47 protein-coding genes and 1 tRNA gene (2 of these 48 cut by a window edge) are annotated in these 57671 nt (G+C 41.3%); 27 read left to right on the forward strand and 21 right to left on the reverse strand.

What is annotated here, in order from left to right; genetic code table 11:
• Both B155_RS0110490 and B155_RS0110495 read left to right on the forward strand, forming a co-directional pair.
• Nucleotides 1-1876 carry the 3' portion of a lamin tail domain-containing protein gene (locus B155_RS0110490; protein WP_018128226.1) on the forward strand. The gene continues 1457 nt to the left of window position 1, outside the view, so 1876 of the gene's 3333 nt are visible here — the last part of the coding sequence; its start codon lies beyond the left edge, outside the window; the stop codon is at nucleotides 1874-1876.
• Nucleotides 1877-1897: 21 nt separating this feature from the next.
• A complete protein-coding gene (locus tag B155_RS0110495; RefSeq protein WP_018128227.1) occupies nucleotides 1898-3115 on the forward strand; it encodes a 6-bladed beta-propeller in 1218 nt (405 codons plus the stop codon).
• 4 nt (nucleotides 3116-3119) lie between these two features.
• Here the strand turns inward: B155_RS0110495 and B155_RS13335 are convergent, their stop codons facing one another.
• Complete coding sequence (locus tag B155_RS13335; protein ID WP_018128228.1) at nucleotides 3120-5165, reverse strand: TonB-dependent receptor family protein; 2046 nt, start codon at nucleotides 5163-5165, stop codon at nucleotides 3120-3122.
• Between the two features lie 150 nt (nucleotides 5166-5315).
• Here B155_RS13335 and murI point away from each other — a divergent pair, with 150 nt between their 5' ends.
• The gene (gene murI, locus B155_RS0110505) at nucleotides 5316-6122 is read left to right on the forward strand and encodes a glutamate racemase (RefSeq protein ID WP_018128229.1); all 807 of its coding nucleotides are present in this window, start codon (nucleotides 5316-5318) and stop codon (nucleotides 6120-6122) included.
• A gap of 115 nt (nucleotides 6123-6237) precedes the next feature.
• On the forward strand, nucleotides 6238-8520 hold the full coding sequence (locus B155_RS13340; protein ID WP_018128230.1) for a S9 family peptidase: 2283 nt from the start codon (nucleotides 6238-6240) through the stop codon (nucleotides 8518-8520).
• A gap of 63 nt (nucleotides 8521-8583) precedes the next feature.
• On the opposite strand, the gene B155_RS0110515 is transcribed toward B155_RS13340, so the two are convergent.
• Together B155_RS0110515 and B155_RS0110520 are read right to left on the reverse strand one after the other, a co-directional pair.
• Nucleotides 8584-9915: a PhoH family protein gene (locus B155_RS0110515; protein ID WP_018128231.1), complete on the reverse strand. Its 1332-nt coding sequence runs from the start codon at nucleotides 9913-9915 to the stop codon at nucleotides 8584-8586.
• 165 nt (nucleotides 9916-10080) lie between these two features.
• Nucleotides 10081-10845 (reverse strand): TrmH family RNA methyltransferase, encoded by a 765-nt coding sequence (locus B155_RS0110520; RefSeq protein WP_018128232.1) that lies wholly within the window; start codon nucleotides 10843-10845, stop codon nucleotides 10081-10083.
• Between the two features lie 148 nt (nucleotides 10846-10993).
• On the opposite strand from B155_RS0110520, the gene amaB reads away from it, so the two are divergent.
• On the forward strand, nucleotides 10994-12502 hold the full coding sequence (amaB, locus tag B155_RS0110525; RefSeq protein WP_018128233.1) for an L-piperidine-6-carboxylate dehydrogenase: 1509 nt from the start codon (nucleotides 10994-10996) through the stop codon (nucleotides 12500-12502).
• A gap of 104 nt (nucleotides 12503-12606) precedes the next feature.
• On the opposite strand, the gene B155_RS0110530 is transcribed toward amaB, so the two are convergent.
• The 4 genes from B155_RS0110530 to B155_RS0110545 are packed head-to-tail and all read right to left on the reverse strand — an operon-like array spanning nucleotide 12607 to nucleotide 16254.
• A complete protein-coding gene (locus B155_RS0110530; RefSeq protein ID WP_169331296.1) occupies nucleotides 12607-13482 on the reverse strand; it encodes a DUF3667 domain-containing protein in 876 nt (291 codons plus the stop codon).
• A gap of 5 nt (nucleotides 13483-13487) precedes the next feature.
• Nucleotides 13488-14834 (reverse strand): pyridoxal phosphate-dependent decarboxylase family protein, encoded by a 1347-nt coding sequence (locus tag B155_RS0110535; RefSeq protein ID WP_018128235.1) that lies wholly within the window; start codon nucleotides 14832-14834, stop codon nucleotides 13488-13490.
• Between the two features lie 10 nt (nucleotides 14835-14844).
• Nucleotides 14845-15720, reverse strand: a complete 876-nt coding sequence (locus B155_RS0110540) for a DUF3078 domain-containing protein (protein ID WP_018128236.1) — start codon at nucleotides 15718-15720, stop codon at nucleotides 14845-14847.
• 36 nt (nucleotides 15721-15756) lie between these two features.
• Entirely contained in the window at nucleotides 15757-16254 is a 498-nt protein-coding gene (locus B155_RS0110545) for a phosphoribosyltransferase family protein (protein WP_240386280.1), read from the reverse strand.
• Between the two features lie 124 nt (nucleotides 16255-16378).
• Between B155_RS0110545 and B155_RS0110550 the strand changes: the two genes are divergently transcribed.
• From B155_RS0110550 to B155_RS0110585, 8 genes are all read left to right on the forward strand, one after another.
• Nucleotides 16379-16678 carry a YtxH domain-containing protein gene (locus B155_RS0110550; RefSeq protein ID WP_018128238.1) on the forward strand — a complete coding sequence of 100 codons (300 nt, stop codon included), beginning with the start codon at nucleotides 16379-16381 and terminating at the stop codon, nucleotides 16676-16678.
• Nucleotides 16671-17834 (forward strand): DUF2851 family protein, encoded by a 1164-nt coding sequence (locus B155_RS0110555; protein ID WP_018128239.1) that lies wholly within the window; start codon nucleotides 16671-16673, stop codon nucleotides 17832-17834. Before B155_RS0110550 ends, B155_RS0110555 begins: the two co-directional genes overlap by 8 nt.
• A gap of 51 nt (nucleotides 17835-17885) precedes the next feature.
• Nucleotides 17886-17956, forward strand: a tRNA-Gln gene (locus tag B155_RS0110560).
• Between the two features lie 78 nt (nucleotides 17957-18034).
• Nucleotides 18035-18967, forward strand: coding sequence for a ribose-phosphate diphosphokinase (locus B155_RS0110565; protein ID WP_018128240.1), 933 nt, complete (start codon nucleotides 18035-18037; stop codon nucleotides 18965-18967).
• 18 nt (nucleotides 18968-18985) lie between these two features.
• Nucleotides 18986-19663: a 50S ribosomal protein L25 gene (locus B155_RS0110570; protein ID WP_018128241.1), complete on the forward strand. Its 678-nt coding sequence runs from the start codon at nucleotides 18986-18988 to the stop codon at nucleotides 19661-19663.
• Between the two features lie 42 nt (nucleotides 19664-19705).
• Nucleotides 19706-20263 carry an aminoacyl-tRNA hydrolase gene (pth, locus tag B155_RS0110575; RefSeq protein WP_018128242.1) on the forward strand — a complete coding sequence of 186 codons (558 nt, stop codon included), beginning with the start codon at nucleotides 19706-19708 and terminating at the stop codon, nucleotides 20261-20263.
• A gap of 35 nt (nucleotides 20264-20298) precedes the next feature.
• A complete protein-coding gene (locus B155_RS0110580) occupies nucleotides 20299-22509 on the forward strand; it encodes a sodium-translocating pyrophosphatase (RefSeq protein WP_018128243.1) in 2211 nt (736 codons plus the stop codon).
• A gap of 153 nt (nucleotides 22510-22662) precedes the next feature.
• Nucleotides 22663-23331, forward strand: coding sequence for a hypothetical protein (locus B155_RS0110585; protein ID WP_018128244.1), 669 nt, complete (start codon nucleotides 22663-22665; stop codon nucleotides 23329-23331).
• 93 nt (nucleotides 23332-23424) lie between these two features.
• Here B155_RS0110585 and B155_RS0110590 read toward each other — a convergent pair whose 3' ends face one another.
• The 3 genes from B155_RS0110590 to B155_RS0110600 form a co-directional block, all read right to left on the reverse strand.
• Complete coding sequence (locus B155_RS0110590) at nucleotides 23425-24567, reverse strand: hypothetical protein (protein WP_157464841.1); 1143 nt, start codon at nucleotides 24565-24567, stop codon at nucleotides 23425-23427.
• Between the two features lie 82 nt (nucleotides 24568-24649).
• Nucleotides 24650-25426 (reverse strand): agmatinase, encoded by a 777-nt coding sequence (gene speB / locus B155_RS0110595; RefSeq protein ID WP_018128246.1) that lies wholly within the window; start codon nucleotides 25424-25426, stop codon nucleotides 24650-24652.
• 153 nt (nucleotides 25427-25579) lie between these two features.
• Nucleotides 25580-28840, reverse strand: a complete 3261-nt coding sequence (locus tag B155_RS0110600; protein ID WP_240386281.1) for an amidohydrolase family protein — start codon at nucleotides 28838-28840, stop codon at nucleotides 25580-25582.
• A gap of 222 nt (nucleotides 28841-29062) precedes the next feature.
• On the opposite strand from B155_RS0110600, the gene pyrF reads away from it, so the two are divergent.
• Together pyrF and rnhA are read left to right on the forward strand one after the other, a co-directional pair.
• Nucleotides 29063-29902, forward strand: a complete 840-nt coding sequence (pyrF, locus tag B155_RS13345) for an orotidine-5'-phosphate decarboxylase (protein WP_018128248.1) — start codon at nucleotides 29063-29065, stop codon at nucleotides 29900-29902.
• Nucleotides 29895-30338: a ribonuclease HI gene (gene rnhA / locus B155_RS0110610; RefSeq protein WP_018128249.1), complete on the forward strand. Its 444-nt coding sequence runs from the start codon at nucleotides 29895-29897 to the stop codon at nucleotides 30336-30338. The genes pyrF and rnhA overlap by 8 nt, the downstream gene beginning before the upstream one ends.
• A gap of 2 nt (nucleotides 30339-30340) precedes the next feature.
• Here rnhA and tsaD read toward each other — a convergent pair whose 3' ends face one another.
• The 11 genes from tsaD to B155_RS0110665 all read right to left on the reverse strand — a co-directional run bounded on the left by tsaD (nucleotide 30341) and on the right by B155_RS0110665 (nucleotide 44661).
• A complete protein-coding gene (gene tsaD, locus B155_RS0110615; protein WP_018128250.1) occupies nucleotides 30341-31324 on the reverse strand; it encodes a tRNA (adenosine(37)-N6)-threonylcarbamoyltransferase complex transferase subunit TsaD in 984 nt (327 codons plus the stop codon).
• Nucleotides 31325-31551: 227 nt separating this feature from the next.
• Complete coding sequence (locus tag B155_RS0110620; protein WP_018128251.1) at nucleotides 31552-32475, reverse strand: DUF4412 domain-containing protein; 924 nt, start codon at nucleotides 32473-32475, stop codon at nucleotides 31552-31554.
• A 155-nt stretch (nucleotides 32476-32630) separates the two neighbouring features.
• Nucleotides 32631-32870 (reverse strand): DUF2188 domain-containing protein, encoded by a 240-nt coding sequence (locus B155_RS0110625; RefSeq protein ID WP_018128252.1) that lies wholly within the window; start codon nucleotides 32868-32870, stop codon nucleotides 32631-32633.
• A 175-nt stretch (nucleotides 32871-33045) separates the two neighbouring features.
• Nucleotides 33046-34980, reverse strand: coding sequence for a molecular chaperone DnaK (gene dnaK / locus B155_RS0110630; protein ID WP_018128253.1), 1935 nt, complete (start codon nucleotides 34978-34980; stop codon nucleotides 33046-33048).
• Nucleotides 34981-35072: 92 nt separating this feature from the next.
• Nucleotides 35073-35507 carry an Hsp20/alpha crystallin family protein gene (locus B155_RS0110635; protein ID WP_018128254.1) on the reverse strand — a complete coding sequence of 145 codons (435 nt, stop codon included), beginning with the start codon at nucleotides 35505-35507 and terminating at the stop codon, nucleotides 35073-35075.
• Nucleotides 35508-35669: 162 nt separating this feature from the next.
• Nucleotides 35670-36953, reverse strand: coding sequence for a 3-phosphoshikimate 1-carboxyvinyltransferase (gene aroA, locus B155_RS0110640; RefSeq protein ID WP_018128255.1), 1284 nt, complete (start codon nucleotides 36951-36953; stop codon nucleotides 35670-35672).
• A gap of 3 nt (nucleotides 36954-36956) precedes the next feature.
• Complete coding sequence (locus tag B155_RS0110645; protein WP_018128256.1) at nucleotides 36957-39947, reverse strand: tetratricopeptide repeat protein; 2991 nt, start codon at nucleotides 39945-39947, stop codon at nucleotides 36957-36959.
• A gap of 34 nt (nucleotides 39948-39981) precedes the next feature.
• The gene (locus B155_RS0110650; RefSeq protein ID WP_018128257.1) at nucleotides 39982-40647 is read right to left on the reverse strand and encodes a CBS domain-containing protein; all 666 of its coding nucleotides are present in this window, start codon (nucleotides 40645-40647) and stop codon (nucleotides 39982-39984) included.
• Between the two features lie 2 nt (nucleotides 40648-40649).
• Entirely contained in the window at nucleotides 40650-41939 is a 1290-nt protein-coding gene (gene hflX, locus B155_RS0110655) for a GTPase HflX (RefSeq protein ID WP_018128258.1), read from the reverse strand.
• Between the two features lie 16 nt (nucleotides 41940-41955).
• Complete coding sequence (locus tag B155_RS0110660) at nucleotides 41956-42540, reverse strand: hypothetical protein (protein WP_018128259.1); 585 nt, start codon at nucleotides 42538-42540, stop codon at nucleotides 41956-41958.
• 6 nt (nucleotides 42541-42546) lie between these two features.
• Complete coding sequence (locus B155_RS0110665) at nucleotides 42547-44661, reverse strand: BatA domain-containing protein (protein ID WP_018128260.1); 2115 nt, start codon at nucleotides 44659-44661, stop codon at nucleotides 42547-42549.
• Between the two features lie 111 nt (nucleotides 44662-44772).
• Here B155_RS0110665 and B155_RS0110675 point away from each other — a divergent pair, with 111 nt between their 5' ends.
• The 12 genes from B155_RS0110675 to B155_RS0110735 form a co-directional block, all read left to right on the forward strand.
• Nucleotides 44773-47406 (forward strand): FG-GAP repeat domain-containing protein, encoded by a 2634-nt coding sequence (locus tag B155_RS0110675; protein WP_018128261.1) that lies wholly within the window; start codon nucleotides 44773-44775, stop codon nucleotides 47404-47406.
• Nucleotides 47407-47685: 279 nt separating this feature from the next.
• Nucleotides 47686-48891, forward strand: coding sequence for an ABC-three component system protein (locus tag B155_RS13350; RefSeq protein ID WP_018128262.1), 1206 nt, complete (start codon nucleotides 47686-47688; stop codon nucleotides 48889-48891).
• Entirely contained in the window at nucleotides 48888-49376 is a 489-nt protein-coding gene (locus B155_RS0110685) for a three component ABC system middle component (protein WP_018128263.1), read from the forward strand. The genes B155_RS13350 and B155_RS0110685 overlap by 4 nt, the downstream gene beginning before the upstream one ends.
• Nucleotides 49373-51319 (forward strand): DUF3732 domain-containing protein, encoded by a 1947-nt coding sequence (locus B155_RS0110690; protein WP_018128264.1) that lies wholly within the window; start codon nucleotides 49373-49375, stop codon nucleotides 51317-51319. The genes B155_RS0110685 and B155_RS0110690 overlap by 4 nt, the downstream gene beginning before the upstream one ends.
• A 198-nt stretch (nucleotides 51320-51517) precedes the next feature.
• A complete protein-coding gene (locus B155_RS13355; protein WP_040368507.1) occupies nucleotides 51518-51856 on the forward strand; it encodes a helix-turn-helix domain-containing protein in 339 nt (112 codons plus the stop codon).
• A gap of 318 nt (nucleotides 51857-52174) precedes the next feature.
• Entirely contained in the window at nucleotides 52175-53185 is a 1011-nt protein-coding gene (locus B155_RS0110700) for a competence protein CoiA family protein (RefSeq protein ID WP_018128266.1), read from the forward strand.
• A 94-nt stretch (nucleotides 53186-53279) separates the two neighbouring features.
• The gene (locus B155_RS0110705) at nucleotides 53280-53600 is read left to right on the forward strand and encodes a tetratricopeptide repeat protein (RefSeq protein WP_018128267.1); all 321 of its coding nucleotides are present in this window, start codon (nucleotides 53280-53282) and stop codon (nucleotides 53598-53600) included.
• 193 nt (nucleotides 53601-53793) lie between these two features.
• On the forward strand, nucleotides 53794-54174 hold the full coding sequence (locus B155_RS0110710; protein ID WP_018128268.1) for a hypothetical protein: 381 nt from the start codon (nucleotides 53794-53796) through the stop codon (nucleotides 54172-54174).
• 208 nt (nucleotides 54175-54382) lie between these two features.
• Nucleotides 54383-54988: a hypothetical protein gene (locus tag B155_RS0110715; RefSeq protein WP_157464842.1), complete on the forward strand. Its 606-nt coding sequence runs from the start codon at nucleotides 54383-54385 to the stop codon at nucleotides 54986-54988.
• 105 nt (nucleotides 54989-55093) lie between these two features.
• Complete coding sequence (locus B155_RS0110720; RefSeq protein ID WP_018128270.1) at nucleotides 55094-55498, forward strand: DUF6326 family protein; 405 nt, start codon at nucleotides 55094-55096, stop codon at nucleotides 55496-55498.
• A 290-nt stretch (nucleotides 55499-55788) separates the two neighbouring features.
• A complete protein-coding gene (locus tag B155_RS13655; RefSeq protein ID WP_157464843.1) occupies nucleotides 55789-57126 on the forward strand; it encodes a hypothetical protein in 1338 nt (445 codons plus the stop codon).
• Nucleotides 57127-57249: 123 nt separating this feature from the next.
• Nucleotides 57250-57671: the 5' portion of an AraC family transcriptional regulator gene (locus B155_RS0110735; protein ID WP_018128272.1), read on the forward strand. 391 nt of this gene lie beyond the right edge of the window; only the first 422 of its 813 coding nucleotides appear in the window; its start codon is at nucleotides 57250-57252; its stop codon lies off the right edge, out of view.

Here is a 57671-nt window from a genome sequence, read left to right on the forward strand (position 1 = left end):
AACCGTTGACTCAACTTCGGCCCAAACTCAGACTAATTATTCCATCTCCCCGTCCTTAACCATTCAGAGTATTCAAACTGATCAAGACTCTACAACCATCACCTTTAGTAGCACCTTTGAGTCTGGACTTAACTACTCCATCAGTATTCAGAATCAATCGGATGTATTTGGGAATACCGCAATCCCCATTGATGCGTCCTTTAAATATTTAGAAGTCCAACCGGCTGCTCAAAAAGATATCGTGATTAATGAAATCCTATATCGAAAAGCCAATGAAGATGCCCCTGAGTTTGTGGAAATTTATAATCGATCTGAGAAAAATATTGATTTAAGTGCATGGACCCTCAGTGATGCAACGCAAAACGAAGCCACGTTCCCTCCATCTATTATTATCGAAGCTGATAGCTACCTAGTACTTACCAACAGTCTAGCCTTTGCTCAAACTAGTAGTTCAATGTCGGTGTACTACCTTTCCAACTTTCCTTCATTAAACGATGCCGGCGATCAAATTGTGCTTAAAAATGCAGAGGAAGTTATTATCGATTCCTTGGCATACACTTCGGAATTTGGAGGTACTGAAGCAGGAATATCTACCGAACGGATCGACCCGAATGCTGCATCAAATGATCCACAAAACTGGAGAAGTAGTGAAAATGGTACAACTCCGGCAGTGCAAAATAGTGTATACACTCCTGATGAGTTGGCCCCAAGTTTATTGTTTGCGCGAGCCCAATTAGACGGACGGGTATTTGTAGCATTCAATGAATTTGTTGATCTAGATAATGCTCAAATCACCATAAATGGCAACACAACCAATATTGTTCAATTTGATACTACGGAAGCCAATGAAGTGCTTCTTGATGGCAACGGTGTTTCGTTAAATGAAGTCGCAACTATTGAAGCAATCAATTTTGAGGATATCGTGGGCAATAGCTCTGCAAGCGATGCTATTGAAATCGCAATGCCCATTACACCCGGAGCCGTGGTTATCAATGAAATCCTATTCGACCCTCTTGCAGATAATGAAGACAATCTGCCCGACCAGACCGAGTATATCGAATTGTATAACACACGCGACTATGCCGTTTCATTGGAAGGTCTACTTCTGCATGATGCACCCGACGAACAAAATGAAATAGATATCCTGAATCCGGTTTCCACATTCTACAAATGGATACCTGCTCGAAGCTATTTTCTGGTCTATGCCGAAAATGAAACTGAAATATTCATGGATAGCCAACTTCAGGATTACTTCGGATTACCAGATGAGCAAGAAGCATTCACAGCTAGGATAGATCGGAGTAGCTTGAGTTTATCAGCGAGTAACGATGCCATTTATATCTCGGATAGCACGGTTACCAATATTGATTCGGTGTTCTATACCGAAGAGTGGCATAACCCGAATAGAGTATCGGTAAAAGGAGTCGCCTTGGAGCGTATCAACCCCCATGGACCTAGTAATGAGGCTCAAAATTGGAGTTCTAGTACCGATGTAAGAGGTGGAACACCTACGGCTGAAAATAGCATATACCAAGAATCAGGGGAAGCCCCTGCCAGTACAGGTGTAAGTGTGAATCCCAACCCTTTTTCGCCCGATGGTGATGGATTCGAAGATTTTGTTTCCATTAACTACACCTTAGATCAACCCGATTACTTACTAAGAATTCGCATCTTTGATCGCTATGGGCGAGAGGTTCGCGAGTTAGTAAATGGCAAAGCTGCTGGCTTTACGGGTTCAATAATTTGGGATGGCCTTAAAGACGATGGAGGCCCAAACAGAGTGGGAATCTATATCCTATTTTTTGAAGCTTATGACAGCGCCAATGGTAAGAATCGAACCTTCAAGGAAACCGTTGTTCTAGCTCGGAAGTTTTAATCATAATCTGTAAAACCACTCATGCATCGTAGTTCTATATTTGGGTTAATACAACTAGTCCTGCTACTTCTTCTCATCGTACATTCTAATTCATGCGATAAAGCAACCAATCAGAATATTCCTGAAGACCTAACTCAACTTGAGTACACTGTTGATTTAGTGATTGGTCGTGAACCCCATTCAGAGTATTTATTAGGAAATCCTGTTGGCATACTCACCGATTCATTAGGAGCGATTTACATAGCTGACAACGGCTCTAAACAAATTCTAAAATTTAATGGCATAGGCCGCTATTTAAACTCCATAGGACAACAAGGAAGTGGCCCTGGTGAATTCTTCAATTTCAGTTTATTTGAACAAACTCCTAAAGGGCATTTCTTTATCGTAGACAAAGGGCGTTTTAGATATTCTACGATTACTCAACAAGGAGAAGAGCTTTCTTCAAAACCGATTGATATCTCAAAATGGCAGTTCTACCCAAACGATGTTGAATTTATAGATGATAAAATCATCTCTTTATATAAGGATGGAAACAGAGTTACCCCAGAGTCTACACCATTTTTACAACGCTCTTTGTTTTACATCCACTCAAGAGACTTAGAAGTTAAGTACTCCGAATTTTTCCCATACAACCAGTTAACTGGTCTTCAAGAAAAATTTGCTGCTATAAACTTTATCGATAGATCTGGCTCATTCATTTTTAATAGCACCAAAAATGGATACGAAATAATTTATTCACCTAGATTATTCACTGGTACACTATATAAGGTTCGACAAATTGATTCCGGGTGGGAAATCAGTTCTTTTCAAACTTCAACTCCTTATCACACTGCCTTTACCTTGTATAATGAAGCAGAATTTAATTCCCTTTTAGAGCAAAAATTACCGGGCTTAAAAAGAACTTACTTTGACCAAAGTGAACCCTATAGAGGTAGAGTTAACAGTACGGATGAAGGAATCTTCAGATTAAACGACGATAGAATCATTCAATTCAGATCTGAATGGAGTGATTTAAAATCTACCAAGAATGCCAATGAACCCATTCTTCTTGATATAAATGTCCAAATCATTGACGGTGAGGATGTTGTTTTAAATGGGCATTTATTTTCATTAGAAGTGGAACGCCGACCCTGGAAACCCTTGATTAACTGGAAGGATGATCAGGATCGTTTTTACTTGCTCCATTCATCCAAAGACTCTGTATTAGTTAAAAGGTTTTCCATCAATCTCGACTCTTAATTCCCTACAACTCGTAATTAAATTTAAAGCCAGCGAACCAATTCATCGTTGGAGCAGGTTGGAAGTAACGATCGCCAAAGGCATTCACATCATAACCACGGCTGTAGTCTTCATCCAACAGATTATCTATGCCTCCGTGAATATCGAAGGAGAATTTATCTCCCACTCTAGTTTTATACCCCAATTGTACCTGTATTAGAGTATATGGGTCTGAATACACCGTGTTCCCATCATTCAATGGAATTTCATCGGTATAATTCAGCGACCAATGATTATACAAGCCAGTTGCAGAAGCGATTTTTAATTCAGAATTAACCGTATGTGGGGCTACACCCGTCAGATCATTTCCAGAATAGTCATTCCCTCTTCGGTTGTACTCATCAAATTTAAAATGATGGTAAGTGTATGAGTTATTGAATTGCACCTGCGATATTACCGCTCCCGGAATATTCCAAATCTGCCACCCTGTACTTAATTCAAATCCTTTTTGATCAGTGCTCCCTGCGTTTTCAAACAAGGTGGTCCCTCGTGGCGATTGCAACTGTACAATGGTTTCATCAAGAATAAACCAAAATACCACGGCATCATAAGTGAAGTTTTTGGCCGGGATTCTTCCCCTCAGGCCTAACTCATAGTTAATCCCTTTTTCAGGTTTTAATCCTAAATTTAAGCTGCCTTCGTTGGTTCTAATTTCCTCTACCGTTGGTGGCGAAAAGCCCCAGCTGATGCTTCCATGTAAGGTGGTGTTAGGATTTAATTGCTTAGCTGCCGCCACTCTAGGTATAAATTCTAAATCGAAATCTTTCTTAACGCGCTGCGGACTATCCCCATCTAAGTTCGTAGCCACACGATAGATGTCGTAGCGAATGGAGTTCACACTCAATCCAAAGGTTAGATATACATTGTTCGGTAAATCAGCTTCCGATTTGAAATAGTAGGTGCGATTGCGAATTTCGATTTCATCGTCAAAATTAAGCGTGTCAGGCTGACCCGCATCATTCTGAAAGTTTCGAGCTACATGATTTGCCCGATGAACTTCAGCGCCCCCTTTTAGATTCAGGTCTACTTCACCCACTTTGGTATTGTACACTATTTGCGAGCGGTTACCCCAACTCTTTCTACTATCTCTTTTGTAATCGAACAGAAATGGATTCTCAAATGAACTCAAGTTTCCAAACAAAGTGGTACCACCCGACCAATTCTCTGACCATTGAGTACTCATATCAACACCAAATAGGAAATTCTCTTGGCGTACTCCCGACTCTTTTTCAACACTTCCTGCTCGTGCTTGGCGAGGGTTTTCTTCAAACTGTTGGGCATTTAAACCGCCAGGGATTCCATAGTCTAAATTGGTATACAAAGTTGAAATGGTAACGAAGATGTCGTTTGGGGTATAAATTTTGGCACTGCTCTCAAAGGTTGTACGATCAAAGTAGCCTTGCTCACGGTAGCCATCAGTTTTTTGAGAAGCATACTTATACTGGAAAATCCCGAAGTCATTTTTTGTGATATAAGATCCATTGTACTTCAAGTATCCATATTCGCCTACATTTACAGCACCATTGCGTGCAGTAACGGGATTGCGTTCAAAGCTATTCAAGAGTAAAACTCCACCATTTCCGGCTCCATACATACTTCCTGTAGGGCCTTTTATCACTTCCACCTGCTTTATGTTGTGGTTGTCTAAGAGGTTCAAAGCGGTACTTCCTGAAGGATCGGTTAATGGAATATTATTCCAATAAATTTTCACATTCCGCACCCCAAATGGTGATCGTAAAGCACTTCCTCTAATCGCGATTCTATAGCTACCGGGTGCACGTTCGTCCATTTTCACACCTGCTACTTGGTTCAATCCATATAACAACGAATTATTCTGAAGCGCCGAAAGCGTTGTAGTGGGTATGTAAGTGATAGACCCCGGAGTTTGCATAATGCTTCGGTTCCCTTCATAACCCACAACCGTAATTTCCTCTAACTCACCTTTTAAAGTATCCGGTGGAGTTTGGGCTTGAGTATCTGAGCCGAGAACCAATAATGTAATTAGGGTCAAAAAATAGGGAAGTGTTCTTCTAAACAATGTGATAAGATTCTATATTGTGGAACTAATTAAGGACGAATATACTAATGTAATTCATCAGAGAAGGTCTAACCTTTTTAGCAAAAAAGCAGTTCAATTTAACGTAGTAATCGCACACACCTTTTGAATAGTCCAAACAAAGCCCCTATAGGCATATTTGATTCAGGAATTGGAGGTTTAACCGTAGCAAAAGCTGTGGCTGAAGCCCTTCCCAACGAGCATATCATTTATTTTGGCGACACAGCCCGTGTACCTTATGGAATTAAGTCGACCGAAACCGTGCGTGATTATGCCCTTCAGATCACAGACTTCTTGATTCAAAAAGGGGTGAAGATGATTCTCATTGCTTGTAACACCGTATCTGCTTTTGCCAAAGATGAAATCATCCAACTTGCTAAAGGCATTCCAGTGTTAGATGTAATTTCAGCTGGAACTGAGACCGCCTTTTCTCATCCCAAACACCAGCATATTGGAGTAATTGGTACCTTAGGTACGGTAAACTCTGAAGCGTACATCCGCGCCATAAAAGAGCACAATGCTTCGACAGTGGTCAGCCAAAAAGCGTGTCCACTATTGGTGCCATTGGCCGAAGAAGGTTGGATTAACAACGACATCGCTAAGCTAACACTGACCGAGTATTTAGAACCCTTTAAGAGTCTAAACATTGATTCATTAATATTAGGGTGTACGCATTATCCCCTATTTAAAGAGGTGATACCGTCTATTCTAGCAAATGATAACATTGAAATCATCGATTCTGCTGAAAGCATTGCCAATACAGCCAAAATGAAGCTTGAAGCTATGCGTGCTCTAAATGATTCGAGTGGTAAATTTGAATGCTATGTCACCGATCGACCTCAACGATTTCATGAACTCGCTGAACGCTTTTTAGGTCGCAAGATTTCAAATGTAATTGTTACCCATCTTTAGGCTGTATTATTCCTTCAATTTTAGCATCTTAACGATTCTTTACAGGGTGGGGTGAATTTATCGAACTCACTAACGTTACATTCATCTCGCTAATAACATCAAACCAATTGTTTATATGAAACGGATATTTCAATCAATTGCAGTTCTTGCTCTTTTATTAAGCATTAGCACAACTGCATTTTCCCAAAGCACAGGATTAGAGCTTTATGCCAAAATGGGCCAGCGTAATTTTGTGAACTTTGAAGGAAGCTCTGGAGTGAATTGGCTACCAGGCAATCAAGGGTACATGGAAACAGAAAGAGATGACGATGGCAACGTCACTTTCTACAAGGTTAATCCAAAGAACCAAAAACGTAGTGCACTGTTTAACAAGAAAACTGTAAATGCACTCATCGAGCAGTATAACTCGTTAACTGAAAAAGATGTAGAACACCTTCCATTCGCACGTTTTGAGTATGTGATGGATAACAACGGAATCTTCTTTACACAAGATAAGACCGATTTCGTGTTCAACTTAAAAACACGTGAACTGCGTAAGTTGTATAAGCCTGAAGTTGAAAAGGCACCGTACACCGATGAATTAATGCGTGGCATGAGCCGTTCGCAGTTATGGAACGGAACCTATTCTCACGACTACACCAAATTTGCCTATGTAAAAGGCTACGACATCTATGTTGTAGATACGGCCACTAAAGAAGAAAAAAGACTTACTTACGGTAGCGAAGAGCAAATGAACGGTCGCCCAAGTTGGGTATACCCAGAAGAGTTTGGTCAAAGAGAAGCCTATTGGTTCTCTCCAGACAATTCCAAAATTGCCTACATGCAGTACAATGAGAAGGACGTTCACCAATTCCCAATTGTACATGAATTGGAGTTTGAAGCAGGCTTAGAGCTCATGCGTTACCCTAAAGCTGGTGAAACCAACCCAACCGTTAAGCTTTTCATCGTTGATATAGAATCAGGTGATATTGAGGAAGTTCCAACAAATAGCGACCCTGATACTTACATCGTGCGCCCTATTTGGAGACAAGATGGTTCGGAATTAACCTTCCGTAGACTTAACCGTCAGCAAAACCACCTTGAGTTCTTAGCTTACAATCTTGGTTCACAATCTGTGAGAACAATTTTTGAAGAAAAAGAAGATGCATACATTAATATGCATGATAACTTCATTCAGTTAGACGACAACCAAACGTTCATCTGGACCTCAGAAGTAAGTGGATATAACCACATTTACCATTACGACTTCAATGGTAAACTCATCAACCAGATTACCAAAGGTGATTTCCCAGTTGGAAGTATTGTGAATGTTGACCAGAAGAATAAAAAGGTGTACTTCTCGGCCTACCAAAATATGGGGCTCGATCTCTATTTTTATGTAGTAGATATGGACGGCACCGACATGAAGAAACTATCGAAAGGTGAAGGACGCCATAATGTTAGCATGAATCCTTCTGCCGACTACTACATTTGCTCGCACTCTTCTTTTGATCAGCCATATGAAGCGAATATGTATACTTCAAATGGCAAGATGGTTAGAAACATGATGAAGGCGGACGTAAGCAATGTGCTTGCTGAAAACCTAAGCAAGCCAGAATTCTTTACGTTTAAAGCTGCGGATGGTGTTACTGAACTGCCAGGCCTTATTTACAAGCCGGTTGATTTCAACCCAAATAAAGAATATCCCGTGGTACTCCCGCTTTATGGGGGTCCAGAATCACAAGATGTTTCAAACACTTACAAAAATAGTGACGGCTACCAACGCCTTGCACAATTAGGCTTTATCGTTGTTCGTGCTAACTACCGTGGATCAGGAAATCGCGGTAAAGAATTTGCTACGTTGCACTACGAGAACTTAGGTACGCTTGAAATAGATGATTATGCTGAAGCCATTAAACATGTAACTAAACGTCCTTATGCTGATGCTTCTAGAGTTGGTGTTTATGGACACTCATACGGTGGATATGCTACAGCTATGCTGATGCTTCGCTATCCGAACTTATTCCATGTTGGTATCTCAGGTGCGCCTGTAACCGATTGGAGAAGTTATGATACCATCTACACTGAGCGTTACATGAATACTCCACAGAAAAACAAGAAAGGTTATGATGTGGGTTCAGCAATGACCTATGCTGATCAACTAAAAGGTAAACTTCTTTTAGTACATGGTTCTATTGATAACAACGTTCACCCAGCCAACACTACCATGTTGGTAGATGCACTCATTAAGGCGGGCAAGAAGTTTGATCTAATGATGTACCCAAACAACCGTCATGGTATTAGAGGCGCACATGGTGCTCATTACAACAAAATGAGACTGAACTATCTCATCGAGCACTTAAACCCTGAGATTGAAAACAAGGGTGAAGTTGAAGTTGAATTAGGTTGGAGTAACTAAACTCGATTCTCAACTTTTAAATTTTAAGGCGGTACTTATGCTTATAGGTACCGCCTTTTTTTATCAAAGAAGTTGGCTGGCAATATTAGCCAATTCAGAGCGCTCGCCTTTCTCTAAGTTAACATGCGCATATAACTCACTCTTTTGCATACGATCTACCAAGTACGACAATCCATTACTTTGAGCGTCTAGATATGGGGTATCGATTTGAAAGATATCGCCAGTGAAAACAATCTTGGTGTTTTCGCCCGCACGAGTGATGATGGTTTTAATTTCATGAGGAGTTAAGTTTTGAGCCTCATCTACTATAAAAATCACATTCGATAAACTACGGCCTCGGATATAAGCCAATGGCACTATTCTCAGCTTATCGGTTTGTACCATATCATCCACTTTCTTGTATTGCTTACTGCCTTCTTTAAACTGGTTTTTTATAAAACTCAGGTTATCCCAAAGTGGCTGCATATATGGATTGATTTTAGCCTCCGCATCCCCGGGTAGATACCCGATATCTTTGTTACTCAATGGCACTATAGGGCGTGCTAAATAGATTTGTTTGTAATCGCTACGCCGTTCTAATGCACTGGCTAAGGCCAGTAAGGTTTTCCCCGTTCCTGCAGCGCCCGTAATGGTAGTAAGCAGGATATTTGGGTTCAGCAGTGCATGCATAGCAAACGTCTGTTCGGCATTCTTAGGCTTAATACCGAAGGCATTCGTAGCCTCTACCTGCTCGATGTACTTACTCTTGGCATTATACCAGCCTAAAGCCGATGACCCATGACTTTTAATGATGTAGTAATGATTACTCGGAGGTGTATCTTCCATCAGCTTTTTAGGGCGAATTTTACCCTTTTCATAAAACTTACTTACAAGGGATGGATCTTCTAATTCCAATTCTGTTTTACCCCGGTACAGATGGTCTATGTCTTTAACTTGAACCGTTTCGTAATCTTCGGCATCTAAGTTTAAAGCTCTTGCTTTCAAGCGCAGGTTAATATCCTTGGATACTAAGATGACTTTGCGGTCATCATTTTCGGTTTTTAACCGAAGCGCGGCATTAATGATGTGATGATCATTTCGATTGGCACCAAAAACTTTATTGGCATCAACATGATCTCCACCATTACTAATTACTTTCAATTTACCGTGCGACCGCCCATTTAATGGGATCCAGTTTTGAAGCATATTATCATCCGAGATGCTATCTAAATATCGAATGAACTCCCTTGCATGTAAATTAATTACCGTGTTCCCCTTTTTGAAAGTGTCTAGCTCCTCTAGTACGGTAATGGGTATCGCTACATCGTTTTTTTCGAAGTTTTTAACTGCTTCATAATCGTATAAAAGAACGGAGGTATCGAGTACGAAAATCTTCTTCTGCTTCTTCGTTGCCATAGAAAGGTCTTTATGATTAGGTCTTAAATCACCAGCCTAAATAGATGATAGAAAAGAACGTTTTTCTAATAAAGTTAAAGCCCTATCCAGATGCAACGATTGTGGAAAACTAATGCAGATTTTAATGGTGGCTTAACAAAGTCACAAAAAGGTAATGTTGATAATTCACCCTTTTAGTTGATAAAGTGCAATACTTAGTGCAATGGCGGCATTTAAACTCTCTACCGTTGCAGCATCGCCTTTTAATGGAATCATCACCCTTTGACGTTCTTTTGTTTTGAGTGCATCCGATATCCCATTTGCTTCATTCCCTACAACCACCACCGTTTTAGCCATGATTGGAATCGTTGACAGTTCAAGGGCACCGGGATGTCCGTCGAGCAAATAAATGGTCCACCCTTCTTTTTCTAGTAGCTCTAATTCTGCCTCTAAATTTGAACTTCTATATTCCAATGCACCGGTAGCTCCCACAGTACTTCGAACAACTTTTGGGTTGAAAATATCCACCGACCCTTTTCCTACTAAGATACCATCCACACCAAACCAAGCGGCCGTTCGAATAATAGTACCCATGTTTCCTGGATCTTGGATGCGGTCGGTTGCAATCAAGAAGTTCGCTTGTGCACTTATATGCGCTATCGATTTTTCTTCGGGAATTTCTGCTACTGCTATCACCCCTTGTGGGCTCTCGGTATCCGATACTTCGTCGAATATTTCTTGATCCAACTCATACTCCTGAATAGATACTGAGATAGCTTCAGGGCTCGTTTTCGACCCCCAAAAAACAGCCTGCACCTTACAGTATTTGTTCTGTAAGATTTGCTCAACAGCTCTCAATCCTTCCACTAAAAATAAGCCCTCTTTCTCGCGAAATTTTCTCTGAGATAATTTTCGAAGCAGTTTTATCTGATTATTTGAAGCTTTTTTCAAGGTTTAAACGATATTAGCTTAGGATTTTAGTGCACTTAGTTCAAAAGGTAACAAATGATAGGCTAAGTTTGGGCTTCGAACTTTAACTCCAATTTTTGCTCATGGATTTTCTATCTTTGCCACAATCAATATTCAAAACGTGGAGACGATGGATTTTCTAAAGAAATTAGGTATCGAAGGTGTTAACGCAGGTACAAGCACAGGCCAGAAGCACTTAGAGAGTAAAGATGTAATTGCAAGTATTACTCCAGTAGATGGCAAAAACATCGCTAATGTTACCATTACCACCAAAGAACAATACGAGCAAGTTGTAACAACTGCTCAAGAAGCTTTTTTAGTTTGGCGTGAAATGCCAGCTCCTCAACGAGGTGAAATTGTTCGTCAGATTGGTGACAAACTTAGAGAACACAAAGAAGCCTTAGGTAAATTAGTAACCTACGAGATGGGTAAAATTTACCAAGAAGGATTAGGCGAAGTTCAGGAGATGATTGACATCTGTGATTTCGCTGTAGGCCTTAGCCGCCAGCTATATGGTTTAACCATGCATAGTGAGCGCCCGAACCACCGTATGTACGAGCAATGGCATCCACTGGGTGTGGTAGGCATTATTTCAGCCTTCAACTTCCCAGTTGCTGTTTGGAGTTGGAACGCCATGATTGCCGCTGTTTGTGGTGATGTGATGATATGGAAAGGTTCAGAAAAAACTCCATTGTGTGGTGTAGCCATTCAGAAAATTGTAGCCAAAGTACTTAAAGAGAACAACCTCCCAGAAGGTATCTTCTCGCTAGTTACGGGCGACCGTGAAGTAGGCGAATGGATGACCGAAGACGAGCGTATTCCATTAATTTCAGCTACAGGTTCTATCAGAATGGGTAAAGAAGTAGCGAAGGTTGTGGGAGGCCGTTTAGGCAAAACCATCCTTGAATTAGGTGGTAACAATGCCATCATCATTACCGAAAACGCCGACATTGAAATGGCTATCCGAGCTACAGTATTTGGTGCGGTTGGTACCTGTGGGCAACGCTGTACTTCTACTCGTCGCCTCATCATTCACGAATCGGTTTACGATCAAGTAAAAGAACGCTTATTGTCTATTTACGAGAACATCAACATCGGCAACCCATTAGAGCCTGAAACACTAGTTGGCCCAATGATTGATCAAGATGCCGTTGATATGATGCAGAATGCGCTTAAGCAAGTGGAAAAAGAAGGCGGCAAAGTGTTGTGCGGTGGTGATGTATTAGACCGAGAAGGATTCTACGTACGTCCGGCTATTGCGGAAGCAAAAAATGAATACACTATCGTTCAAGAAGAAACATTCGCCCCTATTTTATACCTCATTAAGTACTCTACTATCGATGAGGCAATGGCTATGCATAATGGCGTGAAACAAGGATTAAGTTCTTCAATGTTTACGCTAAACATGCGTGAAGCTGAGAACTTCTTAAGTGCGCATGGTTCTGATTGTGGAATCGCCAATATCAATATCGGTACTTCCGGTGCTGAGATCGGCGGTGCTTTTGGTGGTGAAAAAGAAACCGGGGGTGGACGTGAGTCTGGTTCGGATGCATGGAAAGCTTATATGCGTCGCCAAACCAACACCATCAACTGGAGTGAAGAATTACCATTAGCTCAAGGCATTAGCTTCGACGTTTAATTCAACACCCACTTTTATACAAGCCTGATTTTGGCATTACTTTCAAACCGTTCTTCACCATTCGTGTGATGAACGGTTTTTTTATGAATATGAGATAAACTGTTCTAAAGGGTAATGGATAGCCAAGCTAAGGAAACCCATAGCAGAATAAATCTATAGAACTGAAGAATAATGATGAAGAAAAGGTTAAAGGAGAGCACCTTCCAAATTACATGATACCACTGATCAGCTAAAAACTTCCTATACAAAAAGAAGCCGAATACATTTAACAACACTATGATTGTGGTGGAAATAGTAGCATCCGTTAAGTACTTCATCATCAGATTCGAATTCAAGAACATAGCCAACTCATAATAGAGTCCGGGCAGAAGGCTAGCCCCTATGAGTACCAAAAAAGCGAACAATACTAGCGCATAGTTTAAATGGAAAACGAGGGGCTTGTTCTTTCTTTTTGAAAAGTTCAAGAGGTAGGTAACCCCACCAAACATCAAGGGCAGAAATATCAGGATTAGCTTAGAGATTACCCCCGTTGCTTCATTATAAATGGTCTCGAAGGCATTGTACTCAAAGCCTTTAGCTTCTATAAAACCTAGAATAATATCTTTTGTAAGGGTACTGTAGGGCAACCGATATAACTGCGTATTCAACGTGGTTGTAAATGCATCCATCGCTAGAAATAAGAAATAGATCGCGTTGGAAATCAGAAAGATTTTGAGTGGTGAAAGATACCGCTTCCTCTTCCCCGCCAAGTACGCATGGGTGTATGAAGCTGGCTTAAAAAGGAAGTCTTTAAATGATTTCCAGAATCGGTTTTCAATATTAAAGACCTCGGAAGCAAAATCACTTACCAACGATTGAACCGAATAGTCATCCTCAGAGAGTTTACGTTGCCCACACTGCGAGCAATAATTTCCCTCTATAGGTCCTTGCCCACAATTTGGGCACAATGACGATGTGTTTATGTTATCGATGGCTTGCACGCCAATTAGATAGCACTTTCCAATCTATCTATCAACTCTGGAATGAATGATTCGTGCTCAGGCCGCATCAACACCGAACGAAGGATGGTAACCGACTCGTCATCGGCCTCAAAGTGAGGATGCTTTTTTAAAAATTGGCTAGCAGGCACTTTGAATAAGGATAAATAAAAGCTTCTGTCTTCCATCCCTTTATCGAAAACTTGCTGTGCCGCCTTACTGATATCTGACAGCTTTTGAATACCACTTCCTTTTGGGAAATAAGCGATGATATCCAACTCTGGTTTCTGATAGGGTTCAAACTTCGTACTCTTTTGAAACAACTCATAGGCTTTTAATGCCGCTTTTCTACACTGTGCCATGATTGGCCCAAATCCCTTATGCTCTTCTAAAGGGAAAAGTTGAATGGTAGTCCAAAGCGCCACGGCTGCAGCGCCCGCTCTTGAACATTCTAAACTGATTTCACCAAGGTGTAAATCATCGGAGGTGAAATAGGTGTAAGGTGAGTCGTGCTTGTAATGGGTGCCCACCGCAGGATCTTTAAATAACACACAGCCACATCCGTAGGGTTGCATGCCATGTTTATGAGGATCTACCACAATGCTGTCGGCTTCTTGCATCAGTTTCCATTGTGTTCCATCAATTAGATTGGAGTCTTTCAGCGTCCTAAAAAAACCACCGTAGGCCGAATCAATATGAATGCGAATATTATGCTCTCGAGCCCACGGGATAATCTGATTTAAAGGCTCTACTTCTCCTAAACCTGTGGTTCCTAAAGTGACGACGATGGTTCCAATGGATTGCGCATCCACTCCGTCTAGCTCAAACTGCCCATCGTCATTTAATGGAATTTTCACCCCTTCCACACCTAGAACACCACACATACGCTCATGGGTATAATGCGAATTGGATGAAAAGGCAATTTTCTTACCGGGGTTACACTCTCTTGCAATCCATAAAGCTTCAAGATTGGCGATGGTGCCACTTGCTGTAAGGTGCCCTAAATAACGGTCGCCATAACCGTAGAATTTGGCTAAGTCTGCAACCACTTCTTTTTCCATCTCAGAGGATGGAGGCCCACCGTCTAAAGCATGATTATTGGGGTTTATCATCATTGCGGTTGCATAGGCCGCCCATGTTAAGGGATGGGGGGGCTTCAACATTTGCCCCGCATAAATCGGATGATGAAAAGGGTAGTTACCTTCTAAACGATGAACAAGCTCATCAAAAACCCGTGTCTGATCTTCTTCAGAAACTTGAAGCGTGGAATCAACTTCCCACGCTCCGAATGATTCCTTCCATTTGTTCAGGCTTTCTTGCGCCCGAATGAGTGCTTGCTTAGCCTGATCATTCATAGATTTAGTTTTAGTATAGGTTTACAGAAATACCTGCTGAAAGTACTTGTTTAACCTGAATCTCGCTTGAGAAATCATCATCATATCTCAACTCAAATTGAAAAGAAGCACTGATAAGAGAGTTAATTTGACCCACTAATTCATTGGCCCAAAAAACATCGGTAGAGCTTATAGGTTGATTCAAATTCGTAAAGGTATCTAAACTACTAGAGTATTTGATGTTCTCTGCAACTTGGCGCTGTAAAGTTATACCTGTTGTGATACCACCCTCAGAACGGAAGGTATCGCCTTGATCTAACCCATAGTTTGGTGCTAAATCACCATCTCGAATAAAGGTTTGCTTTAAAGCCACACCCGCTTCGAATTGTAGATTTGGGCTTGCGTTGTATTCCAAACCAGCTCCTTCCGTTAAGTATGCCGGTGCAAAGAAATCAGATATCAATGAATCAGAACCCGCAAAGCCTTCCCCATACTTATAACCTTTTGCAAACTGAGTTCTCAATTGAACCGCACCGTAGGCCGCCACTTTACTGTCTTCTTCTAAATCATAGGTTCCTCTCATTCGAATCGATATCAAGTCATCCGTTTTACGAATTCCTTCGCCCTCCACTTTAGATTGGCCGTATCTGAGGTTGGTACGGAAACCAAAAGTAAATTGGTCTTTGCGGTACATTTTTGTGAAAACGGTAGAAGCAGTACCACTTAGTGTGCTTACACCACCTTCCGACCAGTTGTCGTATGAGGCTTGTGAACCATTTAAGTTCGCCACCCACGTTTGGGTCCAGCCTTCTAGGGTATCTGGTACTACAATAGTTTGTGCTTTTAATGTGTTGGAAGAAATGAGAATCGCTACTACTAAGAGTGCAAGTTTAGAAATCGATTTCATGATGAGAATAAATGCTATGAGTTAAATCTTTATTAATTAGTTGTTTTTAAAAAGAACTACCTGCTCTAATCGTTCCGATTGAAGCATAACTTCAATATGTTCTCCAAATTTGGTAGGAATATTCATACCCGTCAGATTAGATTGAATAGGATACGCACGATGCCCCCGGTCTACCAATGTAAGCACTTCAACTTTGGAAGGATTTCCTGTACTTATGATAGCAGAAACTGCTTCAAACATGGTTTTCCCTGAAAATATCACATCATCGATGATCAGTACCCTTTTCTCGGTGCACACCGGTAGCGGCTTATTATGCGTTAAGTTCTTAACATCATATTTATGCACTTGAAGGCTTTTAGTTCCCAAAATCTCATGTAGTGCATCCACCAACATATTGGCCGTTGCATATCCTCGTTCATTAAGCCCAACAATAATGAGCTCGTCTTCCCCTAAGTTTTCCCAAACTTGTATAGCCAAACGTTTGATTGAGCGTTGAATTCGCTCTTTATCCATAAGTATAATTTGCCGTTGCATATCCGCTCCATTAAATTCATGGGAAGGTAACAAATTAATACTGTTGCATGCGAAACTTATAAACATATACTCGTTATAATTCGCTAACTTTACAGTGTTAACCAAAGTAATTTAGGAGGTTACTATGTCGAAAGGATCCCAAACCTTATTAACCGGATTAGTAGCATTTGCTGGTGGCGTTATAGCAGGTTTACTTCTCACCCCAAAATCAGGCCGTGAAAACAGACAATGGCTTCACGATCAATCTGAAGACGCTAAAGAATGGCTGGAAGGCAAAAGCCATCGATTACTCGAAGAAGGGGAAAAGAAGATTGAGCAAGTATCACGCAACCTCAAAAAAAGCGTGAAAGAAAATCTTCCCGATTTATACGAAGCTACTGAAACGCTACACCTTGACGAGGAAGAGTTAGAACAAAATGTCTAAAGCGGGGTTCACATATCCAGAGTATATACTCCAATGGATATGGAACCACGGTTTTTTCAATACTCAATACTTAACATCCATTTGTGGAAAGAGTATCGAGGTTCTATCTCCAGGTGTATTAAATCATTCTGATGGTCCCGATTTCCTTGCGGCCACCATTCGTATTGATGGTATTTCTTGGCATGGCTCAATTGAAGTGCATACCGAAGCTAAATATTGGCAACAGCATGGGCATCACACCAATCCATCTTACAACAACGTCATTCTACATGTAGTAGCAAGTGATGAATACACCCCTGCTATCACACAATCGGGAGAAGAGTTAATCACCCTCAACCTTCTGCCACATCTATCGAATTCGCTTCACACTTTTACAGAAGAGTTCAATCAACGCTCAACATTTCCCTGCAGTAGCAATCTGAAATACCTAAATGCAGAGGTGCTTGCCAAACAAATTGACAAAGCCCATACCGAGTACTTAGAAAAGAAAGTGAAGGATGTGCTACGTTTCTATGATCCTCAACTATTACCGTCGGAAGCTTGGAAGTATGCGTTAATTCGGGCATTATTTGATGGCTTTGGTATATCCCACAATCGTGAAGCTATGGAAGAAGTAGGCAGGCACGCACTGCATCTTTCTCAAGAAGGGCATTCAGGTAGCACCCTCGAAGAGAAGGTGTTGCACTTTGCTTTTGAAAGCGAACCAGCTATTAACTGGAACAGGAAAGGATTGAGGCCGGCTGCTTACCCAGAAAAACGCATTCCTTTGGCACTACAATTTATGCAGGCCATTTTGAACGCACCCTTCCATACTTTTTTACACGCCGATGCCATTCTACTCTGGAATGAGTGGGCAAAAAGCTTGGGCGTACATCAACGTGCACAAATAAAAATCTTATTTGCCACCGTGTATCTGCCAGCACTGTATGCACTCGCATCCATCTTGCATATTCACTCTCTGCGAACAGAAGTTTTGGCCACTTGGAACAATTATCAGGCTCCGATCTCAAAATCTTTATACAAAAAACTGAGTGCATCGCTTCCAGAATTCAAAATTCATGGCAGAAAATTGGGCGCAGTGCACCAAATAAAGCATTACTGTAATCAGAAAAGATGTATGGAGTGTTTTGTACTAAAAAAAGTAATTCAGTCTTGACTGCTTTTCGATCTCTTTCTATCTTTGGGGTCTGTCGAGCAAGGCAGTAATTGCCCGGTCGTCTAATGGCAGGACACCTGGTTTTGGTCCAGTATGTGGGGGTTCGAGTCCTCCCCGGGCAACTTGACACTCAAAAGGATGACTAAGGAGCCATCCTTTTGTTTTATGTAATCCTGAATATTCAGTGCTAGCAAATTAATTTGGATACTCCTCTCGCAATATTTTCCGGTCGCAGCAATCCCGCTCTATCTAGAGCTATAGCTGAAGCCTACGGAACCGAACTAGGTGAAGTAACTATCAAAGAATTCTCTGATGGTGAGCTTTACGTAAAGTTCGAACAAAGCATCCGTGGCGAAGACATTTTCATCATCCAGTCAACCCCTCCTCCGGGAGATAACATCATGGAACTTCTATTGATGTTGGATGCTGCTAAAAGAGCTTCAGTTAAAAGGGTAACGGCAGTAATCCCATACTTTGGGTATGCTCGCCAAGATCGAAAAGACCAACCTCGAGTATCTATAGGCTCCAAACTCATGGCAAATCTCCTGGTTCAAGCCGGGGCCGATCGTGTTTTGACCATGGATTTACACGCAGCACAGATTCAAGGATTTTTTGATATCCCGCTAGATCATTTATATGCTAGTAGGGCTTTCATCGAACATTTTAAATCCAACCCCATCGAGAATCTTGTTGTGGTAGCACCTGATGTGGGTAGCCTCAAAACATCTCGCGCATATTCTAAGAAACTCGGCACTAGCTTAGCGTTTATCGATAAACGACGCCCGAAAGCGAATGAGTCGGAAGTGATGAATATCATTGGGGATGTGGAAGGAAAGAATGTGTTAATAGTTGATGACTTAATTGACACCGCTGGTACATTAACGAATGCAGCATCCGCTATGAAAGAACGCGGAGCATTGAATATAACTGCAATTTGTACGCACCCGATACTCTCGGGACCAGCATACCAACGAATCGAAGATTCACCCATTGATGAAGTATTAGTTACGGATACGGTTTCACTACGCCAACCTTCTGATAAGATTAAGGTTTTAAGTGTAGCGAATATTTTTGCGGAAGCAATTCAACGTATTCATACCAACGATACGATCAGTGCTCTGTTTGATAATTAATGAATAAGTAAATCCAAAATGGCAAAAGCTGAATTTAGAACAATGGAAGGCACGCCTCGCGAGCTTAGCAAAAAAGCTAATCGTGAGCTGAGAAATGCAAAAAGAGTTCCTTCTGTATTGTACGGCCCTGAAGTAGAAGAAAACATCCACTTCTCTGTTGATGAATTAGAATTAGAACGCACACTACGTTCACAGGAAACCAAACTAATCGAACTTACTGTAGAAGGTAAGGTTTACAAAACGCTTCTAAAGCGTGTTGAATTCGATCCAGTTTCAGATCGCCCTGTGCACGCAGATTTCTACGTACTTTCTAACAACCATAAAGTTACTCTACGTATTCCTGTTCGTTTAACAGGTAATGCACGTGGTGTTGTTGAATCTGGTGGACGTTTGTTCCAACCAATGAAAGTTGTACGTATCCGCGTATTGCCTGAGTTCATCCCATCTGAGTTTGTGGTAGATATTTCTCCACTTAAAGTAGGTGCTTCATTCCACGTAGGCGAATTAGACCTTGATGGAATCAACCCAATTGATGCTTTAGGCAGAACAATTGTAACTATTCGTCCACCTAAAGGTGCTGGCTTCCTTGAAAGTCTTGAAGCTGATACTGGTGATGACGAAGAAGCAGGCGACGACGCTGAAGCAACAGCTGAAGGCGAAGAAAGCGCAGAAGATACTGAAGCAACTGAAGAATAATCAGAGCCTCTTGGCGAGGCCTCGTATTAATAATATCCCCTTATGTCCATAATTGTTGGATTAGGAAATATTGGTTCAGAATACGACAACACTCGTCATAACATAGGTTTTGATATTGTTGACAGCATAGCTGAAACACTTTCTATTACATTCGGCCCTGGTGGAGGGCCGTTTGTGGTTGCAGAAGGTCGGTATAAAGGCCGAAAAGTTGTACTCGCTAAACCCACTACGTTCATGAATCGAAGTGGAACCGCAGTGAAAAAACTACTCGCCAAATATAATACCGACAAAAAAGATTGCCTGGTCGTTTACGACGATCTTAACCTAGCGGTAGGTACTAACCGAATGAAAGCCCGGGGTAGTGCAGGTGGTCATAATGGGATTAAAGATATCATCGAACGATTGGGAAGCGATGACTTCCCTCGTTTACGCTTTGGTATCGGAGATGACTTCAAAAGAGGGAGACAAGTCGACTTTGTACTGTCGCCATTCGATGAAGATGAAATTGACGAAGTAAAAAAGGCAATCAAACATGCCCACGATGCAGCACTTTCGTTTGCAACCGTGGGTATCGAGAGAACCATGAACTACTTCAACTGACTTTTATAAAATCATAAACTAACGAAAAGAGAATTATGCAAAACATAATCTATTTCTCCATTGCGGCTGGGATTATCGCCCTACTTTATACCGCATTAAAATCTTCTTGGGTTACTAAACAAGAAGTGGGTACAGAACGAATGGGACGTATTGCCGACAGTATTGCTAGCGGTGCTATGGCTTTCTTAAAAGCTGAATACAAAGTTCTTTCTATTTTTGTACTTGTTGTAGCCGTTATCTTAGCAGTTAGCGCTAATCCTGAAACTAGTAGCTGGATGGTTGCTATTTCATTTATTGTAGGTGCTATTTGTTCTGGCTTAGCTGGTTTCATTGGTATGAAAGTAGCTACAAAAGCAAACGTACGTACTACTAACGCAGCTCGCGAAAGCCTTGGTAAAGGTCTTGAAGTTGCTTTTGCTGGTGGTTCTGTAATGGGACTTGGCGTAGTAGGTTTAGGTGTACTGGGTCTTACTACTCTATTCTGGATCTTCTCTAGCTTATTTGGCATTGATGGCCCAGACGCGGTAAACAAAGTACTCGCTATTGTAACTGGATTCTCTTTTGGTGCATCTTCAATCGCATTATTTGCACGTGTAGGTGGTGGTATTTACACCAAAGCGGCGGATGTTGGAGCTGACCTTGTAGGTAAAGTTGAAGCAGGTATTCCTGAAGATCACCCATTAAACCCTGCTACTATTGCAGATAACGTGGGCGATAACGTAGGTGACGTTGCTGGTATGGGTGCCGATTTATTCGAATCTTATGTTGGCTCTATCATCGGTACTATGGTACTTGGTGCTGCTTTCATGACTACAACCACTTGGGTTGATAATTTTGACGGCCTTTCAGCAGTATTACTTCCTTTAGTACTTGCAGGTACAGGTATCCTTACTTCTATTCTAGGTACATTCTTCGTACGTGTTAAAGAAGGTGGCGATCCTCAAAAAGCATTAAACCTTGGTGAGTTCTTATCAGCTGGTGTTATGCTTGTAGCTTCTTACTTCCTTATTACTTGGATGCTTCCTGAAACTTGGACATTCAACGGTATCGAGTACACTAGCATGGGCGTTTTCTGGGCTACGATCTTTGGTTTAGCTTCAGGTCTTTTAATCGGTCTTGTAACCGAGCACTACACAGGTACAGGTACAAAGCCTGTTCTTTCTATTGTTAAGCAATCTGTAACAGGTGCTGCAACAAACATCATTGCTGGTTTAGGGGTAGGTATGATTTCTACGGCTATTCCTATCATCATTATTGCGATTGCAATTATTGGTGCATACAGCTTTGCTGGCCTTTACGGTATTGCAATTGCTGCGGTAGGTATGCTTGCAAACACAGGTATTCAGTTAGCAGTTGATGCTTACGGTCCTGTTTCTGATAACGCGGGTGGTATTGCTGAGATGGCTGAATTACCAAGCGAAGTACGTGAGCGTACTGATAAATTAGATGCTGTGGGTAACACAACTGCAGCAATCGGTAAAGGTTTTGCGATCGGTTCTGCAGCTTTAACAGCTCTTGCACTATTCGCTGCTTTCGTAACTGCATACAACGCAACGCACGAAGTGAACCTTCCTGGTATTGACGTTACAGCTCCATCTGTAATGGCTGCTCTTTTTGTAGGAGCTATGCTTCCTTTCTTATTCTCTGCTCTTTCAATGCAGGCTGTAGGCCGTGCTGCAATGAGCATGATCGAAGAAGTACGCCGTCAGTTTAAAGATATTCCTGAATTACGCGCTGCTCTTGACGTAATGAACAAGAATGGCGAAATAGAGTACGCAGAATGGACTGACGAAGACAAAGCTACTTTTGATGCCGCTGATGGAAAAGCTGAATACGAGAAGTGTGTGGCTATTTCTACTACTGCTTCTATCCGTGAGATGGTTCTTCCAGGCTTACTAGCTGTAATTGTTCCTGTTCTCTTTGGTTTCGTTCCTGGCTTTATCAGCGACGACCCTACCTTAGGAGCACAGATGCTTGGTGGTCTTCTTGCTGGTGTAACTTCAGCTGGTGTTCTTATGGCACTTTTCCAGAGTAATGCTGGTGGTGCATGGGATAACGCTAAGAAGATGATTGAAGAAGGCGTAACCATCGATGGTGTTGAGTACGGTAAAGGTTCTGAGCCGCACAAAGCAGGTGTTGTTGGTGATACTGTAGGTGATCCATTCAAAGATACTTCTGGACCATCTCTAAACATCTTATTAAAACTAATGTCGGTTGTAGCTCTAGTTATCGCAACTATGATCTAATCTGATTTAGTAGATTTTAATCCCACTCATGAATCATCGTGAGTGGGATTTTTTTTGACTACTAAACAATGCGTACCTTTGCGCATAATCAATTATCAGGTTCACCCATAACCTGACATTTATTACACTGAATTACTTTCAAAACTTGTTCGTATGAACTCACAACAAATTCTTAAGCTCATCTTCCACCACGATCAAAGACTTGATCAATTGGCCGACCGCAATGCCAATCGCACGAAGGAGCAAATCGAATCTACACTGGCTGATTTCATGAAGCCCGACCCTACTTACTCACGGTTATACTTCACAGCTACAGATTTAGAAAATGAGAAATTCGGGATTAATGTTCTCAGTGCTTACAACAATTTTGTTGATGCTTTAGCAAAGGGATTGGACACTCAAAGATATCAAACCGCACATGGTGATTTTGGCTCGCTTGATCAGGCTATAGATGCCATTGGCTTTGGTGAAGTGATAGTGATTGGGAAAAGTGATTTCAGCCAAACATTCGAAGCTATTCATGTAGATACGAATTCAAATGTAGGCCATAAAAAGCAGCCCTTACGCGAAGCTTTAGAAGCCGATTTTGTGGTGATCTACAAAGAACAAGCACACGATGGATTCGATTTACATATGTTCTCTAAGAAGAATATTTACACGCAGTTCTTTTATCCTCTTCAGAAGCTACTGCCGGATGCATTCCGCTTCTTTAGTATCAATGGAAAGAAATTCCGTTCTGAACGTCATTTTTACTTCGAGACATGGACCCTTGATCGTCCACCTCATGGCTTTGAAGAGGTATTACCCGAATCAGTATTATAAGCCCTTAGAGATACAAAAAAGCCTCTTTACTTAATAAAGTGGCTTTTTTATTTGTTTAATTTCGACTTCAAGAAAGTCCATTTAAAGCTTGGTCTACTTATTTAGTATTGAACTAATTTCTAATTTACCATATTCATAAACATCACTATCAGAATTATATGAAACCGTGTAGATATAGCTATCATCAATTCTCCTTATTATTTCATTATCCATAATATCTATAACATCTGATATTCTATAATCCTGTTTTCGTAATACCGTTAATCTATACTTTAGGCTATAATTTTCCATCAGGTTTGAAGTATAAAAGAAAATGGAATCATCATTTTCATAGACATCTATTAAGAAGCTTCCATTTAATAACCACTCTTCTCTAACCTTTTTAGATCTATTAAACTCATTTTCCTTTGCAATCGGATGCAATTGAAAGATTTTTTCTCCCAGTTGAATTTTCTTCTTAATTGATATTTTTTCGTCTTTTACAACTAACAGGTAAACTTGATTTGAATTTTGATTTCTAAATATTAACCCTTCTTTGGAATTTGAAAATTTATATGGACTTGTAACAGTTGACGAAACAATGTCATAATCCTGAATACCATTTGAAATATTATCGGGATGTATTATTTGGGCATCTATTGGAGTTATACCATTCCGGGTAATATTTACTAGAAATAAATTTTTGTACAGATCACCTTTATTTAAGCTGGCGTATCCATCTAATGTAATACCCGTTGCTATAAACATATTTCCAGAAATATGTTCTAAATCATTTATATGATATGGAACATCTTGATGATCATTTAATACATCAAATTGATGCTCTCCAGTCAGTTTAAACACTGAAATCTTTCTCAATGTACTGTCATAGAGATAAATAAAATTATCCACTATGCTATAGCTTTGTATAAAACCACCTTCACCGGGACCACGTCCATTTCTTCCAAATGAAACTAATTCCTCTTTAAATTTTCCATCATATATAGTTATTTGGAAAGTAGGTTTAGAAATGAAAATCCATTTTTCATTATGAAACTTGACTTCATAAGGTGAGCTAGTAATGAAGTTTTCAAATTCGACTTTTTGATAGGATGAGAACGCCTCAAAAGCTTCTACTTTTTTTACTTTCGTACTATTTGAAAACTTTATATCGAGTATTTCTTGAGAATAAACTAAACTCGATTTTGAAGATATCAAGACTATTAAAAGTGTTACTATTCTTACAAACTTTGTCATATAGAAACTCTACTCCACGAATTATATACAGTAAGTTCTATACAGAATAAATAATTGATTTAAAATAACATAATCGAATCTTTCACTTTATCATCGAGAGTATTTCTTTCATCAATTTAGCCGCTACAACACTTGTGAGGCCATCGATATCTCTCTCAGGATTATACTCCACTATATCTGCCCCAACAATAGGAGCCTTTATACTCTGAATTATATCTAGCACTTCTCTAACAGATAATCCCCTCGGCTCCCTATGTGAAACCCCAGGAGCAAAAGCAGGATCGAATCCGTCTAAATCGAGTGATATATAAACTGGAGTATCAAAACTAGGAATTTCCCATAGCTTATGATCTTTCATCTCGAACAGCTCAACACCAAATTTATGAGCCTGTTCCCGTTGGTGCTGGTTTAGCGTTCTCACTCCTACCTGAACCAATCGCTTAGCTAACTTCCCTTCCATTATTCGAGCAAAAGGACATGCGTGGGAATGCTTATCCCCTTCAAATTCATCATATAAATCGGCATGCGCATCAATATGAAGAATACTCAGATTGGGGTATTGATGGCTAAATTCCTCAAGTACTGGAAAGCTAATAGAATGATCGCCACCAAGTGTTAGCAGCTTATTCCCTTCACCGAGATGCTCTTCCGTAACTCTCCCTATATCTTCATAACTAGAGATTGAAAAATCCCCTTTATCGTCAATGGCTAAGGTTTTGATATCAACCCCATTTTCGGCAAAAGTATTGGAGGCGTCGGAGTATAATTGCTCTCTAATAAGGGGTGGCGCTGAAGCAGGTCCTCTTAAATAGGACGATTTTTCATCAAATAGAATACCCTGTAATATGATACTACTCATACGATTATTCCTGAAGTTGAGCTCATCGAATTCTTTTACTGAAGATTATCAGACAACTTAAGGCACTTTAGAGCCCCATAACCTACCTGATAAACATTACCAAAGGATGCGTTCGCTAAGGCGTTCAACATCCTTGGTAATTTCATTTTAAAACTACTTATCTACACCCGGTACGTTTCTAGGCTCTGTATTCTGCCACCAGAAGGTGCCTAATCGTTTGGTGGTTGGATATAGTTGATCTAAGGTATGAGCATTATATAGTCGCCCATTCTTCATGATGTACCCAATGTTCTTGGTATGGCGGATATTCTCTAATGGATTTCTATTTAGAATCACTAAATCAGCAAGTTTACCCGCTTCAATAGTACCCAAGTCTTTATCCAAGCCAATGGCTTCAGCGCCGTGAATGGTCGCTACTTTCAAAGCGTCGTGTTCGGTCATACCGCCACTCTGCATTGCCCAAAGCTCCCAATGGTAGCCAAGACCTTGAAGCTGTCCATGACTTCCCACACCAGCACGTCCTCCATTCTCAACGAGGTCTTTCACGAACAGCGACTGTTCTTCATGTACATATTCATCTTCCATGAACCAACCCGCGTTACGTCTTCTCGTTCTCATATCGAGATTTTCGTGTGGCATAAAGCGGTTTAGCTTAGGATCGGCATGAGGTCGCTCGGTAGCATAGAAATAGTTTTCAGTCCAAGGACCACCATAAGCTACTAGTAGCGTAGGTGTATATACCGTTCTCGAATAAGCTACTAAGTCGATAATGTCTTTATATAATGGGAATACTGGGAATGAATGCTCATGCCCTGGGTAACCATCAATTACTTGCGTAATATTCTCTTTAAAGTCTAGGGACCCCTCGGTAGTTGGCATCAACTCTTGTTCCTTTGCCGCCTTGATAATCCACTGACGTTGCTCACGATTACCTGCCGCATACATCTTTATCGTCTTGGTGTTGTAGTACTCACTGTAGCGCTTTAACACATTGTTCGCTTGCTCTTGGCTGCGAATACCTTCCCCACTAAATACACCAGGACCTGTTGAATAAACACGAGGTCCGAGTAGTTTACCAGCATCCACAAGATCGCTATAGGTAAGTACATCTGTAGTAGCTGTCTGCGGATCACGAGTGGTGATTACCCCAAAGGCTAAATTCGTTAAGTACGACCAGAACTCCCCTCTATGTAAGTTCACTGGATGACGGAAGTGAGCATGAGTATCTACAAATCCTGGTACGATAGTTTTACCACTCATGTCTTTAATTTCAGCACCTCTTGGCACGGTGAAACTTCCGCGTTTCCCAACTTGCTGAATGCGATTGTTCACAATCAAGAGGTCTGCATCTTCTATGATTTCATCCCCTTTCATAGTAATAACAGTTGCACCTCTAAGCACTAATATACCTTCTGGGGTATCACGCTTTGCTTTTACCTCAATGCGCATTTCTACCGGCTTATAGCCTTCATCTTTTTCTTTTTTATCGGAAGATGCTTCCTCTTCATCCGTTTCAGCTTCAGCTTCCGCTTCCTCTTTTTCTTGCTCCTTCTTAGCCTTAACGCTGTCGTCGTATGCCTCTTTTGCATCGAGGTCGTAAACCACATGGGCATTACCAATCGACCAATGAATTTTTCGAGCATCTTTACTCCATTCTGGGAACTGCCCTCCAATTTCTGTGAGTCGAATACTTGGGAATGCGCTTGAACCCCCAACATTTACGGAAGCACCATCGCCTCCTACTTTAGGTACCGTAACCACATATAAGTCGTTACCAACTTGAGCTAAGGCTTGGTCGCCATAAGGAGCCATTTCAATCCAAGAAGCTCTTGGACGATTTGAGGAACCCGGAGCACTGGCCCCTCTTACTTGAAGATGTTTCTTTTCATCGGTTCCATCCCAACGGATAGAAGTCAGTCCATTAAAACCCGATAGGTAAATACGGTCGGATCCATTCACAAAATGAGGATTTGAACGACCGTTAGTGTAGGTGATAAATTGATCTTCACCGCCATCCGCATCAATCCAAACTAGGTTATTGGTACCTTTAAATGCTGTTCTCTGAGTTGCGTTTCTGAAGCCTTGGGCATCACCGTTAACAAGCACTATACGCTCGCCGTCATTACTCCAAACAGGATGCTGATATACACCTTGGCTTTTATTAAGCTGTTTCAGCCCTCTACCATTGGTGCGCACTTTATACACCTTCCCTCCTTCAGGCTCCCAAGTCACAAATGCTATCCATTTGCCATCAGGGCTCCATACAGGCTGAGCTTGAGTTTCATCGAGCTTCAACAGCTTTTCAGGTGTACCATTAGGATACTCCATCGTATAAATTTCATTCAATGCTGTAAAGGCGATGTATTTCCCATCCGGAGAGGGTACTGCATCCCTAATTTGTGTGATGGTAAACTCTTCGGTGTCTTCAATAGGGTAATCGAAATCTAACTCAGGTCCTAAATCAATACTTCCTTTCACACGGAATGGAATCTGAATCGCTTCACCGCCTTCAACGGGTACTTTCCAAATTTTGCCACCATAGGAGGTCACTACATATTTATCATCATGAGTGAATGACATGCCCGGCAATACATCTCGTGATGCACGTGACTCTTGATCATCATGCTGTACGGGATAAGCCAACCAGCGCTCATCGCCTGTATTTAAATCTCGGATTACTAAACCTGTTTCCGCATCATGGCGTGTTCCATAAACCAACATACTTCCATCATTGGAAAGAGTAGCTCTGAATGAAGAACCATAACGGGATGCTTGAGAAGCAATTTCACCTGTTTCACGATCATAAGTAGCTAGCTGATACTGCGGAAGCGAAGCATTGTAGCTCCATACACCCGATCGTCTTGAAAACCAGATATATCTACCATCCGGGCTGAACGCACCTTCCGTCATTCTAAGATTGCCCGGACCACTTACTAAAGCAGTACCTGAACCCCCATCCACATGGTACAACCAGATTTTATGATTATTCCCACTACTCTGCTTTGAAGCTATGATATACTTGCCATCTGGCGCCCATTCAGGAGATTGATACTCATTATACTTCCCTTTGGTAATCTGCTTCTTTTCTTTGGTCTCGAGGTCCATTACCCATACCCCTTCCCCACCTGAGGCATCTGAGATAAAGACGATTTTTTTGCCACCCGGACTGAATCTTGGTTGGCTATCGAACTGCATACCGCTGGTTAGTTGAACTGCATCTCCACCGGTGATAGGTAACAGATAGATATCTCCAAGAAAATCGAATACCATTGAGGCTCCATCAGGACTCACATCTAAGGAAATCCATGACCCTTCATTTAAATCAAACGAGAATTCACGCCCCGCTTCTAGCGGTAAATCTCCATTCTTTTTCTCAGAATCTTTTGATTGACTAAAAACCGATGTAGTACACAAAAGCCCAAAAATTAAGGCGGTACAACTTAATTTTATTTTGGAGCTCCAGCTCCCCGAAGTTGAATTAACAAGCATTTCCAATATTTTTATTAAATAGTAAAGGCAGAATCTACTGAAAAGACACTCCAGCCCCAATTATTTTACAGGAAGTAACAATCCCTAAATCCAACAAACATTGGCACACAGAAATGTTATCTTCATCAAAAATTTTTTCATATTCGCATGACCTTTTCAGATAAACTTACTGCAGCCGTTAAAGCTTCAGGCTCAACTCTTTGTGTGGGCTTAGACCCAAATTTATCTAAACTACCTACTGCCATCACTCAGCAATATGCATCTGCCGATGAGCAGGTTCTCCAGTTTTGTAAAGCCGTTATAGAAAACACAGCGGAACATTGTGCGGCATTTAAACCAAACCTCGCTTTTTTTGAAGCACTTGGCACTCGTGGACTTGAAGTATTTGAAGAAGTGATTTCCTTTATCCCATCGGATAAGATTATTGTTGCAGATGCTAAACGAGGCGATATCAGCACTACGGCCGAGCACTACCAGAAAGCATTTTATGGGCAATTCAATGTAGACGCCATAACGCTGAATCCACTGATGGGTTTTGAAACCTTAGATGCATTTACCCAAGATGACACAAAAGGGATCTATGTACTTACGTTGACCTCTAATCCAGGCGCTTCCGATTTCTTAAAGAAACCCTTTGAAGGCTTTGAGATGATGGGACAGTTTATTGCTTCGGAATTAGCCAAGCGATCTCAAAAAGCTAAAGCTCATTTAGGAATGGTTATTGGGGCTACTCAAGCGGAAATGTCAAAATCGGTAACCGATCTGCATCTGAATGGCAGTCTTTTAATACCCGGCGTAGGGGCTCAAGGAGGTTCAGTAGAAGAGTTAGCAAAAGCGTTAGCTGATCATGCGGGTATCCCCCTCATTAACTCCAGCCGAAGTATCATATACGCAGGTAGCAATGAAGAAAACTGGGTGGAACACGTAGCTCAGAAAGCACTAGAAACAAAAGAATCCTTAAAGATCATCACTCAACGCTATGTCTAATTTACCCGAAGTAATTGTATACACAGATGGTGCGTGCAGTGGAAATCCGGGGCCAGGTGGCTGGGGTGCCATTTTGATCTGGAATGGGAAAGAGAAAGAACTTTCGGGTGGGGAAGCACATACCACGAACAACCGCATGGAGATGCAGGCCGTTATTGAAGCTTTAAAAGCATTGAAGAAACCTTGCCACGTGAAGGTTCACAGCGACAGTGCACTCATCATCAATGCCATGACCAAAGGTTGGATTCAAAATTGGCAAAACAAAGGTTGGCGTAAGGCCGATAAAAAACCTGTTGAAAACAAAGAGCTTTGGGAAGCAATGCTCGAAGCTATGGGCCGCCACAAGGTAGACTGGATTAAAGTAAAAGGGCATTCAGGCCTTGAACTGAATGAACGTGTAGATCAACTTGCTGTAGCTGAATCGAAGAAGTTTTAAATCTATAGCGAAGCGAAAGGCTTCATATTCATATCCGCATATTCGCCTAATTCCGCCTTCATCTTACCTGTAATAGCAATCATAGCGGCATTGTCGGTACAATAGCTCAGTTTTGGGATGTGCAGATTTAAACTCATGGTATCAGCCATCTTCTTTGCCTTAGCACGCAACATTGAATTTGCCGATACTCCTCCTGCTATCGCGATAGTTTCCACACCCGTTTGCTGAACCGCTCTTTTTAATTTCTTGATGAGTACTTCTGTGATGGCTTCAGAAACACTGGCACAAATATCATTCAAATGTTCTTGAACCCATGCATCTTCTTTAGCTTGAGTGTAATACAGCGCACTCGTTTTTAAGCCGGAAAAACTGAAATCGAGCCCTTCCTTCAGTAAGGCTTGAGGGAATTTGTGAAACTTAGCATCCCCTTCTTTTGAAAGCTTATCCATAACGGGTCCCGCTGGGTAAGACAGGCCAAGGATCTTGCCAATTTTGTCGAATGCTTCACCTGCTGCATCATCTCGAGTAGAGCCTAAAATCTCATGCTCAAAGGGAGCTTTTACATGTACTAGTTGCGTATGCCCACCAGAAACGGTTAAACATATAAATGGGAAGGATGGCGACTCATCAATGAAATTGGCATAGATATGAGCATCCATATGATTCACCCCCACCAAAGGAATGTGGTTGGCTAGCGCTAATCCTTTGGCAAAGCATAAACCAACCAGTAGAGAACCCATCAGTCCCGGCCCTTGAGTTACCGCTACCAAATCGATTGCATCCAAAGTGAGCTTACTTTCATCCAGCGCTTGAGCAACCGTTTGAGAAATAGTTGTTTGATGAGCACGCGAAGCTAACTCAGGCACCACACCACCAAATTTGATGTGTATAGATTGAGAAGCGATTACATTAGATAAAACCCCTGTAGGCGCTAATACCGCAGCCGAGGTGTCGTCACAAGAGGATTCAATAGCAAGAATGTTCATGCCTCAAAATTACGAACAAATACACACACTCGCTGTGCCTAGCTCGTAGTTTTTCTAGCTTCTAATATCCGTTTATTTGGATGCTGAATTCAATTCTCTAGCAATCTATTCTATGCTATCGGCAATACGTTCTTGAGCTTTTAAAAACTGAACCGCATAATAAATTACCCCCCCCCCTCTAAAATGCAATCGAGGCAATTTTATATAATCGTGTTAAAGCATAGGTATTAGTTGAAGCCTATAGTAGGGTAATCGCTCATTGTATAGCTTTTATTCGAGCGCTTATTGATTTCCGTAATCTTCATCTCAATTTCATCGCCACTTTCATGATCCACCTGCTTCATTTCTAGAATGGGGTGCCCTACCACTCCAAACATAGGGAAACCTCTGAGGTATTTAGTACTCGCATTGGCATTCATCATATTTTTAAGCGACTCATCATTTTCATCGGCCACCCAAAACTCGGTTGTAACCCCATTTGCATTGTTTCTATAGCCTGTGCATTTAATCCCTTCGATCGTTTTATTTCCAATGATATCGAAGTCTTTAAGAGCACTTTGAGCGGAACCGTTTTCATTCGATTCTTCATCCATTGTACTCATGGTACTTTCCCATTCGTAGGCGAAAGAAAAAGTTCCCTCCTCGCTATCCATGAGCATAACCATGGCTTCGTTTTTATAATCATACACGATGAACGTCTCTTCTCCCTTTGCCTCTGGAGTATAGAATAGGGTGCCAGAGTAATCACTATCTCCTTCAAACATGCGGATAATTTGAGGCTCATCCGACGAACTATTCGAGTTCCGAATTTCCATCACCGTTTCTTTATTGAACCGGTATACATCTTCTGTTTTTACATTCGATGTGGTTTTAAATGGAAGCTTCATGCGGCTTGACTTCCCTGAACTGCCCCCGTCTTCTTCAGATACGCTTCCACTAGGGCCCTCTTCTCCAAATATCGAATTCCAGCTTTTGTCTACGGCCTTGTTGGCAACTGCTTCCAGCTTTTCATCAATTTTTCGTTCAATTTTATCCATCACTTTTTGCTCTGCTTTCTTCTTTAGTTTTTTAAGAAACTGAGCTTCTGTTTGCGCTGGAATTAGTAAGAATAGAATGAATAAAATCCCACCTGTTAAAATCCGTCTCTCCATAAGTACCCCTGTTAGTTAAGTTTAGTGCTTAATTTTAATAGTCTCACTCTTCGAATTCAAGTAAGAATGAGTAAACAGGGTTTATCATTGTGTAATTATAGAAAATAAAAAAGCCCTGCCGTAAAACAGCAGAGCTCATGGGGAGATTTATTCTATCACCCTTCAATACTCACGGGATCGTTACCCGGAGCGATGGTGTTTTTCTCTCTAATTTCACCATTCAGTCCTTTAATACTAATTTCGCCACCGCCTTGGTTTTGCAGCATTTCTTTGGCTGCCTCATAGGCTTCTTCTTGGGTATCGTGAAGGGTGCTTGCGCGACCTGCTTCATGCTTTTCGTTTACCCACTTTCCTTCTTCATTCTTATAAATTGTTCTGTCTTGTGGCTTACTCATAATCTATGTCTCTCTGTTTTAGTTATCGTTGTTACTTCTACCTATTGGAAGGGCGTTTGATGGGCTATTGTTTCATATTCTATGATTCAACGATTTATAGGCACTTTAACCCATAAAAAAAGCCCCGATGCGAATGCACCGAGGCTTTGAATTTCTAACGATTACCGAAAGAATCTTACTTCTTTTCGTCTTCGTCGTCTACAACTTCGTAGTCTGCATCAACGGCTTCTTCTTTTTCTGAAGATGCATCTTCGGAAGATGCTTGTTCGCCACCCGTTGCATCAGCGCCTTCAGCGCCGCCTTCTTGTTGTGTAGCTGCATAAATCTCTTGAGATGCTGCCGACCATGCCGCGTTAACCGCTTCCATAGCTGAATCAATCTCTTCTAAGTTTTCTGATTTATGTGCTTCTTCAAGTTTGCTTACTGCGTCTTCGATAGCGGTTTTGTTGCCATCAGAAATTTTGTCGCCGTATTCTTCTAGCTGCTTCTTAGTAGAGAAAATCAGACCATCTGCTTGGTTCATTTTTTCTACTTTCTCACGAAGTATCTTGTCTTCTTCTTCGTGCTCTTTGGCAGCATTTTTCATCTTTTCGATTTCCTCATCGCTTAATCCTGATGAAGACTCGATACGAATACTTTGCTCTTTGCCTGTTCCTTTGTCTTTCGCAGTAATGTTTAGAACACCGTTAGCATCTAAGTCGAAAGTTACTTCGATTTGAGGCATGCCTCTTGGTGCTGGTGGGATACCGTCTAAGTGGAAACGCCCTAAAGTTCTGTTACTAGCAGCTTGCGCTCTCTCCCCTTGAAGTACATGAATCTCTACACTGCTTTGGTTGTCGGCAGCCGTTGAGAATACTTGCGACTTACTAGTTGGGATTGTGCTGTTAGATTCGATAAGTGGAGTCATTACACCACCTAAAGTTTCAATACCTAGTGTAAGTGGAGTTACATCAAGTAATACTACGTCTTCAACATCACCTGAAAGAACACCACCTTGAATAGCAGCACCAACGGCAACTACTTCATCAGGGTTAACGCCTTTGCTTGGGTCTTTGCCGAAGAACTCTTTTACTGCTTCCTGAATTCTTGGAATACGAGTTGAACCACCTACTAAAATAACTTGGTCGATATCGCTCTTGCTTAGGCCAGCATCTTTCAACGCTTTCTCGCATGGAGTGATTGAACGCTTCACTAAGTCGTCAACTAATTGCTCAAACTTAGCACGGCTTAAATCTACATTTAAGTGCTTAGGGCCGTCCTGCGTAGCAGTTACGAATGGTAAGTTCACATTTGTTTTTTGTGAACTAGAAAGCTCAATTTTAGCTTTCTCAGCAGCATCCTTTAAACGCTGCATCGCCATTGGGTCTTTGCGAAGGTCAATCCCTTCGTCTTTCTTAAACTCTTCGGCTAGGAAATCGATAATGCGAGAGTCGAAGTCATCACCACCAAGGTGCGTATCACCGTTTGTAGATTTCACTTCAAATACGCCATCACCTAGATCTAGAATTGAAACGTCGAATGTACCACCACCAAGGTCATACACCACGATAGTTTGGTCGGTTTCTTTCTTATCTAGTCCGTATGCCAATGCCGCAGCAGTTGGCTCGTTGATAATTCTTTTTACTTCAAGGCCCGCGATTTTACCCGCTTCTTGAGTTGCTTTACGCTGAGCATCGTTGAAGTAAGCAGGAACTGTGATTACAGCTTCGGTTACTTTTTCGCCAATGTACTCTTCAGCGGTCTGCTTCATTTTCTGCAGTACCATTGCTGAGATCTCTTGAGGAGCATACTTACGATCATCAATCTCTACACGTGCAGTATTGTCATCTCCTTTTACCACTTTGTAAGCTACCTGCCCAGCTTCTTCATTCACCTCATTGAACATACGTCCCATGAAACGCTTTACGGAAGCTACCGTTTTGTCAGGGTTGGTAATAGCTTGACGCTTAGCAGGAGCACCTACCAATCGTTCGCCATCTTTAGAGAATGCCACAACCGACGGTGTTGTACGCCCGCCTTCAGCATTTTGAATTACAACTGGCTCATTGCCTTCCATTACGGCAACGCACGAGTTAGTTGTTCCTAAGTCAATTCCTATGATTTTTCCCATTGGTCTAAAATCTGATTTTGATTTTTTGCGCTCCTGATATTCACAGGCTCACAAAATTATTTATTGTTTATTTATATGATATTCGTTGAAGGTCACTTAACCGGGATCGATTGAGAGTTTTTCAAATTCTCTGATTTTGGCATACTCACCGTTAACACTCCGTTTCTAAAACTCGCATTTACTTCTGCTTTGTTTACATTTTCAGGCAGTGCAAACGAACGTGCAAAAGCGCCTCTTCGGCGTTCTTGGCGTTTAAATTCTTCGCCTTCACTCAGAACTATTTCTCGTTCACCCTTCACTGTAAGCACATTATCCTTTAAAGAAATACCTATCTCTTTTTTGGATAATCCTGGGAGGTCGATCAAAATTTTAAATTCTGCTTCGCTTTCCACGATATCGCAATCGGGTGCAAAGTCTTTGTCTTCATTTGTAAGCGGAACCACCTTCTCCACAAATTGCTGAATATCTTTACCCAGCTTGGATAAATGCTTCTCTACTTCAATTCCAAATTCTGTAAAATCTCCCATGATGCTCACCTCGTGTGGTTAAATTCATGAAGGGTAAAGCAAGCACAATGCCAAGATGTAGAGTAAAATATCAAACTGACGTATTGACGTAAGAAATGTCAGGGCTTGCTGGGGAAGCGTTCAAGCCTTTGGTCTTTAAATAGCTCGTTGAATGGACTTGGCTTAGCTCAGTACTTCGAGGTGCTCCCAAAAGTTTGGATATGATACGGCCGCACATTCGGCATCTAGAATGGTGGAAGGTGATTCCCCTTTTAATGCCAATACCGCCGATGCCATGGCGATTCTATGGTCGTGGAAGCTTTTGAAGGTGGCGCCTTCAAACGTGAAATCAGGGTTCCCGTATATCTCGAGACCGTCTTCCATCTCTTTGAAGTTAGCACCTATACTTCGAAGCATCTCAGCTATGGCCATGATACGATCGGTTTCTTTATGGCGAAGCTCTTCAGCACCTGATATCACCGAAACCCCTTCTGCAAAAACCATAGCTACCGCGAGTATAGGTAGCTCGTCGATACAGTTTGGCATCATATTTCGAGGCACATTAATAGCCCTTAGGTCGCTTGTCCTTACCACGATATCGGCCACGGGCTCAGCTCCTTCGGTGCGTTCATTTTCAAGCACGAAACTAGCCCCCATCTGTTGTAACAAATGTAGAAGGGCATTGCGAGTAGGGTTCATCCCTGTATTCTCGAGTCTAATTTCTGATTGGGGTAATAAACACCCCGCGACCATCCAAAATGCTGCAGCCGAAAAATCGCCAGGAATGGTATAATTTTGATTTGGTATCTGATCTTCACGAGAAGCGTGGATAATACGTTTATCCCCTTCTTCCTCAATCTTCAACCTCAGGAGTCGTTCTGTGTGATCTCGACTCGGAATGGATTCAATTACCCGTGTGGGTGTTTCCCCAAAAAGCCCAGCCAGTAACATACACGATTTCAACTGTGCGCTTGGGATGGGCAACTCAAAATTCATTGGTTTAAGCGGATCTAATCGGCTAATCATCAATGGAGCATAAGCACTATTTCGGGCAAGTATATGGGCACCCATTTGCTCCAAGGGCTCTATGATTCGTGTCATAGTGCGTGAGGTCAGGGAGGAATCGCCACATAAACGCGCCGTGACTCCAGCACCTGTAATCACTCCTGAGAGCAATCTCATCGCCGTTCCTGAGTTCCCACAATCAAGGTCATCGTCAGGAGCTTGTATGCCATTTCGGCCAGTGCCTTCAATAAAAAGCACTCCACCATCTTCTGTTACTTTAGCACCTAAGTCTTGAATGCATCGGAGCGTACTTTGGGGGTCTTCCGCCGGAGAATAGTTCTTTACTTCTGAAACCCCATCATGCAATAAGGAAAAAATTGCAGCACGTTGAGAAATTGATTTATCCGCGGGTGGCTCAATACTTCCGTTTAACGAAAGTACAGGTTCAAGCTTCTTATCCATGAACTAGTCCTCGGTGCGATCTAAAAGTAACTGCGCTTTTTCAGCACCTTCTGTATCAGGGTAAGTTTCAACAATCCCTTTTAAGATCTCTAAAGCCTCCGCTCTATTACCCAGTAAAATATGACTTTCAGCCGAGTGATAAAGTGATCGAGATACCCAAGTTTCAAAGGCTTCGAATAGCACCCTAACTTTGGAATACTCTTCTATAGCTTGCTCGAAGTTCTCTTGTTCTTGCTGAATCTGTCCTAAATAGAACTGAGCTTCAGCCCCACTAACAGTCGTATTTTGATCGGCAATCGGACGTAGTAACTGCGTGGCTTCGTCGTATCTCTTTTCAGCCAGTGCCACTCTTCCTAAACCTACATTGGCCGCGGCATTTGCAGGATTGATTTGCAGGGCATTTTCAAATTCTGATTTGGCTTTACCTAAATCGCCGCCTTCTAGACTAGCCGTACCCATACCTACATAAGCCTCTTGGCTGTATCGAGTACCACGCTCTAGCAGCAGTGCAAAGTATTGATGGGAAGCCTCGAACTCTCCTTTCTGGCGGTATAAGTTCCCCAAGGTAATAAGCGCCGATGGTGCCTGATCATCCGTAGGGTATTCATCTACAATCGTTTGGTATGCATTAATGGCTTGGTCAATTTGCCCCGTTTGTTGATAGGCATCTCCAAGATTCGTGTAAGCATCCGCTATAAGGTTATCCGAATTCGTGATTCGTAAATACTGCCTGAATTCTTTAATAGCGGCTTCGTAATCTCCAGATTGATACACGTTTTCAGCCTGGCGGTACCGCAACCTATCGGCCGTGCTACTACTCGGGTTGTTGCTTAAGAAGTCTTCCAATACCGCAGAGCTGCTATCCACCCCTGTAGAGGATAATTGCGAGAACTGAATACCGTTCACCGCATCAATGATGTAGCTACTTTTTGGGTACTTGCTCAACACTTGCTTATAGGCTTCAATAGCTCGGTCATATTCTCCCGCATTGTAGTACGAGTCACCGATGTTGTACTGCGATCGTGCGGCCCATTCCGTACCCGGATACTTATTGATTACCGTCTGGAATTCCTCAATCGCTTGAGAATAATTATCCGTATTTAAATAGATGTAGGCTACGTTGTACTGCGCTTGTTCTCTTAATCGACTGAATGGATAAATGCGAAGCACTCTTCTGAAAGTTGAAACAGCCTCAAAAGTACGCCCTGAACGGTAGTAACTATTGGCTACCTGGAACATCGCGTAGTCGCCACCCGGATCAGCGCCGATGGCTTTGTTATAGAATCGAATAGCATTTCGATAATCGCCTAATGCATAATATGAATCCCCGATTCGTAACTGGGTATCGGTATCATATGGGAATAAAGCGATGGGTGGAGGATTATAATCATTCAAAAAGGCTTCAAGTGGACCTACCGCTTTCTCATAGTCACCACTCACAAAATAGCTCCAACCTAAGGAGTATCGAGCCGCTCCAATCAACTCATGATTTGGGTAATTCTTTATAAAGATTGAAAACCGTTGTGATGCCTCACTGTACTGCCCCATTTTATAGTAACTATCAGCACTCCAGAATAGTGACTCGGTACCGATATCAGACTTCGGCGTTTCGGCATATACCGATTCAAAAATAGGCTGAGCCTGTTCATAAGCTTGGTTTCTATACAATATCCATGCCTTCTGAAAACGTGCTTGTCGGCGTAAATTAGGATCGATATCCGCTACTTTTTCAGCTTCTTCAAACGCTTGACTTGCGCGGGTATACTCATTGTTTGCAAAATAAGCCTCCCCAAGAAATGCATACACTTTTCCGGGGTTATCAAGGTTTTTTACATTCCGAATCAGCGTTAATAAAGTTTCAATGGCTTCTCCGTACTGTCCAAATTCAAATGATGACACCGCCCATTCGTAGTAGGCATGTTCCACCCATAAACCAGTGGTATAGCGGTCGCCAAATTCGCGGAATGATTTCAGAGAGTTCTCGTATTGTCCGCCTAGCTTTTCATTGATAGCTTTATAGTAAAGGGCTTTTCGTGCAATTTCATCATCCCCTTCTGTAGCTTTGGCAAAGGAGTCGGCCGCCCAATGATAAATCTTCTGCTTGTGGTACAACCAACCTAAACCGTAATGGGCATTACGTTCCTTGGGTGTGCCTTTGGTCATATTCAAATACTGTAAATATGATTTCGAGGCCTCTTTGTAATCGCCAAGGAAATTGTAACTCTCTGCGGTAAGGAAAACGGCCTTTTCTTTTGATTCCTCATCCAAATAGAACATGGCATTTCTGAGTGCTTCAATTGCTTCCTCATATCTACCCTGCTGATAATAGGATTCACCCAAAGCTGTACCAACACGACGTGTAATTGGTGCATTCGGGTATCGCTCTTTCAACACTTCAAAACCCACCGATGCCGAATCGAATTTGTTATCGGTCAGGTATAATCTACCTCTGGCATATAAGGCCTTCGGTGCCCAATCACTATTGGGGTAGGTATCGGCAAGATCCATAAAAAAGCTTCTTGCGGCATGATGGTCTTTCTTTTCAGCGGCAGCTTCAGCTACCCAATACTGTGTTTCAGCGGCGGTGGTATTGCTGATGTTTAAAGTCTCTAGTGATCGCTGGTAAAACTCAATCGCTTCATCATATTGTCCCATCGATTCATAACGATGGCCCAAATCTTTAAATAGGGTCTTCGCGAGCTCATGCTTAGGGTAGCTTCTAATAAAATTATGATAGTAATACTCGATGCGGGCTGAATCGGAGCTGGCTTTGGAACGCGCTAAGTAAAAGTCGACAAAAGGAGTTAGCTCCGGATTTGTGTTAACTTCTTTGAAGGAATTCAGCGTTAATACAGCTTCTTCAAAATACCCTTCGTTGTAGAGTTCTATTCCTGTTTGGTATGATTCGGCTCGGGCTGACTGTAGGTACTGAGCGTTTAAATCGAAGGTTAAAATGCAGGTAAAGAGTAAACAGCTTAAAACAATGAAGCGCATGTATCGCTGAGGTAATTTATTTAGAGTTTAAATCTTATATGTCAAGATAGCGAATAAGTTCGTCGGCTCTGTCAGAAAAATTATGTTCTAAACTTTCGCTTTGTTCTTCCGAGAGTATAACATAACCAAAACGACGCAATGCAGCACTTACAACAGAGGAATCTTCTAAATTTAATTTTATTGATACTCGTATAGAGTTATGGCGTTCTGATGGCTGTTGCACCGCCACACCAAGTATCTTAGCTCCTTCTGTTTCGATGATGCGAACGATGTCTGAGAGCGTGTAATCCATTTGGCTCAGCTCTATAGTAATTACAGAGCCATAGGTAGCCAGGTTAAAAATATCACCCAGAGCGTTCAGCACTTCTCTTTTGCGCACCAACCCAAGATATTTCATATTGCGGTCGGCAACGGGTAATACATACAACTCATGTGCTACCATCTGGCGAGTGGTCTCAAACAAATGCTGCGTACTGGGCACCCAGATGGGGTCACCCAATGGAAGTTCAGAGATCAGCGTAGATTCATCGAGTACTTCAGCCAGCGTCTCAATTTCAACCATCCCTTTTACTTCATCCTCGCTATTTACCACCACAAATTTATTAATGTGCAGTAAATCCAGCTTTGTGAGCGCTAATGATACAGTATCACTATCTCTAAGCGGTGCGATTTCGGTATTTAGGATTTCATGAACTAACATAGCTAGATAACTTCCTCGTTAGAGCCTATAGTATTCAATAAATGCGATAATTGTTCAAAATCTTTATCGGCCATACTAAATGTTAATTCAACATTACTGCCTTCGAACTCTTCGCTGTCTACGGTAGCGTTCTCATGAATAAAAGCCACTGCTTTATATTTACTCATCGGAATCTGCAGGGTATGATAAGAGTAATCGCTTTCGATCAGCTCCTCGATTTTCTCCTCCAACTCCCTTAAGCCAATACTTTGTTCAGCGGATACAAAAATCGCGTCAGGGTATTCATCTCTCATCTCTGCGATTTGATCTGAAGTCATTTTATCCACTTTATTGAGCACCAGCACCGTTTTGGTATTCGTGGCATTAAGCTCCTCTAAAGTCGTATCCACCACTTCTTTGTACTCATGCGCCATTATCGATGAACCATCTACAACGTGGAGTAAGATATCCGCTTCGCGCACTTCATCAAGGGTAGATTTAAAACTCTCGATTAGATTATGGGGCAGTTTTCGAATAAAACCTACTGTATCCGATAACAGAATAGAGTGATTTTCGAGATCCAACCGACGGACGGTAGAATCTAAAGTCGCAAATAAACGATCCTCAGCTAGTACATTGGTTGCGGTAAAGGCATTCATCAAGGTCGACTTTCCCGCATTGGTATAGCCCACTAATGAAACTCGATGCATTCCCTCGCGCCCTTTTCGTTGCGTGGTTCGCTGTTGATCTAATTTCTTCAGTTTGTCTTTGAGGGTGGCAATACGTTGGCCAATAATTCGTCTATCGGTCTCAATCTGTGTTTCACCCGGACCTTTGGTTCCGATACCCCCTTTCTGCCTCGAAAGGTGAGTCCAATAACGTGTAAGTCTTGGTAGCAGATACTGTAGCTGAGCGAGTTCCACTTGTGTTTTCGCCGCTGCTGTTTTCGCTCTGGAGGCAAAAATATCTAAAATGAGTGCGCTTCGATCTAAAATCTTTGCTTCTGTACCCGCTTCAATATTTCGGATTTGCGTTGGAGATAAGTCATCATCAAAAATGATGGTATCAATTTTCTTCTCTCCCTTAATTCGCTTGAGCTCCTGAATCTTACCCTTTCCTACATAAGTTGAAATATCTGGTTGGGTTTTATTCTGCAATACTTTTTCCACGGTGATACCACCTGCTGTATCTGCAAGCATAGCAAGCTCTTCAAGGTATTCTTCAGCCTGAAATTTCGTAACCTTTGGGCCATATAGGCCTACTAGCATCACTTTTTCTTGTTCTATGTCAGAGTTTTTGACGTCGTCTAGCAATGAGTCTCTTCTTTAATTAGTCTTTATGTATTTGTTTTAGGTCGATATCGGGGATTTCACTTCCTTCAAAGCGGTTTTTCAACTTCAAAGATACGATTTTTTCAAAGTCCTTTCGCTTGGAGTCGGGCACAAATAACTTCAATTGATTAAAGCCACGCACCAACGATTTATCCATATCTGAATAAGAGAAGGTGAATTCAACGCCTCCTTTTTCTTCGCGTTCCACTTGATCTAATATCTGAAACCATGGAATAGTTTGCGACGGCTCATTGATGTTTTTTACAATGCCGTAATCGGTGATGTAATGCTTTGAAGCCAAATAGCTAGCGATGAACCACATCAAACCAATCCATATATAACCGCCGAACACCATGTATCTACTAGAGCCTCCAGTGAAATAATTGAAAGCACCTAGCGCCGCAATGAGTATCAAAAACACCGTAGCAAACAGTGGATATCCAAAAAGCTTACCGGCCCTCCAACTCAAGCGCACCTTACGCAAACGAAACTTATTCAACACTGAATAACCCGCCATCATAGTAGACGCGATCGTAAACGACACGATAACTGCTTGGAAGAATATGGATAGAATTTCTTTCAATAGATTTTAGCTTATGGTCTCTGCCTTATAAAATGTTGATACCAACGATTCACATATTAACAACAAAAAGCCTGCCAACATGAACCACTGCCAAATTTCTTTGCCAAATCCACTGGATTTGATTTCCTGTTCAACATCGGTGGTAGTTAACGTGTTCGTGTCTACTATATTGATAACATCATTCTCGGCAATCAGTTCCTTAACACCGCCTTGTTCTAATTCATTAAACATAGATTCAGAATTCGGCAAGTTGAGTGCAACGGTATACACCTGTTCCTCATCCGTCACTTTCACCCATCCCGGGCTCCATTCATAACCCGGATAATGTACTCTCACCCCACCGCCTACATTGGCTAGATCTACCTTAATACGCTCTTCCTGCCATTCCAGCTCCGTATTTTCTATATCGAGATCGCCCGTCCATTGGAAGTTATTACCAAGTAAGTGCTGATTTAATCCACCCACTTCTAAGGAGGAGGCATACAACAGCGTGCGATAGAACAGAGGCGCATACAAAGGTTTAATGGACAAATTCGACCATGCAGGATCATTCCCCAAAGCCGACAAAATCAACTTCCCTTCTCCAAACTTTTTCTCATACAGAATGATGTCCGAATTATTTAATTCTAGAAGCGGGAAACCTGCTCCATTTGCGCTGAGCTGCAGTTTGTAATAATAGTAGATATCGGGCGCTTCAAAGTTGAGTCTATCCTCATCCTCCCGAATAAAAAGGTCCTCTAAAATAGGATGATCTTCGAGCAGCACATTGGCTTTCGCAATGGATTTAAAGGAAGCATACTCCCCCACTACTCCACCAATTCGGCCCGCATTAAACAGCGCCAAAAAGTCATTATAGTTTTGAATATCTGCCTGTTGGCTAGGCAAAAAGATCAGCCCCTTCCCAGCTTGCACGAAACTCTGCAAACCTGAGAATAGAAATTCAGGGATATCAGGAAGGCCTTCCAACAAAATGGCGTCGAAGTCGGCTAAATTCACCTGATTAATATTATTTATCGCAACCCGTTCATAGTTAATTTGAGTCCCATCATCGCTTTGGGCATCTAATATGGCTTGGGTGTAGGAAATCTGAGCACCGCTGCTGTTATCTTCGGTAACCCACAATACATTCCGCTCTTCAGGAACTTGGATACTGAAATACTTTCTATTATCAGCTACGAACTCATCCCCTTCAATTTCTACGAACCCCGTAATATCGCCTTGGGTGTTTGGGGTGATTTCGAAGCTAAAGGTCTGCGTTTCGCCCGGCTGAATTTCTAAAGCATATTGGCCCACCGTTTCCCCTTCCACCGTGAGGGTTAAAAACTGATTGGCGGCTAGCACCTCCCCGGCATTCTGCACCTTCGTTACGAGCTGAAAGGGAATGCCTTGCCCCACCAATGAAGTAGGAGTGGAAATTTCAGATACGAAAGTATTCTGTGTTTGCACCTCTTCCACTTGGATCACCGAAAGGGAATATCGGTCTTTCTCTTCGTGTTCAGAGTCTGCGATACTTTCTAATAGGGCCCGATCGCCATCGGTAAAAACAAATATTTTTTTGTTTTGAAAAGGAGCGGCCGACAGCACCTCGAACAACTCATTGATTCTATTCTCGAAGAATCCCCCTTTATTCTGCACCTCAATCTTAGCCACTCTGGCCTCGAGTTGCCCTGCACTTATCACCGTTGAATTCAATGCTTCCCCATGGGTGACTTGAATTAGAAATCGATCTTCTTCCTTTGCCGATGAGCTAATCGTTTCGATATACTCCGATACTTGATTTATTAGAGGGCCTTTTGCTCCAATGCGCGACATACTGATGCTGTTGTCTACCAGAATGCCGTATACGGTAGGTTCATTCGCTGAACTCGCCAATCCAAAGGAAGGCGGTAAAAAAGGACGAGCAAGGACCATGGCCAAGCAAGTAATGGCTAAAAAGCGAAGGGCTAGCAACAACCACCGTTTCAGTTTTATCTTCTGAATCGTTGTTTGCTTTAATTCATTAAAGAAGGCAATGGTTGAGAACTTTACCCGTTTGGGTTTTCGTAGGTTCAACAGATGAATAACAAGTGGTAAACCAACCGCTAGTAAGGCCAATAAAAAAATGGGGTTTAAAAAACTCATTTAGCGCAAAAAAATGTTACTTTTAAAAGAATTGGGTTGGGAACTTTTTGTTATAAAGCGAATTAGCCAATACAATCTTAATATTCAAAAAAAGGCGGTTTAAATCCATTTATGCAAGGTGCGTATAAGCTATTAATTACATCATTTATCGTCATTCTATTTAATGCCTGTTCTGGCGTAGGTAATCAACCTTGGACAGCCTTGGTACCCGATGAAGCCAGTTTTCTGATCGTACCGCAATCTGACGTAACCCCATTTTCTCTTCCCCAAACAGAATATGCTTCGCTGCTAGAGGATATTACTGAGAGTTCGATTCAGCAGATATCCGCCTTCGACGGCGACCTCCTTCGCACTATTTCTCTTAAAGGAGTGGCAATCCACCCGTCCACTTCTATGACCACCGACCTCATTTGGATTACCGAATCCAAGCAACCCATCGAAGAATGGGTAAGCCAGTACTACCAACCCCTGGCTCAAAACTACTATACCTTCAATGAGGTGATGGTTCACAAAATTTCTAAAGCCAACAATTTATACTTCATAGCGCAAGTAAACGATTGGTTGGTCATTTCCACTAGCAGTTGGGCCTTAGAATCGGCCTTACGGTCTTACTTAGGCTTAGCGCCTTCCATGCAGATGCCCACTGAACCGGCACCCGGTCAACTCATTATGAACACCCCTCGTCTTGATGGCTGGGTGGAGCAGTTTACCAATGTCACCTTTCGTCCATCGGTATACAAAGCATTTTCGGGCACGAATCCCGCAACGCTGTTCTTTAGCAACAATGCGGATTCCACCGAAGCCAAGTTCACCCTTGAAGGCAAAATCACTCTTTCTGAAGAAACTCGATCTCCTCTAGTAGAATCCGTGGCCTATAAAAACTCGGCCCTTTCCTTAGATCGTTATATTGCCAGTAATGCCGCGGCTTTTGCCCTTTTGCGCAAAGCCCCGAACATGACCCCTCAAGAACCTGAGGACCGCGTAACTCGCCTCGATTCCCTACTCCTGAACAACTCCACCGAATTTACCGGAATCGCCAACACCTTAGGCGACGAATTCGGTTTTGAAGCCTTTCCAGAATCAGGACTGCTATCAAGTGGTGAGTTTTTATTCATGCGGAAGTTGACCAAGAAAGGCGAACTTAGAGCTCGACTGTATGACTTAGCCACCGAAGGCTACATTGACCGCCAAGGCGACTCTTACTATGCTAGCAGTTCGGTTCTTGCCTCCCTGATTGGATCGGAATTATGCACCTTCAAAGAATTTTATATCTCCTTTTCCGGCGATGTGATGGTGATCTCGAAGCGCCGTGGGCTATCGGAAAGTGTGGAAGCCGATCGTGCAAGGCGCCGCGTGATGTACTACAATTCATCCTATACCGAACTACGCAAAGACCTCCCCACCGATGTAAGTGGTTTTGTGTGGGCCAAGACGTCTGAGTTTGAGCAATTCATAAAACCTTTCTTACTGAAAGATAACGCCGCACTAGGACTGTTGAACCGCTTTGATGTGATACACCTTACCATGCGTAAGCTCAACGACTCCTCCATCGATTTTTCCTTGAAAACCACTACCGAAGAAGGCTTCACCCAGCCCTACCAAGAACTGTGGGTAAGTCCACTTAACAATGGTGAGTTAACTGGTACTCCTATTCTTGGGGATATTGTTGGAAGCGCCACCAAAGAAATTATTTATGCCACCACTCAAGGTGAAATTTACGCCGTAGCAGGCGATGGCACCATCGTACTTGAAGCAAGCACCGATGGTAGCATTCCGGTTGGCAGCCCGGTACTCTACGACTGGTATGGCAACAACCAACCGATTGTGATGTTAGGTGCCGGCACCAAGATTTTTGCTTGGAACCAAAACGGTTCCTTACTGCCTAAGTTCCCAATTGAAATCGGGCAGCGCATTAGTGCCCCAATAGTAGTTACCGATGTACGCCGAAATGGAATTCCTGAAATTATTGTAGCTACCGAAGACCGCCAAGTGCATGTAATTGATGGCCGAGGCGAAAATGTAACGGGTTGGCCGCAAGTAGTGAATGCCGTTATCACTTCCGCTCCTACCTTTGAAAGAGTAGATGACGTATGGTCGATTTGGGCTTTCTCGCAAAACATTGTGCATAGTTGGTTACGAAGTGGAGCTACTCGCCCGGGCTACCCACAGTTTATTAACGCGGGCTTTAGCGGTTCCCCTGTAGTATTTAACAACAATGTATGGGGTGCGGGCATCGACGGACATCTTTACAGCGTTGGGAAAAACCCAAGCATCTCCGACTCCTTAGGTACATTCGTGCGAATGGATTCGGTATCGGTGAAGTCGATGTATGTAGCCAATAATGCATTGCATTCGGTAGGCGTGCATGAAAACGTACTGCTTCGTGACAGCACTGGTTTTTACCGCAACGACTTAGTGAGCACCATTAGCCAAAATGGATCGGTATTTATGTACAGTCCCGATGGCTCGCTAAAGCTAACCAAGACCTTAGGCCAACCTGCTTCCAAAACCCTACATCCTTCCATCATCGACATCGACCAAGATGGGAATGATGATGTGATCGCCTTGGCTGAGTTTGGTCGTTTATTCGCTTGGGAAGTACTTACCGGCGAACGCATCTACGACCTTCCAACGTCAGGGATGAAGTTCCCCTTGATTACCGACTTAAACGGTGATGGAGAGATGGAGCTGATTGCACAAACACGCGAAGGCCTTCGTTGCTGGACCATCATTAAGCAAGAGTAGGATATACCACTTTTCTTTACCTCCCTGTTAAGTATTGATTTAAAGGGATAAATCATTACATTAGCCAAATCGGTGAGGGGAAAACTGCACCTTGGAAGTGAGGGAAAGCTTTCTGTTTTGGTGTGGGGATGATGGGATTGTGGTCTATTTGTGCAAACCCCAAATACTTACCTTGTAGATGATATACTGCTAAAAAACTTGAACCAAAAATCATTTCAGATAAGTAATTCAATAATTAATATGATTGATTACATATTTATAGAAAACTAATCTCTATCCATGGCTTCTGAGAATTTATACTCTGCTGCTGAACAAGCACTTGGTTATATATATCAAATTCGATTCGCTTTGCTACAGACATTCAACTTAAATGAGAGTACAGTCTGTTTCATTGAAAAAGATGATGATATTGATTTTAGTGATCCTGAAGAAGGAAAAATTTTAGCCTCTCTTAAACATAAGGCAGTAGGAGATTCACTATCAGATCTATCGCCTGACTTCTGGAAATCCGTGAGGATCTGGTTGAATTATTATCAAAATGAAAAAAGTGCCTTCTCACAAAATGACCTGTCTTTTTTTCTATTTACAACCGGCAAAATTCCTGAAGGGGCAGTTCTTAAAATGTTTCTCCCAAATTCAGAACGAAGGTCTGATTATGCTAATGAAATGAAAACCGTTCTGGAAAGATCTGAATCCAAAACTTTAAAAAGTATCTATAAACTAATAGACAATATACCAGAGGATAATCTTAATCATTTCTTTAGTTGCATAACAATTTTTGATTCACAAGAACGCATACAGGATATACCTAAAAAAATAATAAACCAGAGATTAAGAACAGTTAGACCAAATTTTAGAGAAAAGGTATATGAGAACCTTGAAGGATGGTGGCTTAATGAATGTATAAATTTATTAACAGGAAATAGAAACGAACCAATAAGTGTTGAGGAAGTCTCTGGGAAACTATCATTGATAGCAGAAAATTACCATTTTGAGAATCTCCCAATTGAATTTGAATTTGCAGAGCCTGAGGAAGAAATATCACCGGATGCAGATGACAGACTTTTTGTAAAACAGTTGCGAATTATTGGTCTTAAGTCTGATAGAATTACTAGAGCTATTTTAGATTACTACCGTGCTTTCCAACAACGAAATTCTTGGATACGTAATTTTGCAGAATTAAATGGAGAATTAGAGGCATATGATGACAGGCTTATAGATGAATGGAGTCGACTTAAAGAAATAGTTTTTGAAGAATTAGAAGAGAATACACCTGAAAAAGTAATCCAAGCAACCGCTAGAAAATTAATAAATCAAATATCTACTAGTGATCACGAAAACTTTAGAATTCGCCCAAAGGTTTCAAAGACATTTGTCCATATGGGCAGTTATCACATTTTGGCAAATGAAAGCTCTCCCAGAGTATTTTGGCACCCTCACTTTAAGGAAAGATTAAAAGAAATATTGGATGAGGTTGAAAAATGAAAGATTGGGATGTTAGGCCTCCAGAAATACGGACTTTATTTAACCCTGCATTTTGCGGATTAGTATTAGCAAGAGGGATCAAAGGGTATTACCAAGAAACAAGTGAATCAATGCCCTACTCTCTGTCACTTTTAATATTACCTCTTTGCTTGCATAAACGAACAAGGGATCAAGTTCTCGATAATAATCGATCATACTTTACAAAAATATTAGAAGCATATCCTGAAATCAGAGTAAACTTTGCACAAAGAACACGGGGTCTTTTACCTTACTCAATGGAAGCCTTGGCCTTCCTAATGAAATGTAATTCAATAGAAGTCGACGATAATGGTTCTATTTTTCTAAATGAAGATGGGATTATGAAAACAATAAAGGGGAGCCAAGATACACAGGACTGTCAAAAGGCAGCTAAACTAATTGGGAAAAAATTTGGCAAAATTAATGATAAAGTAACTATCTATACTTCTTTAGGGGTCAAACCATGAATATAAAAGAAATAATTTTATACAGTCATTCAGGTGAAATCAGACGAATAAAGTTTCAAGTGAATGGTCTAAATATAATCACAGGTCGATCATCTACTGGAAAGTCCGCATTGTCTGAGATTGTTGAATATTGCATGGGTAGAAGTACATTTAATATTCCAGAGGGACCAATTAGGGATAAAGTATCTTGGTATGCAGTATTATTTCAATTCCAAAACGAACAAATATTAATTGCTAAGCCGACTCCTGCTGCTACTGCTTCTAGTTGCTCAAAGGCCATGGTTAGACGGGGTAATGATATTGAACCCCCGTCATTCGAAACGTTAGAACAAAATTCTGATGATGAAACAGTTGTATCACTACTTTCAAATAAATTAGGAATCCCATCTTATCAAACCGAGGTATCTAGTTCTCATAGCCGTGATTCTTATAAACCCAATATTAAACATACTCCGTTTTATCTATTTCAGAAACAAAATTTGATAGCAAATAAGGATCAACTTTTTTATCGGCAAAATGAAAGCTATATACCACAATCAATTAAAGATACTCTACCAATTCTTTTGGGGGTTTCACCAAAAGGTAAATTAGAATTAGAGAGCAAACTGAGATCACTGAGAAGAGAATTAAAAATTGCCGAAAAAAGACTCGAAGAAAAAGAACAATTTGATACTCAAATTGATGTAAGAATTAACGGATTGCTATCTGAAGCAAAGCAAGTTGGAATATTGTCTAATACCTATCAGCCAGAAGATGCAAATCATGCAATTAGTACTTTGGAAAATTTAATGGATTGGAAACCAACACCAATTCCTGAAAGTAATGCTCAAGATATCATAATTCTTGAAAATGAATTAAGAGAATTGCGAAAAGAGAAGAGCGAATTGAATGAAACCCTAAGAACTACTCAATCTTTTTTAGAAAAAACAGCTGGCTTTACAACTGAGGCCGAAGAACAGTACAGCAGACTTCAATCTATCAATGCCCTTCCATATAATAATGAAGGGGAGTGGCAATGGCCATTTGCACCGGAAAATTTAAATTTAGAATCTACAATTGCTGATGCACTATTAAATGAGTTAGCCTCATTAGAGGAAGAACTAAAAACTGTTGCGGGTGAAAAGCCCAACTTAGATGAATATATAGTTGGCTTAGAGGAAAAACTTCAAGAACTAAATCAAAATGTAAGAAGTAAAGAAGAAGAATTAGCTTCAGCGATTTCAGCAAATGAAACAATTGCTCAAATGGACAATCTAAATGCTGCTGCTGCAAAAACAATAGGTAGAATTAGTTTATTCCTGGAGAATTACAATCCTATTGATGATAAATCTGACTTAATTAGAAATATTGAAATTATTCAACAAAAGATTGATGCAATAGAATCTGAAATTGGAACTGATAATTCCGAAGATAGATTAACCTCTATTTTAAGTATTATTTCATCACGACTTGATAATTATGTGAAAGACTTAGATGCAGAGTTTTCCGAACATACATTTAGATTTGATTTCAAAAATTTGACTATTGTAGTTGACAGACCAGATCGTCCAGTACCAATGCAAAAAACAGGTGGTGCTTCCAATCACCTTGCATATCATATAGGCGCATTGCTAGCAATCCATCATTTTTCTTCAAAGAACAACAGGCCTATACCCTCCTTCTTGTTTTTAGATCAACCAACTCAGGTTTATTTTCCTTCAGAGCAAGTTTACAACAGTGCATCAGGCTCGATTGAAGAAACAGAACGTGATTCAGACATCAATAGAGTACGTAGGTTATTTGAGATCTTATATAGTTTTGTAACAAATGAATGTCCAAGTTTCCAAATTATCATAACAGAACATGCAAATCTTCGTGATGAATGGTTCCAAAATTCTATAGTAGAAGAGCCCTGGACTAAACCTCCAGCTTTAGTACCAGATGAATGGGAAAGCATGCAATAGCTCTATAACAAGCAAATTAAGCGGTTGCGGTTGCGTTTAGTTGCTTACATTCAATGACTTAGCTACGCCGCTTATTTACCAAACCGTTACGCACATAATGCTGTAATGACGTTGTATTGTCATATAGATTTCGTATCAAATCTAGTGATTTATCATGATATTCTTTTAAAATTTAATACCGGAAAAATCATAGAGATCATGAAACTGGATAATGCAAAACTAAAACAGCTTAGACAATCAAATGCCTGGAGTCAGTCCCATCTTGCTGAAGCAAGTGGAATTAGTTTGAGAACCATTCAACGAATTGAAAAAACGGGCGTTGTATCACCAGAATCAGCTAATTGTATTTGTGCTGCTTTTGATATTCAATTTGATGAGCTTTCCATGGATGATAATTATCAAACGTCAGAGTCCCCTCTTATAGATTTATTAAAGTTTAAAGTCACCCATATGGACAAAAAAGCAGCTATTATATCGTTTATCGTTGCATTTATTATAGCCTACACTATAGCGACTTCTATTGGCGGCACGATATAAGGTTATAACATCTTTGAAAAAGACATTGTCAAGGGCACGTAGTTTTTCAACCCTAGATGTTAAGTTCTTCTCCTAATCAGAAAGCAGATCTCTGTATTCCTCATCTAGTGGCCTGCTCGATCAGAGGTGTATAATAAGGCATTTTATGTCGGAACCGCCAGCCGGCTGACATCCTTCGACAAGCTGTGCACTTAAGCTTGTATGCAATAAAATAAATTACTTACTTCAACTAAATACTACGACCCCGCGCAGTTCTGCAAGTAGGCGGACAGGTTAAACGCCGGGTCCTTAAGTTGCACAAGAATTCAGAAAAGAGATATGATTCAATATAGTTTTGCAAAAGATAGTGAGGGGAGAATTGTTAAAGTTACATCACTTGAGCGTAATATAAAGTTAGATACATACTATTGTGTGAATTGTGGCAATGAACTGATTGCTCGGTTAGGTGAAATTAGAAGAAAACATTTTGCCCATAAGGAACAAATAGATTGTTCCTATGAAACTTACCTTCATAAACTTTCTAAAACAGTTTTTTATAGACTTTATCGGTCATGTTTAAAAAAGAATAGACCATTTATACTTGAGTATTCTGAAAAACAAATTTGCAAACATTTTCAAGATGACTTCAATATTACTTGTGATTTAGGGCAACAAGTTCAAGACTTTGATCTTACTTCCTATTTTACCGAAATAGAACTTGAAAAAAGAGATAGAAATTTAATTCCTGATGTACGAATTTTTAATGAGAAAACTGGTGAGTCTATCTATGTCGAAATCGCTGTTACTCACAAATCTGAAGAAAATAAAGTGAATAGCGGAAATAGAATCCTTGAATTCTTAGTTAATGAAGAAAGTGACCTGAAGCTTTTTACTTCAAAAAGAATTGAATTAGAAAATGAAAAAATCATTCGTCACAATTTTAGCAAAAGTGAACCCCAAGAAATTGATTGTGACGGTAACTGCCCTACTTCTAAAGATATATTTCAAGTTTTCAAGTCTGGCAAGTCTATTCTTACTGACACAAAGCTTAAAAAGTTAAAAAGACATCTAAAAAACGATGTGATTTCAGATTTTAAAATTGTTGATCTTGAAAACAATTATGAAAATTATACTTATGTGCAGAACGTAGTTAGGGCTCATGAGAAAGAGACTGAAATAAAGAATTGCTTTCTTTGTAGGTACCATGCAAAAAATAAAGATTATCACACTAAACGTATTAGGCCTATTTTCTGTAAATTTCTGAAAGAAACTTTTCCCTCAAACCAAGCAGTAGATTGTGAGTATTACAGACCGGATGAGTCTGTTTATGCAGAGTACCGTGCAACCTAACAAGCGTTTCAAGCGGACTCGAACGTGGTTCGGGTCTTTAATTTTAATAACCAGACTCGCCGCTTAAACGCGGGGTCGTTATGCATTTTAAAACATGACTGAGCTTGAATACATAAATGAATTTCAAAAACGAAAGTCTTCTGAACTAACAGAAGAAACCATTTCGCTTATTAATCAAGCTGTCAAAGATTATCCAAATTCTGAAAAACTCTGGATTTTACGAGGAGATTTACTCCAGCTCATAGATGTTGAAATAGGCATACCTTTAGAAGAATCTTTGAATTCTTATAAAAGAGCTTTGGAAATAAACCCAGATTCATCTGAAGCGAATTTCGAAATGGCGTCTTTCTTAAATAATGTTCTCGACCAAACGGAAAAAGCTCACATGTTTTATCAAAAGGCAAAAAATGCCTAACAAGCGTTTCGCTTCGCGGTTCTTCGAATCAAGTCGGATCCGCCAAGAGGCGGACATCCTTCGGCAAGGTTTGCACTTGGGCTTGTGGACAATAAAATTAATCCGTTACTTCAACAAAAACCGAGAACCTGCGCCGCCCTGCCTGCCGGCGGACAGGTTAAACGCGGGGTCGTTATAACACTTAATTTAAGTAATGAAGTTATCAGCCAGTCACGGAAAGAAAATATCTGAGCCTACAGATCAACAAATAAATCAAGCCATTGATGAGATCGAAGACAATAATGGCAGTTTTGTGATTTTGGACGCAGAAAATGGTTTTGTACAAGCTGCTGGAAGTTTACCAGATAAACTCCTTGTTGAATATCAAATTGACGGAAAACACTTTCAGTCCATTTCACAAAACCTTTCAGCTGAACAGGTGAAAGATATTTTTAAGCAATTCCGTCATGGCTTAAATGATTTCAAAAGAAATAATGAATGGAAAGAAGTAGAATTAAGTAATTCTGGTGGTGCAGGTTGTGCTCCAATTTTGTTAATTCTATACGCTGTGTTTGTTTGGCAAGTGGTGCTATAACAAGCGTTTCGCTTCGCGGTTCTTCGAATCAAACGGACCCCGTACCAACAGCAATCGGTCAGGTTATTCGCGGGGTCGTTATATGGCTTTTACACTTCAATTCGAGTGAATGAAAAAAATTTTACTCTTCTTATTTTGTTCCTCTTTATTCATTTCTTGTTCTTCAAAACAAGGTAATAATCTGATCTTTTGTAAAAACGAGCTTTACTTGCTTGGCTCATTTGAAAAATTGCCCTTCATTGATGCAAATATTTCAGAATTAAGAGATTTGATGAACTTACCACTTGATAGCTTATTCCAAGTTGATGGTTACAGTGTTCGGTATAAGGTCAATCATCCAGTAGGTAATCAGGTAATTTCCTTGAAAATGGCATCCAGTGATTTAACAAAGTACCCAGGAGTACCACCTCCTTTTAATCCCTACAAATACTGGATTCACATTTACCTTCAAAGATCAGACTCTATTTTATTCAGAAGAGAATTCTCACCTATCGATTCGATTGATATCAAAGTTGAAAGCTGGTACAAGCAATTACATCCAGATAAATTTAAAAATATCAATATTGCACTTTATTGGGACTCAGATTCGGATCCAAACTCGTTTAACCGAATTGTAACCGAAAGTATGAACGGGTATTTATCATTTGCGAATGACAATAGTTTACAGAAGTTCAATCAACCTTTATGTTCACTTTCTGAAAGTAATTTAGATTCAGTTTCGAATTCAGTACCATTCAAAATGAGAACAGACTTTTTTGGTTCTGAAACGATTGATAGATGGGACTTCATCCCCAAAGAAGTTTTCAATGAATAAAAATCGTCCTAAAATCTTGCACTACTATTTAAAGCATAACCTTTTATCAAAAACAGCGTGTGACACGAGTGTTCAATCAACTCATAGAAGCTAATATTTAAACGTATGAAGGATTTCGAAGTCAATACAAAATTGAAGATCGCTGCTTTGTGGACTTCTGCTACTTTTTGTTATCTATATGGAGATTATTTCGAGTTATATACTCCCGATAAAGTAAACAGCCTAATTAGCGGCGATAATGTTCTAAACTCACCTACCTTCTTATTTATCGCTTCCTTAATTATGGTTATTCCTCCACTCATGATTTCGCTGTCACTATTTCTAAAACCAGCTTTAAATAGAGTACTAAATATGGTATTTGGAGCCCTATTCACCATTATGATGATATTGATAGCTATTGGAAGTCTTACCCCTTGGTATAGCTTTTATGTGTTTCTAGCTGTAGTCGAATCTATATTAACTGCGATTATTGTTTGGACAGCTTATAAATGGCCGAAAGAGCAACTTTAGGGACTTCAAAAAATCAACTGTTCTTCAAAGTATTCATTTCAACTCTTCCAATCACACAAGCACTTGCGGGGTTTGCACATGGGCTTGTGGACAATAAAATTAATCCGTTATTTCCCCTAATTATGAGAACCTGAGCTGTTCCTCCCTAGCAGTGGTTGGCACAGCTATCAATCAGGTCGTTTTCACCCTTAGTTGAGAACCATGCCGCATCTAGTTTATGCCTCTATTACCTCGGTTATCCCATACGGCCTAGAGCTGTCGGCCCATCGTTCTCCTTCAGTCTAAGCCCTATGCATCATTCATCGCTACTACCCCTTTTATACCATTTCATAAAGAGAACCTTAACTACTTCAACAGCCGTGTGCCTGCTAGCACTTCTATGGATAAGTGCTGCAAGCAGTACAGTTATGGCACAGCAGGTCGATACGCAGCCCCCAACTCGACTGGCCCTCTTCCTCGATTGTAACTTCTGCGACGAGAACTTCATTCGGCAAGAGATGCCGTATCTAGACCATGTCCGCGATCGGGAAGTTGCCGATGTGCATGTTCTTGTAACCCGAGAGGATACGGGATCAGGGGGCGAGGCACGAACCATGGACCTCATTGGCTTAGGCATCTTCGAAGGACTGGAGTTCACAACGGTCTTCAATACCACAGCCAATGCAACCGAGGCGGAAGAGCGAACAGGATTCCTCCAAACCCTTGAAGCCGCTCTTGTGCCCTATTTAATGCAAACTCCCATGCGAGATCGCCTACGTTTAAACATCGAGCCTTCCGAATTAGACGCCGTTGACCAAGTGCAGATCACAAAAGATCCTTGGAACTATTGGACCATCGAGATTTATGCCGATGGAAGCGCCGATTTTGAATCCAAACAGCGTTCTTTCGACAGCCGCTATGGAGTGTATGTGAGCCGTGTGACTGAGGAATGGAAGCTTCAGCTCCGCCCTTTCTTCAACTACAACTACGACCAGTTTGAACGTGAGGAAGGCACCATTTCGAGTACCACCCGAAGAAATGGATTTACCAGTTATGCTGTAAAAAGCATCTCTCCACATTGGTCGGTTGGGGCTTCTGGCGATGTTCTTACCTCCACGTTCTCGAATGTGGCTTGGCGCTATCGTTTCATGGGCGCCGTAGAATGGAGCCTCTACCCTTATCGCGAGGCCAATCGCCGACAGCTCACTGTAGCCTATCGCTTGGGCGCCTCGCACATCACCTATCGCGACACCACCATCTACAACAAAATCGAAGAACGACTTCCTCAACACCTTCTCAATGCCGACTATCGAGTGGTTCAGCCTTGGGGTGGAATTGAAATCGGAGTCGACGCATCGCAGTACCTACACGAAACTTCTCTCTATAGCCTTCAATTTGATGCGGAGTTTGAAATTAGAATCACCAAAGGACTTTCCGTAGAAATAGGGGGTTCGCTTGAGCTCATCCACGATCAGATTAATCTCCCGAAAGGAAGCGCCGACCTAGAGGAAGTGCTGTTACGGCGTAGGCAGCTCGAAACTAATTATGAAGCCGGCATCAGCTTTGGATTCCGATACCGTTTTGGCTCACTGCTTAACAACGTGGTGAACACCCGATTCAGTGGCATCGGCAACCGCGATCGGTTTTAGGGTTTAGTGGAGAATGGGCGGTCGGGTGACTATGAGTTGTAAAAGGGCCATTAGCAGATGCAGAACTAATCGAGATATTGCTCGTATGGCAACCCTTCTTCAATCATTTTTTAGCAATTATCCGTGATAGATTTCACCAACTGTATTTTAGATAAAGGGCAATCACTTGCTCCTGAGTCAACCACTTATCTTCTTCAAGATTTAATCTTTGCGATAACGGAATATCCTGAGCCTACAGAAACGGGCAAGTGGCATGCACATAAGAATCCACAAATTAGTTTTGTGTTGAAAGGTGGGAATATTGAAAACAGAAAAGGTAAACAGCTAGAACGAGTTTGTGGTAGCATTAACTATTATCATGCCTACGAGCCTCACCAAAATATCTATCAAGTCTTTCCTTCAAAACATTTAAGCGTTGAATTCGATGAGGCCTTTTTAAATAAATATGATCTTAAAGAACATCAGATTAGTGCCGCCGTTAAGGATCATCTTTTTAGCAAATTCTTCTTATTGAATATTCTTAATGAGGTCCTTCTCCAAGATTC

This window comes from Balneola vulgaris DSM 17893 (assembly GCF_000375465.1).
GTDB lineage: Bacteria > Bacteroidota > Rhodothermia > Balneolales > Balneolaceae > Balneola > Balneola vulgaris.

Excerpts from the sequence above, each read along its gene's own strand:
- B155_RS0110635 (WP_018128254.1), bottom strand. The coding sequence starts at position 35,507 with ATGGGAGATTTTACAGAATTTGGAATTGAAGTAGAGAAGCATTTATCC.
- B155_RS0110650 (WP_018128257.1), bottom strand. The coding sequence starts at position 40,647 with ATGTTAGTTCATGAAATCCTAAATACCGAAATCGCACCGCTTAGAGAT.
- B155_RS0110590 (WP_157464841.1), bottom strand. The coding sequence starts at position 24,567 with ATGACAAAGTTTGTAAGAATAGTAACACTTTTAATAGTCTTGATATCT.
- B155_RS0110555 (WP_018128239.1), top strand. The coding sequence starts at position 16,671 with ATGTCTAAAGCGGGGTTCACATATCCAGAGTATATACTCCAATGGATA.
- amaB (WP_018128233.1), top strand. The coding sequence starts at position 10,994 with ATGGATTTTCTAAAGAAATTAGGTATCGAAGGTGTTAACGCAGGTACA.
- B155_RS0110690 (WP_018128264.1), top strand. The coding sequence starts at position 49,373 with ATGAATATAAAAGAAATAATTTTATACAGTCATTCAGGTGAAATCAGA.
- B155_RS0110700 (WP_018128266.1), top strand. The coding sequence starts at position 52,175 with ATGATTCAATATAGTTTTGCAAAAGATAGTGAGGGGAGAATTGTTAAA.
- B155_RS0110515 (WP_018128231.1), bottom strand. The coding sequence starts at position 9,915 with ATGGCAACGAAGAAGCAGAAGAAGATTTTCGTACTCGATACCTCCGTT.
- B155_RS0110710 (WP_018128268.1), top strand. The coding sequence starts at position 53,794 with ATGAAGTTATCAGCCAGTCACGGAAAGAAAATATCTGAGCCTACAGAT.
- dnaK (WP_018128253.1), bottom strand. The coding sequence starts at position 34,980 with ATGGGAAAAATCATAGGAATTGACTTAGGAACAACTAACTCGTGCGTT.
- speB (WP_018128246.1), bottom strand. The coding sequence starts at position 25,426 with ATGAGTAGTATCATATTACAGGGTATTCTATTTGATGAAAAATCGTCC.
- rnhA (WP_018128249.1), top strand. The coding sequence starts at position 29,895 with ATGTCTAATTTACCCGAAGTAATTGTATACACAGATGGTGCGTGCAGT.
- B155_RS0110720 (WP_018128270.1), top strand. The coding sequence starts at position 55,094 with ATGAAGGATTTCGAAGTCAATACAAAATTGAAGATCGCTGCTTTGTGG.
- B155_RS0110665 (WP_018128260.1), bottom strand. The coding sequence starts at position 44,661 with ATGAGTTTTTTAAACCCCATTTTTTTATTGGCCTTACTAGCGGTTGGT.
- B155_RS0110495 (WP_018128227.1), top strand. The coding sequence starts at position 1,898 with ATGCATCGTAGTTCTATATTTGGGTTAATACAACTAGTCCTGCTACTT.
- pyrF (WP_018128248.1), top strand. The coding sequence starts at position 29,063 with ATGACCTTTTCAGATAAACTTACTGCAGCCGTTAAAGCTTCAGGCTCA.
- B155_RS0110540 (WP_018128236.1), bottom strand. The coding sequence starts at position 15,720 with ATGAAATCGATTTCTAAACTTGCACTCTTAGTAGTAGCGATTCTCATT.
- B155_RS0110675 (WP_018128261.1), top strand. The coding sequence starts at position 44,773 with ATGCAAGGTGCGTATAAGCTATTAATTACATCATTTATCGTCATTCTA.
- B155_RS0110625 (WP_018128252.1), bottom strand. The coding sequence starts at position 32,870 with ATGAGTAAGCCACAAGACAGAACAATTTATAAGAATGAAGAAGGAAAG.
- B155_RS13340 (WP_018128230.1), top strand. The coding sequence starts at position 6,238 with ATGAAACGGATATTTCAATCAATTGCAGTTCTTGCTCTTTTATTAAGC.
- B155_RS0110535 (WP_018128235.1), bottom strand. The coding sequence starts at position 14,834 with ATGAATGATCAGGCTAAGCAAGCACTCATTCGGGCGCAAGAAAGCCTG.
- B155_RS0110645 (WP_018128256.1), bottom strand. The coding sequence starts at position 39,947 with ATGCGCTTCATTGTTTTAAGCTGTTTACTCTTTACCTGCATTTTAACC.
- pth (WP_018128242.1), top strand. The coding sequence starts at position 19,706 with ATGTCCATAATTGTTGGATTAGGAAATATTGGTTCAGAATACGACAAC.
- B155_RS0110685 (WP_018128263.1), top strand. The coding sequence starts at position 48,888 with ATGAAAGATTGGGATGTTAGGCCTCCAGAAATACGGACTTTATTTAAC.
- B155_RS13350 (WP_018128262.1), top strand. The coding sequence starts at position 47,686 with ATGGCTTCTGAGAATTTATACTCTGCTGCTGAACAAGCACTTGGTTAT.
- tsaD (WP_018128250.1), bottom strand. The coding sequence starts at position 31,324 with ATGAACATTCTTGCTATTGAATCCTCTTGTGACGACACCTCGGCTGCG.
- aroA (WP_018128255.1), bottom strand. The coding sequence starts at position 36,953 with ATGGATAAGAAGCTTGAACCTGTACTTTCGTTAAACGGAAGTATTGAG.
- B155_RS0110545 (WP_240386280.1), bottom strand. The coding sequence starts at position 16,254 with ATGCAACGGCAAATTATACTTATGGATAAAGAGCGAATTCAACGCTCA.
- B155_RS0110580 (WP_018128243.1), top strand. The coding sequence starts at position 20,299 with ATGCAAAACATAATCTATTTCTCCATTGCGGCTGGGATTATCGCCCTA.
- B155_RS0110620 (WP_018128251.1), bottom strand. The coding sequence starts at position 32,475 with ATGGAGAGACGGATTTTAACAGGTGGGATTTTATTCATTCTATTCTTA.
- B155_RS0110550 (WP_018128238.1), top strand. The coding sequence starts at position 16,379 with ATGTCGAAAGGATCCCAAACCTTATTAACCGGATTAGTAGCATTTGCT.
- B155_RS0110570 (WP_018128241.1), top strand. The coding sequence starts at position 18,986 with ATGGCAAAAGCTGAATTTAGAACAATGGAAGGCACGCCTCGCGAGCTT.
- B155_RS0110585 (WP_018128244.1), top strand. The coding sequence starts at position 22,663 with ATGAACTCACAACAAATTCTTAAGCTCATCTTCCACCACGATCAAAGA.
- B155_RS13355 (WP_040368507.1), top strand. The coding sequence starts at position 51,518 with ATGAAACTGGATAATGCAAAACTAAAACAGCTTAGACAATCAAATGCC.
- B155_RS0110705 (WP_018128267.1), top strand. The coding sequence starts at position 53,280 with ATGACTGAGCTTGAATACATAAATGAATTTCAAAAACGAAAGTCTTCT.
- B155_RS13655 (WP_157464843.1), top strand. The coding sequence starts at position 55,789 with ATGCATCATTCATCGCTACTACCCCTTTTATACCATTTCATAAAGAGA.